The organism is Rhodococcus sp. DK176 (assembly GCF_038447315.2).
GTDB classification, from domain to species: domain Bacteria; phylum Actinomycetota; class Actinomycetes; order Mycobacteriales; family Mycobacteriaceae; genus Rhodococcus_F; species Rhodococcus_F jostii_A.
In genome coordinates this window covers 1-57,671 of record NZ_CP118323.2, presented here as the reverse complement: position 1 = coordinate 57,671, position 57,671 = coordinate 1, and the positions used below count along the sequence as shown (strand labels likewise).

The window sequence follows — 57,671 nt, the reverse complement described above, 5'->3', positions numbered from 1 at the left end:
ACGCCGCCCTTGACCCGGATGACGGCCTTCTTCGGGGTTCCGTCCGGGCGCAGCACGCCGGCGCGTTTCATGATGTCCTCAGCCTTGACGTTCCTGAGTTTCTTGCTCGCGTCCGCCCGCAGCTCGTTCGTTTCCCCGGAGCGGTACCGCGAGACCGCGGAGCGGGACCGCCCGATCTTCGCGGCCACGGCATCGACACCGCCGAGGCGTTCGATCGCCGCACGGCGCTGGGCACGCTCGAGAACATCAGCGTGCGGGATGCGGCCCTGTTGCGCCCACCGGCGCAACGTGCGAGCCGACGGGGGTGTGCGGCCGGCATCGATCGCCGCCTGACGCAGGCCCTCGTTGCCGAGCTCCTTGCGCAGCTGCTTGACCGAGACCTTGCTGGTCAGGCCGGCCAGTCCCCCGCTCTTGACCTGCTTCGACTTCTCGACACCGCTGGTCGCGGCGTTGGCGACGGAGACCTTGAGGCCGTCGAGGCCGACCGCCTGCTGCGCCGGCTTCGTGGTCCGCGGTTTCGGAAGATGCAGGGCCATCAGAGATCTCCCTCAGAGAGCTCGTCGTCGGCGAACGCCGCCTTGATCGCGAGGTTCACGTCGTGCACGTCCTGCGCCGAAGTGAAGGCGGACAGGAATGTGTCGGTGAGGACCACGTCCTTCTCGACCGACATCTTCCCCAGCGCCTCGCTCGGGTCGGCGATGTCCTCGCCATCGGCGAGGAGGTACACCCAGGAGTCGGTGACGGTGCGGACCGGCCAGCGGCCGTGCTCGCGGGCGATCCGCATCGCCACCCGGCGGCCCCGCCACCGGCAGTGCGCGATGATCGCCGCCCGCCAGAGCGGTTGGTGGTGATGTTGCATCTGCTTCGCGGTCCACATGTCCGGGTTGACCATTCGCCCGATGTAACCCTTGTAGCAGGTGCCGAGGAACCGCTTCGTCGCTTCGTCGTCGGTGTCCACCGCGGCTTTCCGGGCCTCGCGGAGGATTTTGGCCCACTTGTCCAGCGCCCGGCCCTGCTGCGGGTAGATCCAGGCCTCGGTGATGTCCAGGTCGTCGAGGTCGGCGCCGATTCCTCCGTCCACCACCGGTGAGCACAGCCCGTCGAGGCTGACCGAGGTGACCCAGGTCTGCACTGGTTGGTCGGCGAGCATGTGCGGGTGCGGCAACGGGAGTTTCTCGGGCAGCGACAGTGCCTGACCGGGCGGCAGGGTGATCCGCCACAGCCCGAACGGGGCACCCTTGTCCCCCACCGCCGCGGCGGCCGCCGCCTGACCGGTCAGGTGTGTGGGTTGCCCGTAGCCGAATTCGAGCATGCCCGCGGAGGCGAGGTAGGCGGCGCGTTGATCGATCGACACCAACCGGCTCGTCCCGTCCAAATCCTGCGCGTCGGGGACGCGGGTCCAGCCGACCGCGGGTTCGAGATCTCCCCGCGGCGGGCCATCGAGGGGTGGGACCGAGCCAGGTGCGGTGACGACGATGCCTTTACCGCTACGGGTGCGTTCACGCTTGATCTTGTCGACGATCGCGGCGCCGGTGCGCGCGGGCGTCGGTCCCGGGAGCACCCCCAGGTGCTGGGCGCACCAGGCCAACCGGCGACCGAGCTCCCGTGCCGCCGGGAGGTCGTCGTCCGGGAGATACGTTCCCGCGGTGGGTGAGCCGAGGATCCCCATGTCACCGACCCGGTTGTGCCAACCGAAGTCCTTGTTCCAGTAGGTCCACACGTAGGGTTCGATCACCACATCGACCATGGAGGTGAACTTGCCGATCGAGCGGGACAGGTGCACCACGTGCCCGGGGTCGCCGCGCAGTTCCCAGCCCGCGTTCAGCAGTGGGGTGAGGGTGGCGTGGAGGACGGCAGTCAATTCCTGGGCGGCACGGTTGCGAAGCGCCTCCATGTCGTCGACGTCGTCCTCGCTACCCGGGTCGATGATCCACCCCAGCAGCTCGCACGCGGCCTGTCCGACGACCCAGATCTGCGCGGGGGCTCCCAACGGGGTCAGCGCGGCCCAGCGGATCAGCTTGTCCAGCTTCTCAACCGAGTCGACCGGCCCGGTCAACTCCCGCCCGGACGGTGAGTAGGTTCCCGCGGCGGTCACGATCAGAGCGTGCCCGTCGGCGTCCTCCCCCACCGGCAACGACTCCCACACCGGCGTCGGCATTGCGACCGACTCGGCGGCATCGTCCGCCACGCTGGTCTCCGTTGCGCCATCGTTCGATGCTGCTTCATCGCCGGCTTCCTGGAGTGCAACGTCGACTGCTGTTGCGTCCGCAACGGGTGAGTGTTGCACCGCAACGGCGGAATCGGGAGACGTCGGCGGGGTCGCCTCGGGCAGTCCGAACAGAGGAATCTGCTCCCACGGACCGCTCATAAGTCCTGCTCGGCGATCCGGCCGTCGAGATCGGCCGGAGGGACGCGGTAGCGGTCGAAGAACTCCTGCAGGGCCACGTCCACGACGTTGGTCACCGTGGACTTGCGATCGTTGACGAGCCAGTTCAACCGGGCCTCCGTCGAGGCCAGGACCCGGGTATTGAGCGGAACCTTCGTCGGTCCCTTCCGCGGTTCCAGCTTCGCCGTCAACTCCGGACTCGGCGTGCCTGCGTCGGGGAAGCCTCCCGCACCGGGACCGCGTTCCCCCGGCCCCGCGGCGCCTCTGCGTCCACCCCCGGCCGGGCGGCGGGTGCCGCCTTCGGACTTTTCCACCTTCGCCATACCCACCCACTCGTGTTCGGTGTGCCGCCCGTGTACGTGCGCGGAGATCACCCTACCCGCTACGTGCTTTCCTGCGCATATCTTCGCACGCAAATTTGCTCGCATAGTTGCCCCAGTGTGCGGTGCCGAGTGTGTTGCGGACGGTTCCGATGGTGGCCGTGGCGCCGCTCGATGACCGTCGCAGCGCCGCCGCGGCGCGAAGACGGCGATCCCGCCGGGGAGGATCCGGCCGAACTCGTCACTCCACCAGCGTGATGGGCACCCCGGGCGTGATGTACAGGTGGTGTCGGGCGCCGCCGTGGGTGAGGGACATGGCAACTCCTGTGGTGTGTCCCTCGGCGAACCGGGCGAGCAGCTCGCGGGTGGCCTCGAATCTGGTCTGGCTGATGTCGTAGGTGACGCCGTTGAAAATGAGGCTGGCCACCATGCCCTCCTTTTGCTGACGGTGGATCGTTGTCGAAAGTCTCGCCGACATTTCGTCCTCGGCGAGGACGGACACACCGTCGCGGCTCGAGGGGTATCGGCTGCCGGCGGCGCTACCAGCGATGGACGACGCTCGGGTTCGGCTCGTCACTGCCCCGAATCACGACCGGAGTCGCCAGCGGAATCAGCAGGCGCACCGTCGAGTTCTGACTGACGAAACCGACAAAGCCGCCACGCCGTCGGAGACGACACCCTCATCCTGTTGGCCGAACAACTGCGGTCGGTCGTGCGCCCCACCGACGCCGTGGCCCGGATCGGTGGCGACGATTCCTCATCGCGTGCCCCGGCACCACCTCGGTCGAGGAGGCCATCACTCTCGCCACCCGGATCACCGACCTACAACTCGGGGCCGATTCCGCCGGACACCCACTTCGGTTCACCGCCAGCGTCGGCATCGCACTCGCCGGACCGCAGGAAACCCGGCAGACGTTGATCAGTCGCGCGGACGCGGCCATGTACCACGCCAAAGCCACCGGAAGCGGCTACCCCTCGCCCCCTGACGCACACCCCACGCACCCAATCGTGCAGACCGCCACTGATATCCGGTGACAAACCCGGTCACACCGCAGACCCGGGGAACGAGAACCTGCAACCGGGTAGGTTCCACGGCTCGGTGTCACGTCTTCGTGCATCCGGCCTGCGGGTTCTCAACGTCGTGGCGGCGGGGTGATTCTCTGGAACGTGTCGGAATCCTCAGCCCTGTCGCTCTCGCGTTTAGCGGATCCGCTTACAGCACTGATGTCGTGGCTCGATCGGTGTTGTGGTGCAGCGCAGAATCAATCTACGACATGGCAGACAACGACATGGACAGTCCTGATTCTCCCGTTCGCGAAAGCGATCACCGCGCTCCTGCGCGAGGCTCGCTCGCTTTCCCGGCGCGCTGACAAGCTCGGCGGTACAGCCGCAGCGGTGGATGACCCCACGACCCAGCAGCTCGCGGCTGCGGCCTGCACCAGCATGGAGCAGCTCGTGCACCCCCTCACGGTGCTCGAACACCAGCTGCAGCGACGCGAGAAGTCGCCAGTTCGTCGAGATCCTTAGCCGCCGTATCCCGATGCTCCACCGGGGCATCGAGCGGCGCGGCCGACCCGGTGAACTCGGGTGCTAGTTGATGCTTGGTCCCCGGACAACTTCGGTGTTGCGCGGCGGGAAGGGTTCGCCATCGTTGTATTTGCGTTCGAGAACGGCGAGGTAGTGGGCGAGGGCTTCGTCGATAAGGTTGGACCAACTGTCGGGGGCGCCGGCGATATGACCGATCGCGGCGACGGCATTCATGCCGTCCTCGACCTTGGCGCGCGTGAGATAAACCATTTCCTGATTCGTGTCTACAGGGACCCATGTGGTGGTCCTCTGTTCCTCACCGAGGACCACCGACCCCGGCTGAGGTTCGGCGATAGTGGCTGCTTCTCGAGCAACGTCCACGCCCTGTTCGACCAGGTTCGGCAGTCGCCGCTTGCGGCGTTCGACGGGGCTGTTGGGGAGTCCGGGCTCACGTGGCACGCTGATCAGGAGATCCTTCCGACGAGTTCTCGAGCACGTCCCGCCCTGACGGACGCCCGCGCGGGACTGGGGACGGCGTTCGAGAGGATTGTTGGCGAGTCCTGGTTTACGTGTCACGGTCATCGCAGGCCCCTTTCGACGAGTTCTCGGGCGGCGTCGCGGTAGGCGCGGGCCGCGGAGGACGACGGTGCCCACCTGACGACGGGTTCTTCGGCGCTGTAGCTTTCGCTGACACGGACCGACTTCGGGATGATGGTGCGCATCGTCTGGTCGGGGTAACTCTCGCGGAGCGCGGCAAGGACCTGCTGGTCGATGACCTGGCCGAGTTCGACGCGGCCACACAGAATGTGATTGAGCCGTGCGGTGGGATTGAGCAACTCGACCTGCTCGGTGATGTAGTTCTCGATCCGCATGAGCGCCTCGAGTTCCATCGCTCCCGTCATGACAGCGGCGAGCACCTCGGTGCAGGCGACGAGTGCGCTGATGGTCAGGTGGTCGAAGTCTCCGGGGCAGTCGAGGAGGTTGAAATCGACGTCGGGGGCGGCCGCGAGGGCTTTGCGCAGGACGCCGTGCGCACCGGGCTTCTTGAGGAAGTAGGGCCCGACGGAGTCGAGTTCCTTGGTGGCAGGAACGAGGTGGATCCCCGACGCCGTCATTGTGGTGGCATCTTCGATGCTCGCCACCATCATGAGCACCGACAGGACATCGTTGTCGACGGCTTCGGGCGTGGCGCCGAGCCAGGTGGTGGCGTTGCACTGCGGGTCGAGGTCGACGACACGGACGGTGTAACCGGCTTCGACGAGGGCCTGGGCGAGGTTGACGGTGCTCGTGGTTTTGGTGGAACCACCTTTATGGTTGACCAGTGCGATGGTGCGGGTCATCGGCCTGTCCCTTCGTGACCTTTGTGAAAAAAATAGTGCGTAACTTGCACTGATCCGTCGGGGCGTTCGGTGTCGCGTTGACGTTTCTCGTTCCGGCGGAGTCCTGAGATCATCGCTGACGGCGGACGATCTGCTCTCACGATCGCGACGAGCAGCAGGTCGCCACTCACGGCCCAGACCGGTGCTCCGTCACGGTCCTGATCTGCGGGGTTCCGCGGATTGGTGTGGCGGCCTGTTTCTCTCGAATCGAGGCCATCAGCTCGGTCAGGCCGGTGTCGGCCGCGATCAGCGCCGCGATGTAGTCGTTCGCGGTCATGCCATGTGCCTTCGCGGCCCTGGCAGCTGCTTCTTTGAGCTCCGGGGGCACCAGCGCCTTGACCACAGCACGGGTTCCCTTACTGGGCCGCCCTCGGCGGCGGGAAGCAACGATTCCCATGCCCGCAATTTTGGGACCTGAAAGTCGAACGACCTACCCGACACACCGCACCCCCCCAGAATTTCTCGCGGCCGGTCATTGCTTGCAGGGTTTGCCGAACTCGACGACCGGAAGTACCGGCCTACAAACGTTTTCGGACGGGTTTTGCGGCACTCGACGATTCGACCACGAAAGGTCGCCGGCGACAGCCCGCCCGGGGTCCGAGAGCGTCCGAAGAAGGAACAAATGATAGACGCAGCCGCCTCGATAGAAACAACCGATCAATCTCGGAAGCCGTCCCCTTCGTCACCCCGATTCGGGACGTCTTCACCGGACGGGGCTATCGGGACCGTGCAGCTCAGCGCGTTCCGATCACCGGCCGGCTTCCACGAGGTGAAAGCGGCGGGGCGATGGCCGTCACGATCGACGCCCCGCCGGATCAGGTCTGGCCGTGGCTGGTATAGCTGGGCGGGAATCGTGGGGGTGGTATTCCCAGGACCACCTGGACAACGCCGGTCGCCCGAGTGCCCGAGTGCCCGAGTGCATCCCAAGTGGTAGGACCTCGCCCTCGGCGACTACGCGAAGTACTGGACACGCCGCCACGGCCCCGTAGACGCCTGGGAGGTCGCAGCGCTGGAACCGAATCGGTTCCTGAGACCGCGCGGGTTGAGCGATCTTCGAGGCCGCAGTCTTGATCCCAAGCAGCCAAGGCCGTCGGCCTACAACGGAAGGACTATGAGGCTTCCTGCTGAATGAGTTGCCTGGCGGGCGCACACGTCTGGTGATCGGCGGTTATCAAGTCGTCCGCCCTCAATGGCTTGGACATTTCGTCTTCTACTGGCTCTTTCCCCTGGTTGTCTGGATCATGCAGGCACGGATGTTGGCCGTACTCAAACGAAACGTCGAACGAGCAGCTAACTGCGATGCTAGCTAGCGTAGCGGGGCTAGCTATCCCTCTTTGGGGTTACGGTCGCGGAGCTTTCGGCGCACGATCGATGGCGCCGCGCACCGCCAGGTTTTGCAGCGATCTGAGCCGTGTGTTCAGCCCTGCCGCACATGATGGCGATCCCCGACCGCATCCGGTCGCCGGCGAAGAAATGGACAATCGACAGGCTCGGCACTTACGTCACCGTGATGAAATCGTGCCTGCTTCTCTCTCTGCCAGAAGTGCCGCACCAGATGGGTTCGCCAACCGTTCAGCAACTGGACGTACCCGCGTCGATACGCACACTGATGTCCGCGGCACCGTCGAATGACTCGAGCGGCCGCGATGGCGTTTGACGAGAATCGCACTCGACTTTCGTGGCGCGATCGATCGCGGTCACCCGTCGGGACGATCACCACCCATCTACTCCCCCGCTTCGGGATCGAGTTGCGGGGTATCTGCACCCGCGGTGGGCGGCAGCTCGACGGATACCCGTTGCTCCATCATGCGGGCGTGTTGCTGCTTCGCGGCGATGGCCGCCTCGATACGGCAGCGCAGGTTTTCGTCGTCCAGGCGTGGACTGTCGAACCCGGTCACCACCGCCAGCTCGGTTCCGATGCGGATGTGGGCAGACTTATTGACCACCGATCCGTCGTCACGGCACGCCAGGTCGCGCCCAGCGGCGATGACCTGAGCCATGGCGTCATCGCGATCGGACGCTTCCCCCGCGCGCACCGATGTCCGCTGAATCTCCAGATCCCAAAACGACACGAACCACTCCACAACCGCTCCCTCATCCACTCTTCTCGAGTGAACTGTATGAGTCACCGACGTCCAGCATGCAACGCAGCGCCCGCCCACCTGCAATGCGCAGATGATCGCCGACGTTGCGATGGTGTTGCATCCGCAATGCGGTCCACACGTCCGATTGCCTGTTGCATCCGAATCGGGCGCCCGCGTTGCAAATCTCGTACTGTCGGCGTTGCGTCTCCGCAACCAGGCGTTGCGTTGCCAACCTCAACTGGTTGGTCTGCAACGTCGGGCTGTGTTGCGATCAGAGGCGCTGACTGTTGCGGAGGTTCGGAATTTGCTGGGTGGGGCGCGCGTCGTTCTGTTGGTCGGGTCGTCTCCCCGGTGGAGCCGAGGAGAGTACGAGCTGGCCGTCGCCGCGTTGCCGGGGGCGGGTGATCACGGTGCCCCGACCAATGTGTACTGCGGATCGAGTGTTGCCGCATTGCGTCCGTCCGCCATCTCCTCGAGCTCCGGCAACGGGGGCGTGCGGAACCCGGCGTCGACCGCACGTTGCGCAACCTTGTCGAATCGGCGCATTGCGGTGCTTGCGGCCTTGGCCCGCGTGAGCGTGGCGATTTCCGCGTAGCTGTGCTGTTCGATGATTCGCAGTCGGGCCGTCTCTTTCACTACAGGCTCGAAGTCGGCGCACGTGTCGATAAAGTCGAGGAGGTTCTCGATGGTCTGGGCCTCGTCCGGCAACACGAATTGCTCTTGCGAGTCCTCCTGCGCATTGCCGACCATCAGTGCATCGGCATTGCGCCCGTCCAGTGCGCTGGGCGCAACGTGCTCCTCGGTGAGGGTCGCAACATAGGTGAGGTCATCTGGGTTCGCCTCGGTTGGTTGCGCGGCATCCGCAACGACAGTGGAACCCTCAGGTCCGGCCGCGGCGGTCTCACGGCTGTCGTCGGGTGCCGAGGAGTCGTCTGCCGTTGCAACGTCAGCGGCCTGCGCAACGGCCTGAGCAATGCGCGGCGCAACGTTGGGGTCCTGTGCAACGTTGCGGTCCTGCGCAACGGCCTGAGCAATGCGCGGCGCAACGTTGGGGTCTTGTGCAACGTCGGGGTCCGGCGCAATGCTCGGAGCAACGAGGGCCGCAAGATGGCCGACGTTCCGCTCGGACGCCGGCATCGACTCGGCCGCCACCGTCGGGTAACCGGTCGTAGTGCCCTCACTGTCCTGCTGTTCGCGGTCGTGGGTGTCTCGGACGACCGCGGTGTACTCGGTGTGGGCGGTGCCGATAGCTTTGATGAGGATTCCGACGCCGTGGGTGAAAGCCAAGACCAAAAGTGGCGGAATGACTGCAATGAGCGAGGCGCCGGTTGGAGTCAGTGGGGTGTATCCCAGGTCGATGCCCGCTGCAACACTCCGCGCAGCTGCTTCCCCGGCGCGGTAGGCGTGGTAGGCGTTGCCGAAGACGCTGATGAAGACGACGACCACTGCGAGCCAGAGGAAGAAACGCTTCCCCGTTGCGCTGCCGTTGATCTTGCTGAGCGCAACGATGGCGATCGTTGCGCCGAGGATTGCGCCGTCGACGATGGCGGGGAAGATCCAGGTGAGGTAATGAGGGATTCCGGCCTGCAATGCGAGGTCGCGTTGCACGGCGAACGACAGCACGAACGCGCCGGTGGTGATGCCGACCGCAATGGCGATCGCAACGATTAGGGCCGCAATCAGGGCGCGCAGCTGGATTCGTGCTGCTCGGATACTAAGGTCGTTCATGATCGGGGTGTCCTTCCACGGGTTCCCGGTCCACGAGGCCCCCGCCGGCGCAATCGGCGGGGGCCTCCTTATGTCAGCTCGGCAAGATGCGTTGCGGTGGGCATATCTCGAACCACAAGTGCGCACCTAGCACCGATAGCTAGTGGCGCTATCGGTGCTAGCAGCCGTTTTTGGCCAGGTACTCGATGAGCGCGGCGTCGGTGACCGACGAAATGGTGATGCTCCGGTCCCCGGTCTCGTAGCGCAGCTTGTCCACACCGCGCGTCAGGCGCGCCTTGGTCGAGGGCCGCAACCGCACGTTGTGTTGTTCGCTGAGCTTCTCGACAGGCGATGCCGCCTCCGGCGCAGGAGACAAGACCGGCGTGACGGGCACGTCGGCGACAGACCTGATGGCCGATTCGGCCGGAAGCTGGGTCGGTTGCTCGTCGACGGCGGCCGGGGCGGGGTCTTTGACGACCCGGGGGCGCTCAGGAAGATCTGCGGCAGGGTGCGCCGGCCTGCGGATAGCGGGTTCACGTTGGACGCTCATACGGTCGCTCCTGCGGTCTTGATGGGTAGTTCGTTGAGAAGGTCGGTGTAGGCGAGCTGCAATGACAGCGATTTCCCGCCCGTGAACTTGTGGATCGGGGTGCGCGCGCTGTGTGCGTCCTGCCGCGTGGCGTATTCCGGGATGGTGGTGCGCGCGACGAGGTCGCCGTAGACCTCACGCAGCTCGCTCTCCCGGAATCGGTGCTCGCCTGTCCCCCGCTGTCGGCTGAGAACGATCTTGTCGATAGCCAGGTTCGGGTTGGGTCGTCGCTGGACGTTCTCGACGGTTTCGAAGAGCTTCGTGACGCCTTGAACGCTGTCGATGGTGGGCTCGGTCACTGCAATGACCCCATCAACTGCACAGAAAACGGCGAAGAGGAGTTTGCCAAGCGACGGTGGGCAGTCAAAGAGAACTGCGTCGTAGGCGGAGAGGTCGAGGCCCTCGAAGGCGATGTCGAGGCGGAAGATGAGGTCGTTGGCCCCATCCGACTCGATGTTCGCGAGCGTCTGATCGGCCGGGATCAGATCGACGCCGTCCCATGGGGTAGCAATGACCGCGTCAATCGCCGTGCCCGACTCGGTTCGGCTCATCAGGTCGTAGGTTGTCAGCATCTCGTCGGTGATGGTGACGCCCACGCCGTTGGTGGCGTTACCCTGGGGGTCGACGTCGACAATAAGGACGTGTCCGCCGGCGTTGCTTATTGCGCTCGCGAGACCGAGGGTCGTGGCGGTCTTGCCCACTCCCCCCTTCTGATTGCAGACCGCGCATTTGCGTGTCATGACTTGGTTTCCGTTCCGTCGAGGCCAGGAGACTTCCAGATGCGCGCGATGAGCGTTAGTGCAACTCCGCACGCTCGCATAGGGAGCATAGCCAGGCTTGGCTGCTGAGCTAGCTCGACACGCCGAGCAACGCTAGCGCTATTTGCTAGGCGCGCTAGCGTGCATAGCTTAACTAGTGTCTCTAGTTTCGCTTTCGTAGCGATCGACGCTGCGGACGCAAACGTAGATAGGGTCTCTATGGTTGCGACCCTATCTACGGTTTCTGTAATCGCCTTGCTCGCAACAGTTACTGCACTAGTTCTGATAGCGACGTTAGATACGACTGCGCTTATAGCGATGGCAGCAACGATCGATAGCCGAACTTCCCTAGCAAGCGTCGCCCTCGTAGATGCGTTCGCACTCATAGCTCTGCAAGCACTCCTACGACACCTAAATTGCATAGCCAGCTTATTGAGGCTAGGCCGCCTAGAAATGCTCGAAAGGCAAGTCGGACTAGATATGCAAGCGACCATAGAAAGCGGCGCAACTATAGCGCTCATACGGCGTCTAGCTCCGGTAGATATCGTTGCTGATGTCTCTCTGATAGCGACGATTGCGGGAATTGCTGCGCTACAACGAGTAGCTGCGTTCGTCGCCATAGCAGAACTATCCGCGCTATAAAGACTAGAGCCGATAGCCCAGTTAGACCGGATATTTGCGCTTCCCTCCCTGCTACCAAAGCGGATCCCGTCAATGCTATCGGAGCTAGCGTTGATATTTCAGCAGGTCAGGAAGTCGTCGGCCGCAACTATGCCACGAGGCACCGTCACGCAAAACGCACCCCTCCACCAGATCGCATCCGCCTAGGCACGGGCGGAACCCGGGGAAACAGAACAGGCCGGCTTCGAGTCTTCACAGCTCGACATGCCGCCCCGAGCGGACCTCGCCCCGGATCCACCAAGCACAATTCTTGAGCTAGCGGCGCTCCGCTAGCTAGGCTAGCGGTCCAATCTCTGTGAGCGAGAACTGCTATTTCCGCCAGCGGCGTAAGTGCAACGGTCGCTATACCGCTAGCTACTATGTCGCTCCTAGCAGCCGTCGGCACGCGAGCAATCAACGCTCGCATAGCTAATCGAGATCTCTGCAATAGCGTTACTTTGCTATCTAGCGTCTCTAGCAACGCTACGTAGCATGCCTAGCATCGCACCGTGGGTTACATCGCTTTCGCAACGAGCGCAAATTCACTGGACAGCGCGTCGCAGGAAAGCATTCCCCCGGGTTAAGAAGGAAGCGGCAGGACGTGTGAATCAGGTGTGCACAGAGCCGACGGTTCAGGGCAGTAATCGGTGGGCGAGTTGTTCGGCGTTGAGTTGCCGAATGCCGTCGTCGACGGCTTGGCGGTCGGTGAGGTCGACGCCTCGCTCGGTGAGCGCTGCGGCCACCTGTTTGGCCGGGCCCCAGGTAGTTTCATCGTCGAATGCGTCATGGAACTCGGGTAGGAAGGTGTCTACAGCATCAACGACGCGGCTGATCCATTGGCGGTCGATCTCCTGTTGGGTCAGCGCGAAGGTCAGCCATCGGCGCAACACGAAGGGCAGTGCGTTGCGTTGGTCGGCGTCGAGGACTGCTTTGCGGGGAAGCCAATCGGTGAGCAGCAGCATCACCTCGCCCGGGCTCCAACACAGCGGTCCGGCGCCTATGTAGCCGTCGCCGTAGTCCAGGAACAGCTCGGCCAGCGACCGGCTCACCTCGTCGTCGCTTCCGATGTCGTTGAGGAAGTCCTCGACCAGTTGGCGGCGCCTTTGCTCGGGAAGTCCGACGTGTTCGGGCCATTCTGGCAGGTAGTTCCGGCAGCGGGACCATGCCAGCGCCCGGTGATCGCAAAAGTCCTCGTCGGCGGTGCGGGGCCAGGTCATGTCGGTGGTGCGTAACGCGTGCGCGAGATCGGCGAGCACCTCGGCGACCGGGACCGACTGGAGCGGCATCGGTGCCTCGTCGGGCTCGCGCAGCTGGTCCCACGTGGTGGCTGCGCCAGGATTCAGGAGAGCAAGCTTGTCGATCATCGGCCCGCCGACCTGGTAGATATTCGCCATCAATGTGTGTGGGTGAGGTCCGTCGTAGTCAATGAACAGGACCCGTTCGCTCTCGTACACGTCGACCGCGCGCCACGCTGCGGTCGGAGTCCACGCCGCGACGGTGTGCCAGGCCGGCAGTGGTTGGGTTTCGGCCAAGATGCCGAGGGTGTCGGTCAGCATGGAAAGGTCGGCCGCAGGTGCGACCCGCGCGAGCGCGTCGACCGCGGCCAGCGAGTGCGGGGACGGTGTGGAGCATGCTCGGCCGGTGACCTGCATGCACAGTAGGTGCTCGGGTTCGTGTTCGGTCAGTGCCGCCGTCGACCACGCCTCGCCGAGCCACCCGCTGGCCCAGGTCTCGGCGGTGAGCACACCGTCGATTTCGAGGAGTTGCCGGGCGTCGAGCAGCAGAAGATCGGCTGGGTGAAGTTGCCGAGGAGCACGGCGAACGGGTCGGCTTTTGCCGCCCTTGCGGCGGCCACGGCTCTTGGGCATATCCGCAGTCCACCACGGACATCGACCACGGCGCCATCACGACGCGCCGTCCGGTGAGATTTCGGCGACGTCCATATCTGCCGTCACGTGACAGAAACCGTAGGTAGCCCCGGGTATCAACGCTCGCCTAACTATTCGCAATAGCCAGAACTACCTAGTGTTGCTAGCTCGCATTGCTAGCAACACTAGGTCAGCGTTACTTGGCTGCCGAATAGCCGGGAAGGACGCGGTGCCCGTTGAGCGCGACCGCTGGGGTCGTGCGCCGTTGAAAAGTCTTCATCCACGAAGATGGGGAGTGAACCGCCTGCTGTGCGAGAGGGTCGACTTCGATTACCAGGCGTACGAGGCCATCTCGGAACTACTGGTGGGCAGGTGGTGCGGTGTCAGAGTTGCGTCTGCCCACGCTCAGGCATCATGTGTCCCTCATAGTGACGTTCTTGCGAGCTGGACCGCGAACCACGACTGCGGTTTCCACGACTGCGCGTGCCTCATCGGAAAGGGCGAGAATCGCGTGATCTCTAGCCTGGACCGTGGCCTCGTCGTAGGCGTGGACAACGACGTTGTCGTCGGCCCACACAACCGAGTGGTCACACGCTCTGATGAATGCGTGATTATGAGCTACAACGCGGCACTGGTCGAAGGCAGTAACCGTCGCGTGTGTGTAGGCCCAGACATGAACTTGCCCGGTGACTTCCACGGTCGTCGCGTCAGTGGCGACGATGTGCGCGGTCGCGGGCAGTGGTGAGTCGAGATGAATCCGTGCCTGCGATCCAGCGGTAAACCGCAAGGTCCACTCGTCGCCGGCCGATGCGAAGGTTTTGTCGTCGAGTTCGATTAGCTGACCTGCAGTGTCAACCACGACTGTTTTGGCGCCGTTGCGGAGACGCTCGCGGATCGAGTCTGCGTTGCGGCTGATGCGGGGAGGCGCCTGGACTCGGCTGACATAGACCCGTGGGTGGCGTTGGGTCGATCGGGACACGGTGTTCTTCTTACCCACGAGCGCACTCCGTTCTGTGCGAGTCGGCCACGATGATTTTCGCAGTATATGGCTGAGGCTCGGTGGCAAGTGGTACCTCGCTCGGCGCGGTGGTGATCGTTCGCGGCCGGTGCGACCAGCGTTGCCGTATGTGGACGGTGCGCCGAGGATCGATGGGCATGGTTAGGCCGCCTGCTTTTGGGGTGCCAGTGTGGCGCGGATCTGTTCCATGAACGCTTTTCGGTGCTCAGGCGACGCCGCTGCGCGACGAGCTCGCTCGCGTTCGGCGTCACGCTCAGCCCTGCGCTGTGCGCTGTGCGCAGCCTCCGCGGCGCGTTGCTCGCTGGGGGAGGGGCCGGACCAGTCGACTCTGGACAAACGCCAGGTCAGATATCCGATTGGCGAGCGAATTGTGTCTGGCCAGAGCTCACCTCGCGAGACGGTGTCAGCGGTCAAAGCTTGGGCGATATCCCGTCCAGTCCAGCGGGTGGTGTCGATTCCTGCGCGATCGATGACGTCGCACACGGTGCCGATGTGGCCGCTGGGTGCGATGACTGGAGCTGCCGCGACCAGGGTGGAGGCGGCTCGTTGGAGATTTATTGGGCGTGGGTTCGTCTGATTCGAGGATGAGGGTTGATTCTCTCGCGCGCACGCGCGTTTGGTGATTACTTCTCTACAAGAGATCCCCTTCGGGGAAAAACCACTCAAAGATAGGGGGTCACGGTCGCGGGCTTGGGGATTGGGATTCGAACCCGTCGGGGTGGTGTGGCGAACCTGCTTCGTCGCGCGGTGTGTCCTGCGGTGGGAGCTGCCGCGCTTCTTTGGTGGTGGGGGAGCGGGGGTGGCTGCGACGAGGTCAGGTGGGGAGGATAGAGCCCATACGCTGGCAGCACGGTGCTGACGCCCACCGTGGTGGACTTCGGCGGCTTGGAATTCACGCGTAGTCAGGGTGCGGCCCCGTACCAGCTCGAAGCCGAGGTGTAGTGCTTTCAGCACGCGGCGACCTCGTTTGACCACCGATTCGGACACGCCGGCGCGGGCGGCGAGGTTCTGGACTGTGGCAGTGACACGGCGCCCAGTTTTCGAGTCGGCTGACGACGCGTGCGCGCCAGCGATGGCAACCATACTTTCGACGCCGATTCTGTGTCGGGCGGCTGCGGCGCGGCCGGCGGCGGTCTTGGTGATCGCGTACCGGACCTGTCGCATCCATCCGTCGCGGCTTGTCCAGATCGGGATGCTTGCTTCTTGACCGGGATTGACGGGCAGCGTCCAGGATTTTCCGCGCTGATCGGTGTCCGTATTGAGCTGTCGCAGCTCGTCAATCCACGGGGTCTGAAGTGGTTGCGTTGCTGGTTGCGGGGTTTGGGAAATCGGCGAGCTGTGTGATTTAGCCCACGACACGCCGAGATCGGAATGTTGAACCGTTGAGAGGTATTCAGGGTATGCGCTACCCTGAGACGTACCTACCACAGGTAAGTCCCTTCGGGGAATGCAGTACCGAGTCGAAGAGGCTGCTCACTTCTTCTTCTCACCTCAGGGAATGACCGTCCTGCCAGACGATCGCCCTAGACGGGGAGGACCTGCCAGTCCTCCCATCGGGATTCATTGGATAAACCCACCCCCGCCGGGGTCCCTTTGGCTTGTACCGCCGCTCTTGAATTAGCTATCGAGTTAGTTCCGAGCCGCTATTCCGTAGGCACACCGCCCTCCTCAGGTAGAAGGGCCGGTGCGCGCATAGGCGGCACCGGAAGTCGCAGCTCAGAACCCGCAGATTCCGTCGCGTAATGGGCGCCCTGGTAAGCCGACACAGGGGTAGCGGCATCGCTGTTCGCATGTAGGAGCGGGAGCGCTGCGGCCGACTTGTGGTCTCGTTGAGACAGACACGTTACGGAGTGGATGTTCGCAGGCAGGCCAGATTTACGGCCATGCGTTATCATCGAGTAAGCACCGCCTCTTCCTTCCGAGGTAGTGGTGGTCAGGGAGCTGGCAAGGTCCCGAAATTTCATAACCGGACAACCCCCGATGCCGCCAAGCCCTGGGGGTTGTTCGCTGTCTAGGTGTCGTTCATGCGCCCATCGCCAACTGCTCGATCTGGTGCAACGACTCTGATGCCTCGACTTCGAGTAGCCGGAGCTGTTCTGGTCGAAGTTTCTCGCTGATGTAATCCGGGATGTCGAGCCCATGCGTGATGGCGAGGATAAGCACGGAGTAGTCGCCAGCAGGGATGCCGAGTTCGGCTGCCCGACTCTCGTAAACCTTGTGGTGTCTGAGGGGTGCGCGAGTAGCGATCTGACCGCGGGGCCCCTTGTTGTGCTGTGCCATGAGGAAACCCTAGTTCGAACCTGTAACCGATACGGGTAACCGGCGCTCTTCGGTGTGTCGCGTGTGACGGAAGTGGTCATCGAAGGGGACTGCCTTTCGTGAACGATTCGGCGTATTAGGACTGAACGGACTTGGCCGCGGGTTTCAGCGACCCCGCTTCCAGTGAGGGCGCGACAAGATTGGGTGATCGGGACCGATTTGCCCTGTTCTGAAGCGCGCTGAATCTGTACTGCTACGCGGGATGTCGGCGGAGAAGTAGACGGGCGAGCGAAGCGACCTCACGGATCTGCTCAACGGAAGCCGTTTCAGGGTTCGTCACGACCAAGTCGATGACATCGGTGAGCTTCTCTCGGGCGCCCACACTCAGGGTCGGCGCCTCAGCCGAGATCACCAGAGGGCATTCGGCGAGAAGTTGCTCGGATCTCCGGATTGAGTTGTCGCTGGCCGGCAGTTCGAGGGCATTCTGTGCGGGCGCGTCCAACAGGCGGAAACCCGTGCGGGCTCTCATGCCGCCCCGTTCCCGAAGTGCGCGGGCTGCCGCGCCGGAGCCGGAGTGGGGGCCGGGATTGGGGCAGGGGGCTTCTGCTTCTTCTTCGTCCTCCCTCGGGCAACTGCGAACGCATCGACCCCAGCGGCTTCGATCTCGCGGCCGGTGACGGTGAACAGCCGTCCGGCCATGATCTGCTCGCGAACTTTCACACCAGTAGCGAGCCTGTCCTCCAGTTGCGTCTCGCACTGCGCGAGTAGCGGGCACACCGAGCAGGCCGCCATCGCACGCTTCCACGCCGCGGCTGTTGTTCCGGTGACGGTCCAACCGGAACCCTTACCCGTGCACAGCCCCTGACCTGTGTGGGGCTGGGTCACGGGCGCCTTGCCGCGGGTCTCGAGTTCGGCGGCGATCCGCCGCGACGTCGGGCATAGACGCACCTGACTGGCGTAGACGAACCCGCACCGCCGGCACCGGCCCTCGCCGGTGTGTTCGCGCGCCATCGCGCGGAGTCGACCGGTCGTGCAGTGGCCCAAAGGCCGGTCCTGGGACCGGAGGGCACCCGTGGACAGTTCGCGCAGAGCGCCAGCGACGGGCGGGCATAGTGGGCGGGCCGGGGTGTAGACGAACCCGCAGGCCGTGCAGGACGTGTGGTCATGGTTAGGACGATGCTTGGCCAGGATCTCGCGGAGAGGGCCGTTGGTCACGCGATCGTGCCCGTCGACCTTCTCCCTACCAGCATGAGAACTTGCAGTCGCTAGGCGTAGAGCACCAGCGCCATCTAACGTGTTCATTTGCAGGCTCCGATCTGCATTCGAGGCCGCGGGCCGCTAACCCGCTGGTCTCATGGCTTGTCCGACTGCGCTAACAGTCGACTTGCTGTTCTGACGGTCCCCTAGCTGCGCTAACAGCTGGGGGACCGTTCACGTTTGACGAGAACTTCCCATCGCCTCCTCTCCGAATCTATACCTACTGATTTATAGGTACCGTTATGTGCGCATCGTAACGAGGGGATTGCACAGTGTCTAGTGATGACGACTTTTCTGGTAAGGCTCAGTCTGTGAGCCGTCGAGTTATGCGCGGATTCCAGCCTGATCAACTGGAGAAAGCCCGCCGATCTGCTGGTGTATCGCAGCGCGAACTCGCGCGCCTGGCGCGACTCAATGCCGACACGATTCGGCGATGGGAGCTTGGCGACTCGTCGCCGCAGGTTGATTTGCTCGCCCGTGTCACCGCCGCGATTGGGGTACCCATTTCCGACCTCGTCAAGGTTCCGGAGGGTGACCGCTACCCTGGCGACTGGCGGATTTTGCGAGGGCTCACCCAGCCACAGCTCGGCGCCGCTGCCGGCGTCACCACCCAAATCGTTGGAAGTGTCGAACGAGGCGAGATTTCGCTGTCTGACAACGTGGCAAGGAAGCTCTCTGCAGCGCTTCAAATCCCTGAAAGCGAACTGCGGGCGAGCTACGAGCGGGTACGCAGCCGCCCCGCCGGCACTCCCGCGTAGCCCTCGGGCGCCGCAGATGCGACGAGAACGGTTCCAGTCGTACTGGACGTGGGTGTTGGCGACCGCGGTGGTGCAGTATGCAAAGTGAGTGTTCATTCGACCTTCTCGCGAGCATGACGAAAAGCCCCTTCGGGGAGGGGCTTTCTGCGTGCTGCGCGGGCAACGCGAAAAGGTCGCGCCGCAACCTCGGGCGAGGTGCGCTGACGTCGGCCGACCGGGCACGTGCCAGAGGGGGCATCGCGCAGTCAGTCCGCTTGGCGAACTCTATGTCGAACCGACGTCGGAGGGGATATTACATAGCTTCCTCGGATTGGTGGTCGCGCCATGCCGTGAGGATGTAGTTGCGATGCCAGGTGGCTTGGGCGACAGCGAGCGCCAAGAGACTTCCGGGTGCGACGAAGACACGCCAGTTGACCCAGGTGTCCGTGGACATTGTGTAGGCGACGACGATATTGACGGCGCCGACCGCGACCAGTGCCACGAACCAACTCCAGCTCAGGAAGCGCCAGACGGCGTCCGGCGCGCTCACCCATCGTCCGATGATGACACGCACCGGGTCACGCTTCGCGACCATCAACGACGTCAGGAAAGCGCCGGCGATTAGCCAGTACACCCCTGTGGGACGCCACTTTATAAAGGTCTCGTTGTGGAACAACAGAGTCGAACCGCCGAGGACGAGCACAAGGCATAGACCGGTCCACTGCAGTTTGTCGACCCGTTGGCGCCGGGCCAGCGTCACGCTGATCTCGCCGACGACGCCAGCCATGACCACGACCGTCGCCGCGAAGATTCCGGCGGTCTTGTAGGTAGCCATGAACGCAACAACCAACGCGGCGTTGTAAAACACTCTCCACACGAGCTTTGTCCTCCGAAAGATGTTCTCCGTCAGGAGGGTTCGTCAGGGATGGTTTCGATCTCGGGGGAGATCACCGCGACACCGATCGAGTCGCTGACGAGGGGGTCGAGAAGGAAGCCCCGGAATTCGGCCTTCAGCCAGCCGCCACCGCCCCGTCGTGCCCGCACCGTGCCGGAGACCGGCCCCTTACGCACCTGCTGGACCCACTCGATGATCTTCGGCCAGTCCTCCTCGTGGAGCGCGAAGGTCTGTCCGGTGCTCACGCCGTGTCCGAGACCGGGAACGTGCTCGGTCACCCACTTCAGCCAGTACGGGTACTGGTACGACAGATCCCCGACCGCGATGTACATCCCCGATGTCGATGCCAACATCGTCGACAACCACGCGTCGAGCATCGATTCGTGGACAAGAGCTTCGTCGGTGCCCGCATCCCAGCAGATCCCGCGCACACGTCTACCCGCCGGGCCCTCCACACACCGCTCCGCGTAGCGCAGCTCCCGGGTGACGTCGGTCTCAGCCCGGATGGTGAACGTGCCGTCAAACCTGTCCTTTACCTGGCAGTCTCGGATTTGGCGCACATGCCGCAACGTGTCGGACAGGCGGGCCGAACGGGTGTAGAGATCTGCAGGACCAAAAACCGATCGATCCTGGTGCCGGGCGGACATCCCGATGAGCTCGATAGCTCCGGGGTCCAACTGCAGCTGCGGTGGGGGCGGGTTGTCCTCCGAGCTCAGAACCCACTCCCATGCCCCGACATTGGGGCGGTCCGGCGGGTTCTTCTTCGGGTCACCGCTCCAGATCTGAACTGCTACGACCACGCTCTTGTCGGGAGTCAGGATGGGGTGGGCTGCCCCGACCGGGCCCAGGGCGTCGGCGACCTTGCCCTCGAACGTCTCGATCTTGAGCTCGCGATCGGCGATGCACTTACGGATCAACCCCAGGACAGCGGTGCGGGCAGGTTCGCGAAAGACATTGCCGATCTTTCGCCAGTCGCGGTGTTTGGGGCCTTCAGCAACGACATGGTGCTCGTCGCCGGTGCCGACGAAGACGGTCATCCATTCGCGGATCGGGTGGGTGGGCTCGGCGGGGGCGTGCACAAGGGCATCAGCTGTCATCGGTTTATCCGTTTCTCCCGTACTGGCTTTCGGGTGGTCAGGTCAGGTTTACTGGCATCTCAGTGGGGCCGTGAGTGCGCCACGTATGTCGCCGGTCGAGTGTTTCCCATGGCTTCACCAGGGACAGGCCCGGGTGGCGTTGGAACAGGCGGCGAGTAGCGATGTCGAGCTGCATCACGGCGAGATCGGCGCCGAGACAGTAATGAGGTCCGCGGCCGAAGGCCAGGTCCGGGCGCTCGCCGCGGGCGGGGTCGTTGGTCGCCGCGCGCAGGGAGAGATACAGAGGACTGCCGGCGGGGATGCGAATGCCGCCGACGGTGATGTCGTCAATTGGGAATCGCCGTATCGCATAGGACCCGGGCGCGGCGTCGAGGACAAGCTGCGTCACCCGGGCGCGCCAGAGCTGGTCGTCGGCGATTTCGACGAGTAGTTGGTCTCGATCGAGTCCGGCGAGAATGCCGATGGCGTTGGCGATCTGGTAGACGGAGTTCTCGAATCCGGCGAGAAACGTCAGGAACGCCAGGGAGATGAGTTCCTCTTCGGTCAGCCGGTCTTCGGCGTCGCGGGCGGTGATCCAATCGGTGATGACGTCGTCACCGGGCGATTTCCGTTTGGCCGCGATCACACGCATGAGAACGAGAACGATCGTGGTCATGGCCGGGATGCGAGGGTCGTCCGCGGTGGGTTCGCCAGGATTCATTGCCATCACGGTCGCCGCGGCGGTACGGAACTCGTCGGCGTCCGTATCGGTCACGCCGAGGATCTCGGCGATGATGTCAGCAGGCAGGGGAGAGGCGTAGGCGGGAAAGAGGTCGACAACACCGGTTTCGTTCGGGTCGAGCTCGTTCAGGAGTCCGTCGACACGGGCGGTCACCATCTGCCTCACCGCTCCGATTCGTCGCCGTGAGAACGCGGGCGCTGCCAGAGCGCGGACGCGCCGGTGATCATCGGGGACCATATTGAGCAGGTTGCGGGCCAGTGCCGGTGGTAGGGGAAGACCCGGGCTGCCTGATGGGCCGTCGGGCCGGACATTGACGATTCCGGGGTCAGCGAGCAGTCGAGAGACGTCGTCGTACCGGGTGATGATCCAGACGCGCAGTCCGTCGGCGTCGGTGGCCTCGACAACTGGGCCGGCGGCGCGAAGGTGCGCATGCAAGCGATCGGCCTCCGCGACACTCAGGCCGGGCGCAAACGGATCGAGCACCAGGTTCCCTTCTGTGATGTGGCAAATACCTCAGGACGAAGATACCGGCTGACCGGGATTCTGCATTGCTCCAGCGGCTAGGGTGCGCTACGTGAGTGCTCAGGTCGACACCGTACTGGATGAAAACGTGCACAAGGCGGATGCCGCCGACCGTCGGGGTTGGAGGAGATCCGCAGCGGTCTGCACTCTCCTCGCGCTCGGCTCGTGCCTGCTCGCCGTCGCTGTCTTGGTTCCCACCTACGGTGCCGCCAGGTTGAAGGTCATCCCGCTTGACGTGCAATCGGCGACAGTGTCGGTTGCGGAAGACGCGGCGGTGCTCAAGGCCACCTCGGTGGCTATGGAAGGTCCGCTAAAGACCGACCGGGGTGTCGCGCTGCGGATTCAGGTGTACGTGACGACAGAGGATCCAGTTTCGGCCGATTCGACAACTCTGCAGGCGGCGCAGAAGACGGTCCGGACCGACTGGGGCGAGGGGTTGGGCCTGGTCTCGGCAATGGTCGATCGCGTCACGATCGACCGACGATCAGGCATGCCGCTCGCCGAGCCCGTCCCGACCACTCAAGCCGAGCAGGGCAAGCCCCCGACGGAGACGCCTCGCGCCGGAATTCAGTACAAGTTTCCCTTCGACGTCGAGAAGGTCAGCTACCCGTACTACGACGGGACGGCACGGGAGACGCATCCGATCGAGTACGTAGACGACGATCGCGTGGTCGACGGCATGCGGCTGTATCACTTTCAGCAGACGATCGGCCCCGTGAACCTTGGAAAATCGATCGGCAGTGTCGCGACGACGACCTTGCCCGCTGAAAAGTGGGGGCTACCTGGCACGGAGCCGACAACGATGGATCTGCACTACTCCACGACGCGCGATGTGTGGGTCGAGCCTGCATCTGGTGCGATCGTTGCTGTGGAGGAGCAGCCGAGGCGATGGCTGGCGCGGTCGGTTGACGACCCGAATGCGGTGACCACGCTGGAAGCGCACACCCACTTCGACAACGAAACGATCAACGGCCTTGCCCAACAAGCGAAGGACGCCCGCACCGCGATCCTGTGGGGAACCCGATACGGCCCCGCCCTCGGTGCCGTGGTCGGCATCGTGTTGGTGGGGACCGCGATCATCCTCGCGCGCCGCTGGTCACGAATGAATCCCAAAACTTCTGTCTAGCAGGTGAAGAAACAATCACCGGATTCCGAGAAGAGACCTGGCCCGGCACCCACCCCCGTTCACGACAAACGGCGGACAGGACGCCGGGCCATGCCTCTTCATCTACTCCTCGCGACTGCGTAAGCCGCGGTGAACTGGAGAGAGATCAATGCCGTTGACTGGCGCAAACGACACGTCCCCATTCGTTGTTCTTGTTACTGCGAACCGCGCAGTTCGGCGTACGCGGTCTGGGCCTTGGGTAGGGCGGCGGCGTACTCGGTGGCGGCGGTCTCGCCCTTTTTGTAGAAATGCTCCTTCTCGTTGTAGCCGCGGGGGTCTGCGAGCTGGACGGCCAGGGCGTAGGCAGCCGGGTCGTCGGCGCTGACCGTGACGGTGGCGGCGTTGTCCATGAATGTGTTGGTGGCGGCGACGACTATCTCAGCGGAGTCGGCCGGAAGGTTGTACGCGAGCCGCCAGCCGAAGATGTCCCGGATGTCCGTTGCAGGCGGGGACATCCGCAGTCCGGATTGCCAGCCCGTCTCGGCTTCGCTGGAAACGAGAGCAGCGATCGCCTGTTCTCGTGTGCCGCCGCGTTCCTCCACTGTCTCGACGATCGCCCTCGATGAGTTGAGCAGCCGGTTGGCGATGAACCCGTCGGTGCCGAACACAGACACCGTCGTGGTCGCTATCGGTGCGCTGGTGGGGGCGGTGGTGGTCGACTCATCTCTGCTGCACGCGGTTAGGCCGACGGCGAGAACAGCGCTGATCAGTGCTGCGGCAACGGTTTTGCGGGTCACGGGCCCTCCGGTCAGTAGCGTATGTCGTCGATGAGCCAATGGCCGCCCTCGCGGACGACCCGGACCCACACGGTGGTGTCGGGTTCGACCGTATCGGTGTTGCTGCCGGCGATCGCGGTCTGCTTGATGGTGGCCACGCGCTGGACGACGGTGTCGGTGTCCTCGGGGCAGCCGGAGCATCCGATTCTGACGTCTGCGATGACCTTAGCGTGCTGCTGCGCCCACTCGTCCCACTGCACACCTGGCCCGCGCTCGGTGCGGGCGTCGATGATCATGCGGTCGGCGAGCTTGCCGGTCAGCCAGTTTCGGGCCCGCCTGTATGCGTCGTTCTGGTTGGTGTCGGTGGCCGGGTACCAGGTGAACGCCACGGTCAGGCCCTGTTGGGCGGCCTCTTCAGCGTCGCGGGAGGCAGTCGGCGGCTCGGTCGTATTGACATCGGCTGGCGGCGCGGCCGACGTGGTCGTGGGCGCGCGGGTGGTCGTCGACGCCGCCACGCTCGCCGAGTCCTCGCCATCGTTGGTTCGGGAGGGGTACATGTACGCCAGGAATCCGATGACAGCGACCACCAGAACCACGACGACGAGCCTTCGTGCCCTCACATCATCCTCTTTCCCATGACCGAATTTGGCCTTTTACCAGGATAAATGACACATCCTTCCAGCTCCGAATGGGTGGCTGTAGGTTCTCTTCCTTCTTTTCGGCCTGGTCGTGGCTGGCCTGCGCTGATGGTGTGGTTTCCCATGGGTTCTTCGCTCCAGGTTTCTCATCGTTTATTCGCCTTCTCGGCTTGCGCAGGCGCGGAGGCACGGAGTCCGTCGGGACGAGCCGGTAGTTGCGGCGCAGGCCGAGTCCGCGTCAGTCCGGGGCTCCGGCGCGTCATGGCGAACGGGCCGCAGATACGCCCCCGAATTCTCACCGATCGTCCGGAAGCGAAAGACCGGCGAAAACTATGTGAGAACGGCGAAATGAATTTTGAGAACCTACAAGTTGTAGGTTCTCGTCCTTCTTGTCGTCCTGGTTGTGGCCGGCCTGGGCGGATGGTGCGTTTTCTCATAGGTTTGTCGCTTTTGGTTTCTCACTGTTCTGTCGCTTTCTTGGCGTGTTGAGTTCGCGGAGGGCGGCGCGGCGCCCGTCTGGGGTGAGTCGGTAGTAGGTGCGGCGTCGTCCTGGTCCGCATCCGGGTGGGGCGCCCGCGAGCCAGTCGGCCTCGTCTTCGTCTCGGCTGGTGAGCCATCCGGCTTGTTCGAGGCTTCTCAGGAGTGGGTGAAGGGTGCTGTGGTGGATGCCTGTGCTTTGGTATAGGCCGTGGCCATAGACCTCCTCGGCATCGGTTGTGGTGAGGTGGCGTAGCAGGGTGAGCGTGGTGTGGGTCATCCGCAGCCGCTCGACTGCGATGTCACCGAAGGGATTGAGCGGTCTAGGTTTTCGTGGTGGTGTCATTGCTTCGCGCATCGCGTGTGCGAGGGTCTTCGCGGCGGGCATGGCTGGGGCGTTGCAGCCATGCAGGGCGGCGGTCATCAGTGGGTGAACGTGCTCGTTGTCGAGTTCGCGGAGCAGGGCGTGTCCGTGTGGGGTGGGCTGGTGCGGGGTGCCGCGGCGGGATCGGTGGAACAGGGGTGCTCCGACGTGACGTTCGAGGAGTCGGAGTTGGTGGACCAGGCTGTTCGACTTGATTCCGAGGTAGTCGGCGGCGGTGCCCAGGGAAGGGAACGCCATCGTGATCCGGAAGCGGTGCAGCCGGATCCAGCCGTGCAGGGTGCCCTCGACGGCTGCGCGGATGTTCGGTGGGAGGTGGTCGTAGGTGATGAGCATCTCGGTGCGGCTGGCGACGCCTTGCGGCCGGACCGGGATGCCGTGCCGGTGCAGGGCATTGTTGACGAGCATCTGTTCGGTGCCGAGTTCGACGGCGATGTCGGCGGTCGAACGAAGCTGGGTGCAGTATTGCTCGCGCAGCCAGGCCGGGTCGATGTGGAAGGGCGCGCGGGTCTTGCGCAGCGTGATCCCGGATTGTTTGGCGAATCGGGCGATGATGTGGCGTCCGATGCCGGTGTCGGCTGCGATGTCGTTCAGACTGCGTCCGGCTTGGATGTATTCGCGGTCGAAGAACTCGCGGGTGAACAATTGGGCGGCGTGTTGTTCACGCAACCATGCGGCGGGTGCCGCATGGGGCGCCCACTGCCGTTGTGGCTGGTCGAGACGTTCCATCGCGATGCGGACGTGTTCGGGGCGGACGCCGAGAACCTCGGCGGCCTCCCGCGAGGAACGGTGGTCCTCGACGACCAGGCGACTGACCTTGTCGGTATCGAGGTCGCCGGTATTGATGCCCGGCAGAGCGAGCCCGTCGGCGAGGTCAGGTGGTGGCGACCAGGTCAGCGGTTCGTCGATGCCGAGGTTAACCAGCAGGGATTCGGCGTGTTCGTGGAGGGCCTGGCGCAGCGGCGCTGCCATGGAGGTGGTGAACTCGACGAAGGTGCCGCGGTCATTGGGGCTGCGGAACGCCAGTGGGTGGCGGCGGTCGGCGAGGTCGGCGCCGGACAGCAGTTGATGCAGGTGTCGTTGGGCGTGCCGCAGCCGGCCTTGGCGATGCTTGCCGGGGTGCGCTCCGACCGAACAGGCGAGGTCACGCCACTGGGCCCAGGTGAGGGTTTCGGCGGGGATCTGCTCGCGTCGCCGCTGGTAGTCGATCGGTGTGCCGTGTTGGTCGAGGTGGTCGGTGATGCGGCAGAGCAGCGCGAGAACATCGGTCAGCGCCGATCCGGTGGGAAGTTTGGTGAATCCTTGCAGGGTGATGCTCAGGTTGGCGGCTGTGACGCGTGGGTTCAACAACCCGGCGTGGGTGTCCGTCCGCTGCGAGGGATCACCGGGGACGGTCAGCAGGACGCTGAGAGTTGCTCGGAACAGGTCGGTGTGGAAGCCGCCCGTGACGGGCAGCAGGCGGCCGGTCCAGTCGGGCCAGAACAGTTGCGGCAGCATCCGGATCCGCGCCGCTCCATTGGCGCGCGGTGGTGAGGCCGAGGGTGTGACGGTCCGCATGCGCAGCCTGACGGCTCCGGGTAGGTGGGCGTCGACGGCACGCAGGTAGCGGTTGGGGAACCGGCTGGGCATGGAGGCAAAGCGGCGATCGGTGAATTCCGGCGGCGGGATTCGTTGCGGACTTGGGGTTTTCGTGATCAGTGTGCGCAGCTCGTCGATCGCGGTGGCCTCGTCGTCGCCGAGAACAACTCGTGCGCGAGTCAGCAGTGCCGCGGTCAGTGCCGCATCGAGGTTGGGCGGGCTGCCGTTGCGTGGTGGCGGCGGAGTCGCGTGCCGACGCGGGTTGATCGCCCGGGCCGCAGCGATCGCGGCCGTGCCGTCCAGACGCAGCAACCAGGCCACCACCAGGTGCAAATCGGTCAGCGTCGCATGGGCGGGGTCGGGGCCCGGTGCGCGGGCCGCGGCCATCAGTTGATCGATCCAGGACTGGACATCGAGGACTTCGTCGGGGGCGGGTAGGTCCGCGGCGGTGAACAGCTCGGCGCCGCAGCGCAGCCGGGACCGGTCGATGAGACGGCTGCAGGTCCCCGCCGACGGTGGGGTGGCGCCGCCGACGATCTGCACTCGGGGTGCCGCGCGGCAGTTCGGTTCCGGGCAGGTGTCGTGCAGGAGCAGTCGGTGCCGCTTGCAGGTCGTCGCCCAACTCGACCGCCACGATAGTTGCCAGCGCCCGTCGGTCTCGGCCAAACAGCGCGGGCAGAACCGTGAAGAATTCATCGATATCCGTTCGATCCCGGGGGCGGCGGGGCCGGTCGCGGCGTCGAGATGATGGGGCGGCAGCCCGGTCGCGGCTTCGATGCGGCGCAGCTGCGTGGAATCAGTTTCATCGACCAGCTGGCGGATCGATTGACCGGGGTGATTGATGCCCAAGGCGCGCAGCACTTCCAGCGGGGAGGTGTCGTTGCGGCGGGCGAGTGCGTCGATCCAGGAATCGAGGCTCTCGCCGGCGGTGATCGGTGTCCGCAATGGCAGAGTGGTGATCGTGGTCATCGCCTCACCTGCTTGCGTTTCCCTCTCGTGCGGGTCGCGGCTTCGAGCCGGTGGCGGGCCTTTTCGGAGGCTTCGTCGATGCGGACGGTGTCGAGCAGCTCTTGTGACATCGCCTCGGCTCCGGTGCGGATCGCTTTGAAGCAGCCGCGGTTGATCAGCGTCATCAGCGACCCGATGTGCCCGCCGGTGCGGGCAAACAGGTAGTCGGCCAGGCCGGTGAGCTGTCCGGGCTGCCAGCAGGTGAGCACCAACTGTTTGTCGACCGCCTTGATCAGGGATTTCCAGTGACGGTCGTGGGCGAAGACGCCGACTTCGAGGCGGGTCCAGCGCCGGGCGCTCTGCGCCAGCGCGGCCGAGTGCCCGGAGAGGCCCTCCTCGAAGAACCGGCGTTCTCCGAGACCGACTCCGGCGTAGATGAATGTCACCGGTAGCTCGTTGGCCAGCCATTTCAGGTGATTGCTGACGGCGAGCCCGTCGCGGCTGTTCTGGTCGATGAAGTGGATGTCGTCGATGATCCCGACCCGCGAATCGCATGAGAGGACACAGTCCAGGGCGTAGCCGGCCAACTGGGCGGCGCTGCCGCGATCGGCGCCGGGATGCCCGTAGAACTGGCAGATCATCTTGTTCAACGTCCGCAGTGTGGTGTTCGAGGTCAGACCGACCCGGAACACCGGAATGTGCTCGTCACCGGACTCGGTGACCGGACCGCGGCGACGCAGCGCCTGGCGGTGATAGTCGCGGCCGAACAGGTTGACGATGGTCGTCTTGCCCAGACCGGGGAACCCGTCGATGACCGCCGCGCCCCGAACGCGATCGGGATCTTGACGATTCGAGGCGACGATCAGCTCCAGTTCGTCGCGGACCGCCTTGAGCTGCGGGGTGGCGATGGTGCCGAAGTTGGCGTGCCAGTCGTGGCGGGCGTCGTCGTAGTCCTCGCGGGCGTCGCTCCTCAAGGTGGACAACGCCGTAGCGGTGAGGGTGTCGGGTCGGGTGCGGGCCGGGGTGTCGACGAACCGGCGCCACCCGTCCTTGCGGGAGAGGCTGTAGGCGCTGCTCACTCGAGCACCTCCAGCGCGTCGGCGTAGAAGTCGTCGACGTCGTCGAGGATCTCGCTGTCGTCATCGTCGTCGCCGACCACCGGCGGGCCCGAGCTGGTGGCGGCCCTCAGCGCCGGAACAGGGTCGGCGGCCAGTTCGAGCTCGGCTGCCGCGGCCAGGCCGCTGCGCTCGGCCGCCAGCCGGGCGGCCATGCGCCGTTCGCGCCGGTCGAGAACCTCACCGGCATCCCACCGGCTCAGCAATGTGGCCAGCGTCTCGGCCGGGTCGGTGAAACGGTCGGTGCGGCGGGCGAGGATGCGGGCGTAGCGGGCGGCCTCGTCGGAGAACGGTGTGCCCAGCATCGGGGCGTGTTCCCAGTCGAGCTGATGCCACTGCCCATCGCCCGGGTCTTGAAAGTAGATGTGGCGGACATCGTCGTCGTTGACGCGGAACGGCCATTTCCCGGCGTCGAGGCCGCCGTAGGGGCTGGTCGCGTTGCGGTAGCCGTCCAGTGCTGGACCGTTGTAGCGGCGGCCGTCGATCTCGACGCCGTAATGCTGGATGGTGCGTTTGACCACCCGCAGGAACTCCAAGGCGAGCTCCGGGGCGGCCGGGATCCGCAACACCCCGGCCTTGGCGATGCCCAGGGCGAACATGTCGTTCGGCGACATCGCCAGATTCGGCCACTCGGCGACCGCGATCCCGTCATGGTCACTCGGGTGGTAGACCGTCACGATCCAGTCGCGGATCACGTCCTCGAGCTCGTGCAGGAACAAGAACGCCTGCTCCTCGAGACCTTCTCCGCGGCTGTGCAGGTCCGGGCCCTTGTAGGCCGGAAGATGTTGTATCAGGCCCTCTCTCAACGAACGAAAGTACCTCTCGACCGTGGGCTTGTCGGTTGGCTTGCGCGGTTGGGCCGGCTGGATCGAGATCCCCAATCGGGCGCAGACCCCGATCACATGGGCCGACAGGAACGCCTTGCCGTGATCGATCACCAGGGTCTCGGGCGGGCACCAGATCTCGGCGTCGGCGCCGGTGTTCTCCTCGGTGAACACCAGATGCTTCGGCAACCCGTGCACCGGCCCCAGCGCTGGGCGCCCCGCGCTGCGGCCTGTGACCGACTCGAACAACACACTCGCGACATCAACCGATTTCGTGGACACCGGGGTCACCTTCAACCCCAGGATCTGCCGGTCGAACAGATCCTGCGCGACTGTGAGCTGCGCCCGCACCCACCGACAGGTCACCGGCTCCATCGCGAACACGTCCAGATCCTGGGTATCCAGAATCAGATACTCACCCGGACGCGTGGCGCGCAGCCGGCCGTAAACGCCCTTCGGGCGTTGGGCGATCGAACGCCGCGCCTTCGCCGACCCGCTCACCGCGTTCGTGCCCTTAACCAGCTCCGCCAGCCGCCGATAGGCGGTCGCCTGCGACGGCAGCGCCACCACCCCGACCCCGTGCTCGCGCTCCAACCGCTCGGCCGCTCGCATCAGCACCGCCGAGCGGGTCGGTGTCGACGCCGACACCCCCGCCGCCAGTTCCGCAGCCACCGCCGCCTCCCAGCGCGGATCCACCGTCGAGCCGCGGCCACGGCGGCGCCGGTCATCGACCAGCCCCGCCTCACCGGCATCTCGGTAGGCGGCCACCCACCGCTCGACGGTGCGCGACGCCACCCCCAACTCCGCGGCCTTGGCCTCGCAGCGTGCCTTCAATCCCACCGCCGGCGCATAGTCAGGGCGGGGCTCACCTGTGCGCGCGGCCTCGACGTAACCGGACCTGTAGCCGGTCAACACCTCCCGGACATGCTCGCCCCGCGCTGCGGCCTGCTCCCGCTCGGCCGGTGACAGCCCCGCCAGCACCAGCCCCGGATCCAGGCCTTCCTCGACCGGCTCCAAACCGCGTGCCCGCGAGACGAACTCCGCCAAAGCGAAGCTTCCGTAGCGGCCGTCCGCGTACTCAACGACCACCTTACGGCCGTCGAACTCCACGACCCGCGCCGCGTCGCCGTCGACCATCAGCCCCGCCCCGACCGCGACCGTCACCGTGCGCGCGTTCACGCCACCACCTCCGCCGACACCAGCGTGTCGCCGCCGAGAACCCGCGACAGATCCGCCACAAGCCACGATCGCCACAACAGGTGCAGGATCACCGGTCGCACCAGCCACTGCGGCACCGACAGGCCCAGCCGCCGTTCCAAAGCGGAGATCGTCACCGGCATGACCGCCGCATCGATCACCGCCGGCACCAGTTCGGTCGCGATCGTGGCAGGCCGCCGATACCCGGCCAGAAAGCGCAAGTTCTCCACCAGCACCGCATCGGCGCCCGTCCATACCTCGAACCCGAAACCGTGTCGCTCACACACCGCCCTTGTCCACGCGAATTGAGCCGCAACCTTCGGATCGGCAACGCGGGCAGCTGCCTTCACGTCCACCACCGTCAGCGCTCCATCCTTGTGCGCCAGCAGCAGATCCGGCACATGCCGTCGTTTCCGATCGCCATCGACACCTTCGAGCAGGAACGGTTGCGCCGCGACCGCCACCACGGTCGGGTCCTGGTCCGCTAGAAGGATTCTCGCCAGCTCCAGACGGCTCTCGTAGACGACATGACCACCCGTGGTAGCCGACCAGTACCAGCCCGAATAGTGCCGCCGCCCCTGCCACGACCGGAACTCCCGCACCGGACGGCCCGCCAGCACCTCCTCCACCGGTAACCGCCGCAACGTCGTATCGACGAACGCTCCGTCGTCTCCCCGGAACCGCACGGCCACTTCCGACCCCGGCACAACTCCCGCCAAACCAGCCCACATCAGGCTGCCATCATCAGTCATGGCGGACACCCAACCGCCCAAGCCCAGGATCAGGCTGCAGACACGCCGAGAACGATTCTCACTACAATGTCGGAAGCGACATCTGGGCGACAGATCGATGAGAAAAGCGACATCAATCATGAGAACCTACACAAGTGGCGGAGATGGCCCGTCCCTACAACACGCGGCGAGCCTTCATCCCTGCCTGGAGTGGAGCTTCTTTGACGACATCGCCCTGCGTGGGGGCGTGGATCATCTGGCCGGTGCCGAAGTAGACGCCCACATGTCCTGGCCCGTTCGGCCCCCAGCTGCCGAAGACCAGGTCGCCGGGCTTGGCCTGGTCGATCGGGATCTCGATGCCGACACCCCACTGTTGCTCGGAGGTGCGGGGGAGGGAGACCTTGCCTGCGCTAGCCGCGTGCACGGCGTACGAGGTCAGACCTGAGCAGTCGAACCCACCGCCGGAGGGTCCGCCGGTTCCGCCGCCGCCCCACACATACGGGGTGCCGAGGTATTCGCGAGCGGCCGTGACGACTTGGCTGCTGTCACCGGAAGTGTTCGGGATGAATCGACCGCGGGCGTTGGGATTGGTGAACCCTGTGCGGGCCTGCATGATCTTGGGGACGTAATTCTCGGTCTGGGCGAAGGGCGGGATACCGCCGTACTGCTGCACGGCGCCGGGACCGGCATTGTAGGCGGCAAGTGTCAGCTCGATAGGGTCGCCCTTGGCCTGGCCGCCGGCGATGTAGCCGGAAACGTCCTGGTACAGGGCGCACATGAAGTGTGCCTGCGACATCACCGCGTCGCCGATGGAGTTCGGGTCGACCTTTCCGTCGCCGTCGTAGTCCTTACCCCATGTTGCCCAGGTGCTGGGCATGAACTGTGCGGGACCCATGGCTCCGGTGTCCGACACCGGGGCATGGGGGCCGTGCCGGAATCCGTTCTCCTGCTGCAGCTGCGCGGCCAGAAGGGGGGAGTCGATCTCCGGGCAGACACTGCCGGCGCGGCGTAGCCACGGCTCGAACTCGGCCGGCACGATCCCGAATGCCAGCTCGCCGCCGCCGGCCATTCCGAAGCCGGAGCAGTCAGCCGTGGACCGGGATGCGGCCACGAGTTGGATGGGACTGTTGCTGGCGGTGCTGGGGTCGCCTCCACTGGTGCCGTTCTGCTTGGCGATGTCGGGTAGGACGGTGAGGGGGTCGAGGGCTGTTCCGCCCTGCAGCCGGCCGCCCTGCCAGTACTCGAAGTGCAGGTGCGGGCCCGTCGATCCGCCGGCGTTGCCGATGTCGGCGATGTGGTCGCCGGCCTTGACCTGCTGACCTGGTTTGATGTGAATTCCATCGGCGTACATGTGGCCGTAGACGGTGCTCACAGGCTTGCCGTCGACGTTCGAGTCGATGACCACCCAGTTCTCGAACCCGACCCCGGGCCCTTCGCCGGAGTCCCCGGCTTTGACGACGTTGCCGTCGAGCGCGGCGAGGATCTTCGTGCCGGCCGGCCCGGCAAGGTCCACGCCTTGGTGCTGGGCTCCCCAGCGCTCACCGAATCCGGAGGTGAACGTGGTGGTCCCAGGTTCGACCGGCAGACGGATTGGTCCGGATACGGTCAGCGTCAGGTCCTCGGTGGTAGACCCCCCACCGTTGGTGCTCTCGGAGGTGACGGTCCGGCACGGGTCTCTCGGGATAACTGGTGCGCCCAGTGAGCACGCCGATGTCCAGATGACGATGCCGATGGTGCCGGTGAGCAGCAGCGCCCGCTGGGCGCCGCCGATGTTCACCGTCCCCCAGGGATCGGGGTGTCGAGTTCCGGGATTGGAATCGGTCCGGGTACCGGCGTCGGGTCGTTGCCGCGGCTCGGGGCGGTTGCCGTTTCGTCGAGATCGAACATCGGCTGCGGCGCCGTCGACGATGGGCTCGATGTCGGCTGCGACGGTGTCGTTTCGGCCGCGGTGGTGGTCGGTGTCGTCGACGTTCGCGGCGTGGCTGTGGTGGTCGCCGGGGCGATCGTCCCGACCTCGGAGAGGTCGAGTGTCGGTAGGGGAGTGTCGACCACCCACCGCTTCTCACCGTTGACCTCGTCGACGTCGATGGTGAGCGTGATCCGCAGGTCCCCGGCCTGCGTCGGAACGGTCACCCGCGCGGTTCGCGTGCCGTCGGGCCCGTCGGTGAGCGTGCTGACCGTGGGTCCGGTGATGACCACTGGGGTCCGTGGCCGGGCTGCTACGACGTATTCTCCCGGCTTGTCGGCGGTGTGGCTGCCGATGGTGCTGGCCCACATCGCATCCGACGGTGTGGTATCGACGAAGGCGTGCGCGTACGCCATCGCGGTGGCAGGCGCGCTGGATGCGGCCCAGGCTGCGGTCTTGCCGGCGACCAGGGACTCGCTCACTTCGTCGAGGTCGTAGCTGATTGTCTTCGTGGGCGTGACTGATTCGACGGTGGTGTCGGCCTGGTGGGCGACTGCCCGCGGCGGAGGGTTCTCTCCGAAGGCCGCGCCGGCGGCAAACAGCAGCGCCACTGTGCCGGCCACCGTGATCGCCAGGTGGGTGCGGGAGTAGAGCACCCAGCGGCGAACCGGTGCGAGGACAGGGTTGGGTCCGGATGACGACATCAGATGTACCGGTCCTCAGGTGTCGTCCGTGTGGGGGTGGCGGCGTTCCATACCTTCGCGTTCGGGGGCGCCTTCGCCAGTGAGTGGTGGGGCGTGGACGCGGTGGCGTGATGTGCCCCTCGCTGGCCGCGGGTGGGGGTGTAGACCTTCATCGGGGCGATGGCCGAGCGGTCGCCGCCGTCCCACCGTTGCCCGACGCTGGCGGTCAGCAGTTCCTTGCGGACCCGGCGTTCCTGGACGAGGTTGTCGGCCTCGTTCTGGTCGAACCTTTTCCACGCCGCGGCGCCGGACCTGACCGCGCGATCGGCGTCCTTGCCGTCGACCCCGCCCTTGCCGCGGGCGATGTTGCGGCTGGCCACGGCAGCGATCCCGGCGAGACGTGCATCGCGCTCGGCCGCGGCGTCGGAGGCCTGGCCCAGGCGTGCGGCCCGGTCCAGCCCCTGCGCCTTCCGGGCATCGGCCCGTGACTGCGTGAGCGCCTGCTGGCGGCGGTTGCCCAGCGCGCGACCCTCGGGCCGAGTGACCGTGCTCGCCCCGTCGTCGTCCTCCTGTCCGTCGCGTCCACGGCGGGCAAAGCGTTCGGTGGCCTTTTCCGTGATCGCCTGCGCCGGCCCGCCGACCGCGAAGCTCGCAGCGTCGAATGCCTTGCGTTTGATGGACTTCTTGGCGCTTCGGGCCTTGCGGTTGACCATGCTCGCGCTGTTCTGTGTGAAGGTCTGGCTCATCCGTTTGAACGGCCGCATGATCGCCCAGCACACGACGGTCAGCAGCACCATGAACCACAGTCGCCAGGAGCCGTCGACGGCCCCGTTCGAGTTGACGTAGAGCTGGACCAGCGCCATCAGGTAGAGCGCGACGATTACCGAGCCGGCCACGCCCCACATGTAGGCCGAGGCGAGCATGCGCATCACCCGGGCCAGCCACCCGCCGTAGGCGATCGCGACCGGAATCCAGATCGGGGCAAACAGGACCGCGAACCGGATCGCCAGCAGTGCGGTCAGTTTCAGCAGGGACGCGCCGATCCACAGCAGCGAGGGCATGGCCAGCTTGATCATGCCCATGAAGCCGGTGGAGGTGCGGCCGGAGTCCTTGCCCTGGAACTGGTAGTAGGAGAGCTGGTAGTCGGTCTCCAACTTGGAGACTATGTCGCGGAACTGGTCGGCCTTCTCCTCGGCGAGCTGCGCTTGGGCCTTCGGGTCGTCCTTGACTGTGTTCTGCTGGTTGTAGGTGAACGCCAGTGCATCCCGCAGCTTCGGCCCGAGTTGGTCCTTGTCCTCCGGATCGTAGTTTTGGCCGAACCAGCCCTTGCGCCAGTCGTCGAGGAAGATCTTGTCGATCAGCACGTTTCGGGGGTCGGTGCTGCCGCCGGCGAGCGTGCCTCCGTCGTCGCCGAACTGCACCGCGAAGATCTGGTCCTGCGTCTCGGTGATCAGTGACCCGAATGTCTCGTCGGCCACCTGGAGTGCCTTCTGCGGGGCCCCGACCATCAACGCCCCGAGCGCGAGCCCAGCGGCGGCGATCGCCGCGGTCTTCGTGACTCCGGCTGTGTCGGCTTTCAGGGATTTCCACAGGATGATCGAGGCCACGACGACGAGGCCGATTCCGACCCATTGCCCGTAGAGGCCTCGCATGCCCTCGGTGATGGAGAAGACGATCTGGTCGAACTTCTCCAGCGCGGGAGTCACCCCGGACTCGGTGGCGTCCTGGCCGGTTTTGGTCTGGTCGTCGAGCCAGAACGCGGCGGCCGCCATCGACTTGCCGATGGTCAAGAACGTATTGCCCAGGGTGGTGTCGCCGACTGCACCCGGTGCCTTGACCAGGTCCGCGCCGCAGCCGAGGTCGTAGGTGTGCCACTTGAGCCCGGCCCACCCGTAGGTCTGATAGCCGGTGCCGCCGGTGGTCGGCCGGTCGGCGCTGGTCGAGTCGAAGGTGGTCTCGATGACTTCGTTCGGGAACTCCGGCGGCGGGACGTCCTGGCAGTCGAACCCGCCTGCCGACGCGACAGCGCCACTGAGTCCGATCAGCGACACCGCGGCCAGCATCAGCACCACCAGAACACGCCCTACGAGCCCAGTACCCCACCCGAAACGGCGCGGGGAAGGGGAACGGTCCATCCGTGTGGCTCCGGGCTGCAGCGGGCTCACGCCCCACCCCCCAGTGCGGCGCGGGTTGCTCGCGAGTCCAGGGCGTCGAACACGTGGGCCAGGTGCACGTAGTGCGTCCAGTCCGACCGGATCAGCTCGATGTCGTCGGCCATCTTCACGATGAACCGGCGGGCCTGGTCCAGGTGCTCGGTGTCGGTGTCCTCGTCGAGGGTGTCCTCCCCGCCGCCGCCGAGGCTGGCCAGGAGTGACTCGTAGCCCTCGCCGAGCGGAAGGTTCAGCAGCTTGAGCGCGCCCTCGATCGCGTGGGCGTTGCCGCCGAGGTCACCGATGATCACCTCGTACGTCAGCGCGGACTTGTCGTCGGTGCCGTCGACTCCGAGGTAGTCGTCGGGCAGCTGCGAGCAGACCAGCGCGCGAACGTTGTACTTGCGGCTGTCGCGAGCGATCCGCAGGTTCAGGGTGCGTCCGGCGCCGGTCTGCTCGAGGTACTTGTTCTCGTCGAGAAAGAGCACCTTGCGTTCGTAACGTGGCAGCTCGTAGACGAGCCGGTTCGCCATCCACGCCGCCATATGCATCAGCGGGCCGGCCATCCGCTGCTGCGGGGTCCACTGTGCCGGGTCGGTGCCCTCGGGGGGTAGTTGCAGGCCCGGCATCGTCAGGACCGTCAGGCGCACGTTGCGGTCGCCGTCCTCGCCGTCGCCGATGGTTCCCTCCTCCGGGAAGAGCACGCGGGCCTCGGAGAGTTGGGACATCATCGCCAGGTCCTGGTAGAGGGACCGTGCGCAGGAAACTAGGTCGACGTTGGTTTCGTCCTTGCCTTCGCCGATCGTGGCGATGGCGGCGAGGACTTCGCTCAGGTTGTGGTGGCGGTCGCCGCCGACCATGTTCGCCGCCGTCTGAAGGACCGTCTCAGTCCACTGGTGTTCGAGACGCGACGGCGTGAGCATCATCTTCAGCACCGACACCGCCACCGAGATCCGCTCCGCCTCCGCGGCTCGCAGATCCGCCTCGTACTGCGACTGTGCGGCGGCGACCGGATCGGCGTCGTCGGTGTAATCGGGATTGGACGGGTCGTACTCCGGATCCTCACGCCGCGGGTCGACGATCACTCGGTAGGGGTTGAGTGATCCCGGACGAGAGGTGCGACCGGTCAGCGCCTGCACTTCGGCGATACCCCGGAACTCGGGTAGCTGCGCAAGCTTCTTCAGCGGCCCCGACGGGTCGAGCACCACCCCGTAGGCGCCCGCCCGCACCGCCTGGTAGACGAGCATCCCGGCGAGGAACGTCTTACCCGAGCCGGGCACCGCGACGATCGGCGTCAGTCCGGACTTGTGCTTCTTCTCGTGCGCGGCGAACAGATCCCATACCGCGGGCCGCGGAGCGATCGACGCGGTCTGCCCGACCACCACGCCGGTGCGGTCACCGATCCGGTCACCGACAGCGGCCATGCCAGCGGACAGTGCCTCGACGTTCATCCGCCGGCAGTGCGCGATGTTCGCCAGCGGCTCCCCCGGGATGAACTCGCGCAGCAGTTGGTACTGGCCGTGCTCGGGTTCCAGGCGAATCCGCGGTGCGTACATCTCCTGCAGCAGCGCGACTTTCTCCTTGGCCTCTTCCGGCGACGAACCGACGACGAGGACGCGGTACCAGCCCTCGGTGCGCACCGACAGGCCCGAGTGGTCCTCCTCGATGTCGGAGATCACCCGTTGGGCGAGTGCGTGCTGTTCGGCCAGTTCCTGCGGCGGGACCTGGTCGTGTTCGACGGTGTAGTGGTCGAATTGGGCCTCGATCTTCGACGTCAATCGGCGCAGGCTGCGCAGCGTCTGCCCCTTGGTCTTGAGCGAGATCCGCTCGGACCATTCGAGGGGTTCGCCTGACGGATCGCCGATCACCTGCCACGGCAGCATCTTCTCCGGGATCGGCAGCGGCGCCATGCGCCCGACCGTCAGGACGATCGCGTAGCCGGTGTAGTCCCGGCCGCTCACCTGCCCGCGCACCGTGGTGTAGCCATCGCCGGGGGTCAGTTCGAGGGTGGTGAGGTCTTCGAGTGCGGCGACGTCGGATTCTTCCCAGTCGCCGCCGCCGCAGATCACGCCGTCTGCATCGAGCGGCAGCCCGAGTGTCGCCGAGCGCAGCAGCAGGTAGTCCATCTGCGCTGCGGTCGCGGGTTTGGCGTTCACGCCCTGCCCGGACAGGTGCCGCTCGATTGTGGCGAGATGGTCGGCGATCGCCTTCTGCTCGCCGAGGAACGCATCGCGCGCCCAGTTGCGCCACAGCTGAGCGAACTTGCCCAGCAGTGGCCAGTCGACGACAGGGACCAGCCACTGCCCGACCGTGTCGAGCCCCTGCGCGAGCACCGAGCGCGGTGGCAGCTCGACGCCCCAGTAGCGGCCCTTTTGGGTGGGGTTGCCCCACAGCATCGCGTGCTGTTGCCCGCGCAGGTAGTCCGCCCACGACAACGCACCCGGCACGTCCGGGATCGGATCGGCCCACCCGTCATGCGCCTGCGCCCACTGCCGCACCGGCCACGGTGTGCGCACCAACCGCCGGTGCAGCCCCGTCACACCGGCCTCGGCGAGGTTCGCCACGACCAACCCCTCGTTCTGGATGTAGCGGCGCTGCTTGCCGACCGGACGCATGTTCCACGGCCCCGGCGGCTGCACGAACCACGCCGTCGACTGCCGGCGCGTGCGAGTGACGTTGCCCTCCACCCCGACCAAAGCGAGACGCACCGCCTTGCGTTCGCGGTCCGCGCGCTTCTTCGCCGCCGCGGCCTGCCGGGTGAACTCCGCATCCGGGTCGCCGCGGCGGCCGCGCTTCTTCTCGCGCCGCTTGCCCTTTCCGGTGGGTTCTGGCTCCGCGTCAGGTGCGGGGGAGGGGACCGCGACCGGTGCGGGGGCTGCGATGCTGCTGTTCGGAGCCTGTGACCAAGCCAATTCCTGGGCCGGGGCCGGCGTGGCGGCCGATCGGTTCGCCGCCATCGCCGCCGCCCACGACGGCGGCAACGCACCGGGCGGAACGATGACCGGCTCGGGCTCGTCGAAGTTCGGATCAAACAGTGCGGCGATCTCGTTGTCGGGCTGCAAAGTCATCGGGACGACTCACCTTCGATCGGCGTGACGGCATCCTGCGCTGCCGGCAGCGCAGGAAATGGGGGGAATGCGGAGCACGACGGTCTGGCCGGGCTTCGGTGGGCGCGGTGCGTTCAGGTCGTTCCACGCAGCCTGGATCACCGACCGGACCGGGCGGTCGGCGTTGACGAACTTCGTCACCCGCGCGGTGAGCACGACGGTGATGACCACCATCACGACGAGGGACTTGAAACCCAGCGGCACGTGCACAATGCCGCGGGCGACGACGAAGACGGTGACCATGAATGCGGCCCCGAGCCCGAGCGCCGCGTACCGAATCCGGACCGGCAGAGTGAACCCGGTTGGGCCGAGGTAGTGCTGATCCACCCGGTGCAGCAGGTCGTCGTTGTCGATCACAATCGGCTCCCTTCGATCGTCGATTGGTGACCAGGCACGGCAGGTCAGACCACCCGGATGCCGAACAGGCCGAGAATCCAGTTACCGATGCCGGTCGCGGCGCTCTCACTGCTCGCGAGGGAAAAGAACGCGATACCGACCAGCGACAGACCGCCTACGGTGAAGACCTTCGACAAGTTGCCCCGCATGCCGCCGAGGAGGACGACGCACGCGATCAGGGCGAGGATCGTGAAGATGATGTTGTCGCCGATCCACGCGCGCAGGCCGCCAGTGGAGACTTCGGTGTTCTGGGCGAGTACGTCGACGCTCCCGGGCGGGGTGGTCGCCAGTTCGGCGACTGCGGACGTGAGGGACATGAGCACACTCCATCGCTGAGTTCGGTAGGTGCATCTAAATGTGGATGCGCACGACCGTAAGTCGATTTCGCTTTTCATCTCAACGGGGTGTCCGCGCCGGGATCGGGTCATCGGCGGAGGCCGACGGGCTGTGCGGTATCGGGAATGTCGTCCCAGCGACGGGAGCGCAGCGGCGGCACGGGCGCGGCTCGCACGACCTCGATGGGCAGCCGGTAATCACGCCGAGCGTGAGGGGATTCCCTTGGTGATTCGCGCAATGGTGGCGGCCCGTGTGTCGTCGCGGGTGATCAGGACCCTATGGGGCGCAGGGGTTAGAGACTTGCGTATGGGCGCGCGATGGAGCGTCGAGCTATGGGTACGCATAAAGGGGCTCGATGGGCGCAAGGTCGGCGTGTGCGCACGCGGTGCACCCGGCGGCACCGGAGGCCTCGCCCAGACGGGCTGTCGCGGCAGGCCCACAGCGAGCGGATCAAGCACCAGCGCGCCGGTGCGTGGAGACAGCGCTCAGATGCGCGGTGAAAACGGCGCCGGATTTCGGCGGTGGATTCGAGCGCTCGAAAAAGTGCCTCCCAGGCCCACCCCCTCCGGGGGTCACTCCCCCCCGGCGTTCCTTGGGGGGGAGTGTAATCCAGAATTGCGCTCAGCGCCAACGTTATTCGGAACGCCCACGTAGAACGCTGTGCGCAGTGCTCAAACCAGTGCCGCGGCGAGCGCTCACCGTCGACGCATGTCTACGCCTTCCACAGCGCTCACAACGCCACCCGATCGAGCTGGCGCAACCGCCCGCAGAGGCGCGTGGCGAAGCACTCGAAAGAGCACTCGCACGAGCGCTGACAACTGCGCCCACACTGCACCGTGGAGCACTCGGTGAACACCCCGGTGAGCGCGCGAGCGAGCGTGCCGAACAGCGCGCGACGGGGCACCCCGGCACAGCGGTCGACGGGCCGACACAACCACCGTGCACGCAGGCGGTGAACAGAGCGCCTCAGGGTGCGAGTCGAACACATTGAGGGTTCGGCAGTCCGGCCTGGAGATCGTGCACGAGAGCGGTGTTCACCGCACCGCCCGGGTGCGCCAGACGAGGGGGACACCCCGTTGAGGAAAATCGCTGGCTTCTGTCACTGTGCTCAAAGACGCCTCCCCGGACGGTGTCCAGGCTCGAGACGATCGAAAGGCACAGGCGGTGACCGGAAATCACGACCCACTCAAGGACTGGCTGGTCGCGACGTGGCGCGAGACCTTCGGCGATTCCAGCGACGGTCGCGGCAACCAGGTGGGCGAGAACGGCCAACCGACGCGCATCCGCCGCTTTACCCCGCTCTCGCCGATCGCCGTCATTGCCGCAGGCGTTGCTGTGTACTCCCCGCGCCTGATGTTGGCGGCCGCCGACAACGAGACCGTCGTTGGCGTGCTGACGAAGCTGCACGGCCACCGGGTGCTGCTCGTCGCCGCAGCTGCCCTGCTCGTCATCGTCGACGTCCTGCGCCACCGCACGCACAAGTGGTCGCAGATGCTCGAATCGGTGGTCCGACAGGCCACCGGACACCTGCCGAAGAAGATCGCCGTCTCGTTCCCGCCCGGGTGGCGTGTGATCCGCCGCGCGACGATCACACTGCACCGCGGCACCGTCATTCGGCCCAAGCAGTTCGAGGAGGTCTCCCGCGCGATCGCGGCCGCGTTCCCCGGCAGTGACAAGTGGGAGGTCAAGGTCCGCCACGAGGCCCACCACGACCGCATCGTCATCGCCCGTAAGACCATCACCCCGGACACCCGCTCCGACCGCCAAAAGGTCCTCCAGAGCGCGCTCGACGACGCCTCGATCTTCAAGGACCCGAAGGTAACTGTAGAGACTGTCGACGAGTCCGGCATCGAGACCGGCTACCGGATCGCGTTCGAAAAGTCGATGATCGCAGGCGCCAAAGGCTTTCAGCTCAAGGTCGAAGAAGCCCTCGCCTCCCTGGCAGGACAACACGAGTCCGGCCGCAACTGGACCACCGACTGGTACCCCGACAAGGGCTACCTGGTGATGCGTCTGGTCACCGCGATGCCCTCGCGCGTCGACCACCCGCTCGAATTGGTCGACGAGAACTTGCGGCACCTGCCGTATGCGACCGGTGCCGCGGACCGAATCATGTACTGGGATGTGTCCACGAGCTCGAACAAGCCACATTGCCTGATCGTCGGCCCGACCGGGGGCGGCAAGACGTCGGTGATCCGTACCCTGCTGACCGAGGCCGCACGCCGCGGAGTTCCGTTCGTCGGCGTCGATCCGAAGATGATCGAACTCGACGGCCTCGAGGGCTACCCCGGCTGCGGCGCGATCATCTACGACGCGCTGCGTGCAGCGATGTTCGTGCGCGCGCTGCACACCGAGATGATGGCCCGCAACGCCTACATCCACCAGATGAAGATCGAGGGCTCGCAGCTGCCGCTGATGATCGCGGTCCTCGACGAGTTCTTCATTCTGTCCGGTAAGTGGCAGCGCCTGGCCAAGACCGGTGACGACGAGACCCGGGCGCAGCTCAAAGAACTCGACCCGCTCGGGGCGTGGGCCGACCTCGCCGTTCTTGCCCGTTCGGCCGGTATCCGGCTGTTGCTCGGGGTGCAGCGCCCCGACGCCAGTTTGTTCGGTGGCGCGTCCGGTAACGCGCGTGACAACTTCGGTACCCGCATCAGCCTCGGCAATCTGTCGCAGGACGGCGCGCTGATGATGTGGGGCGACTCGACCGTGGGCCGTGAGGTCGACACCTCCGTCAAGGGCCGCGGCATCGCCCTCGGCGACGACGGCAACCCCGTAGACGCACAGATGTGGTGGACCCCCAACGTCGACCGCCACCCCAACAAGTGGACCCAGCTCGCCGAGAGCGAGAAAGCGATCATCGACGGCCTCAAACCCACCGAGGCCCCGCAGTTCACCTGCTACTCACAGGAGCTGGCCTCGTTCATCGAATCCGAGCGCGCCCTTGCCAAGCGAGCACGCAAGCACGGCAGTGCTCCCGAGCCGATCGTCATCGGCGCGACCGCCGCCACCGACGACGGCACGTCCGTCTCGTTGCCGACTGTGGACGCCGCGCCCGCGGACGACGACGACTTCTCGGACGTCATTCCCGCCTCCGCAGTCGAGGCCGGCCAGACCGTCCTCGTCGACGACGACAACGGCGAACTCGTCCCCGTCACCGTCGACTCGGTCGACGTCCGCCGCGGCGCCAAGGGCGAGGTCGTTGAGACCGTCCTGATCGTCGGCACCGGCCGTGTGAAGACCCGCATCACCTTCGACGCCACCGGCGTCGTCGTCCTCCCCGAACCCGACCTCGCAGGAGCACCAGCATGACCGCCGCGAACCCGGCTGAAAGGACCGACAAGGATCTGCCATACGCGACGACATTCAGGGGTGAAACCCTGTCCTGGAACATCTCCTCCCACAAAGCCGGACCGCACTGCCTGATCGTCGGCCCCACCAGGGGCGGCAAGACCACGGCCATCCGTACCCTGCTGACCGAGGCCGCAAGCCGCGGCATCCCCTTCGACGGCATCTACCCGAAGACGATCGAACTCGACGGCCTCGAGACCGAACCGAACCGCGTCACGAACACCGGCGATGCCCTGCGTGCCGCCGAGTTCATCCGAGCACTGCACCGCGAGATGCACGCGCGGGTGGAATGGGTTCAGGAGAATTGGGCACAACCGACAGACCTTCAGCCGCTCATAGTCGCAGTCGACGAGTTCGTCATTCTTTCCGGTAAGTGGCAGCGCCTGGCCAAGACCGGTGACGACGAGACCGGGCGCAGCTCAAAGAACTCGACCCGCTCGGGGCGTGGGCCGACCTCGCTGTCCTTGCCCGTTCGGCCGGTATCCGACTGTTGCTCGGGGTGCAGCGCCCCGACGCGAGCCTGTTCGGTGGTGTGTGCGGCAATGCGCGCGACAACTTCGGTACCCGCATCAGCCTCGGCAATCTGTCGCAGGACGGCGCGCGGATGATGTGGGGCGACTCGACCGTGGGCCGTGAGGTCGACACCTCCGTCAAGGGCCGCGGCATCGCGCTCGGCGACGACGGTCGGACCACTGCCGTGCAGATGCGAACCCCTGAGCAGACCCCCGCAGAACCAACCTTCTCGCCGATGACCTGGTACTCCCGAATTTCCTCGACAACGCCTCCCGAGGCGACTGACCTCAGCTCCACCGACACCACCACCGAAAGGGAACACACATGAGCCGCCGTATCTCCCAATCGATCACCCCGACTACCGAGGACGTGGCCGCGCTGCGCGGACCGTTCGTTGCCAAGGGTGCGAACGACCCTGTCATCAAGTCGCTGCGCGAGTACTTCAAGAGTTCGGTCCCCGCGTGGCTGGCCAAGCTCAGTGTGGAGCAGGAGCTGACCCGCGAGCGGCTCGCAGAAATTCGGGATGCCTCGTCCAAGCGTCGCGTCGTCATCGAAGCGCTGCCTGAGGGAAGTGCCCGTGACAAGGCCCTGGCTGAGCTGGAGACGGCCGAGGCCGTCGTCGACGACATGGATAAGGCGCTGTCCGGGGCCAGTGCCTTCGGGGTCAACTAGCGATGATGCCGACCGTTGATGTCGAGATCACCTCCGCGACCACTGCCCGCGCCACCCTGGCGGACGCCGACGTGTCTCCGATGAATCTGGAGGCGAACGAGAGCAAAACCCTCTCCACTGTTGTGCACGAGTTCCTGCACAAGATGGCGCAGACTCAGGGCGCTGACGTCGAGGTCGTCTACCGGACGGGAAAGGACACTCGGTTCCTGACCGTCGGCCCGGACGGGAAGACGGAGGAACGCGCCCCGAGCATGCCCCTGCCGACCGTCACGCACACCGCGCCCGAACCGGTGGCGGCGGAGCCTGTCTCCATGCCGCCGGGCGGGCCGGTGGTCGTGGCGGCCGAACAGATCGCCTACGAGGCGGCCCCGCCACTCTCCGATGCCTCCACACGTTCCCTAGTGGGGCAGCGGCCGACAGAGCCGATCAAAGGCCCAATCGCGGGTCCGTTGGATGTGCTCCCGCAGCTGTCCGCGCCGCGCGCGAACCCCGCGGCGAGCGACCCTGCTCGGCTCGGTGTGCGTGGCCGACTCAACGCCATACTCGGACTCAAGCTCGCACCGAAGACGGACTCGCTCGAGATGCGACTGCGCGATTCGCAGACAACGATCGCCCGCCCGCTCCCCGAGGACGCAGTGATCACCTTCGCCAACCTCAAGGGCGGCGTCGGCAAGACCCCGATGTCGATCAGCCTGGCCGAGACGCTGTCCGAGCACCGAGGCCCCGCCACCGTCACGTGCATGGACCTCGGCGAAGTCGGCGGCAGCTTCGCTGATCGCGTGGCCGTTCCTCCAGCCGGGGGCAAGGACGTGGTCGGCCTGCTGGCCGCGATCGACCCGGCGGCCACCGACGTCCGGCCGTCCACGCTTGCCCGCTATCTGACGCGTCAGCCGTCCGGCTCCGACATCATCGCCGGGCGTGCCGGGGCCGACTCGCCCCTGAGCTACGACGACGCCGCAGCGCTCGGGGCGATCCTCGGCCGGCACCGCGACGTCCTGGTCGCTGACACCGGAAATTCCAGCCATGCCGGGAGTTGGCGCTGGGCGATCACGGCCGCGCACGCGGTGATACTCCCGGTTCCGCTGCGCCGCGACGCCGCCGCGGCCGCCCAGCGCACCCTCGCCACGATCACAGCAGTCCGGCCCGACGTTCTCGCCCGCACCGTCGTGGTCATCACCGCCGGACCCGGGGACGTTCCGATGGTCGAGATCGAGGTTGTCAACGCGCTCCCCGCTCTGCGGGTGTGCCGGATGCCGTTCGAGCCGTTGTTCGCCTCCGGCGAGCGCATTGCGCTCAGCCAGTTGCGGCGGGAGACGCAGGACGCGTTGACCGTGCTCGCGGCCACCGTTGTCGACCTGATGGCGGGCGTCGTGGGCTGATGCGCTGGCCCGGCCAGCCAGGTCTGGCGTGACCGTCCTACCTCCGATCCTTCCCATTCCATGAAGATCCGGCCCCTCCCACGAGGGCGAACCCAGATGAAAGGCGATGCTCGATGAGCAACGACAACAACAACACCGATAACCGGGCTGCCCGCCGCGCCCGAGGCCGGCACCGCCGCCGCAGCGCCACCCAGGCCGCCACCGCGCTGGCAGTCATCACCGCTGCCCTGGCCTCCGGCATTGCCCTGTCCCCGTCCGCGTTCGCCAACCCGATCCAGGGCGGTGTCACCGGCGGCAGCAACCAGGAAGGTGTCACCGGCGGCGACACCCCCAGCGGAACCACCACCCCCACACCAACACCCGAGCCCGCATACGTGCCTGAGACCCCGGCGGAACCGGTGTACTGGGTCACCCCGCCCGCCGAGTACCAGAACATCGAGTACCAGCCGCTCCCGAACTACGATTACGACACCAATGCGTATGTCGAGCCGGAGAACTACTACCTCGCGCCGGTGCAGCTCGACCAGCTGCACCTGCCGACCCCGGTGGAGCCGACCGCACCGTTCATCGCGCCCCGGGACACCCTTCGGCTGGGTGAGCTGCACATCAAGCAGCCGAACTGGATCAGCGACCTGGACCGGGACCGCACCAACAACACGATGTCGGTTGTCCAGGCAGGGGTCTCGACCGGTTGGCGGTCGATCGGCGTGGAAACGAACCGGGCCGACCGGATCGCCGCCGCACAGGTCGGTGCCGGCGCGCTGGGAGTGGTCACCGGTGCTGCTGCCGCCGGGGTTCCTGCCGCCATCGCTGGCGGGGCCGCTGTCGGCACCGTCTCAGGACTTGTAGGTGCTACTGCGGGCAACGCGTTCGTCCCCGGCATCGGCTGGGCACCGGTCGGGGCCATCGCGACCGGTGCCGGTGCTGCGGCCGGGGCCGCGGCATTCGGGCTTCCCGCGGCAGCGCTCGGCGCGGTCATCGGCGGCGCGGTCGCGGTCGCTGCGGTCACCCCGATCGCCGCCGGCGACAAGGGCGAACCCCGGGAGATCGAGGTCCCGGACATCGACTCCGAAGCCGTGACCGCCCAGACCGGGACTGTGCTCAACGAGTGGGAGAACTCCGGCCCGGTCGGTCAGGCCGTCGCCGGCGCCGTTCAGGACACAGCCCAGGCTGCACCCGCGATCGACCAGCAGGCCCGCGACTTCGTCGCCGCCCAGCACGGCGGCGAGCAGATCATCGACCAGGTCGATGGCGCCCTGAACTCGTTCTTCACTGACGCCACCCCTGGCTTGGCCGGAAACCTGCTCTCGAACGCCATCGGCGGCGGCATTCCGGCCGCGAACTGACACCGAAGAAGGCGGGTGCACACCATGAAGAAGCCGACCCTGAGCCGAAAGCCGTCGCGGCATCCCGCCGTGATCGACCTCCTCGACGGCTCACCCACCGCCGGCAACCCTCCGGGCGCCCGCACCACGGCGCCCGGCGACCCGGCCACACCACCACCCCCACCGCCCCGACCCCGGTCACCTGTACCGCCGGCCCGCGGCGGCCGCGGGCCGGGAAAGAAGGCGATGGCCGCCGTCGCGGCGGTCGCCGTCGCTGTGGCCTGCGGGGTGGCCATCAGCCACCTGCGCAAAGGGGACAGTGAAACCGCACCGACCGCGGCCACAACCAGCGCCACCGCAGCGGTTGACGAGAACGGGCTGCCCATCCTCAACCTGCCCGAACCGGCACCGACCGAACAGACATCCGCGTCGGACGGGGAGTGCCGGGCAGACCGTGGTGACCAGAAGAGCGGCGCGGGCGTGATCGCAGCGTTCAATTTTGCGTACTACAGCCAGCGCAACGGTGAAACCGCCCGAGCGCTCGCAACACCGAGCTCATCAGTGCTCCCTGGACCGGAGCTGCAGAAGGTCATCGACGCGGTCCCGGTCGGCACCAACTATTGCCTCCGCACCGTCGAACTGTCCGACGGGGTCTACCTCGTCGATTTATCCGTGATGCAACCCGCCCAGCCGGTCAAACGCGGCACCCAGACCGTGACCACCCAAAAGGTCGACGGGCGCTGGTACGTCGATGTCTTCACCTGAGTAACTGGCCCGGAGGGAGTGCTCGCTGCCGCCAGCGAACCCGACCGAACGGGGACGTAGTCCGGGCGGAGCGCTCGATCACCGACCACGGTTCGCCACCTACCGCCAAGGTTGGCCGCCAGCCGATCTCACGAAAGGAACGCATGAACAGCTTCTCGATCCTGCCAGGTCACCCGTCATCGCCGGTGATCCTGCACGTACCGCACGCCTCCCGCACGATTCCCCCGCACGTCCGCGCACAGCTGCTGCTCGACGACGCGGCACTCGACGCCGAACTGGACGAGGCCACTGATACCGACACCGACCTGATCGCCACGCTCGGCGCCGACCATGCCCACACCTATCCGTGGATCGTGAAGAACGCCTTGTCCCGACTGGTCGTCGACCCCGAACGGTTCCCCGACGCAACCGAACCGGCCACTGCCTTTGGCCGCGGTGCCGTCTACACCCGCACCTGCGACGGAAGGCGGCTTAGGGGCGAACCATTCGCCGACACTGAGGCACTCCTCGACGAGTACTTCCGTCGTACGCCCGTGCGGTCGCCGAGCTCGTCACCGACCGCATCGCCGCATGCGGACGAGCAGTGATCATCGACGTCCACTCCTACCCCGAGCGGCCCTCCGGATTCGAAAACCCAGCAACGGCGCGACCAGCCCTGTGCATCGGCACGGATCCCGTCCACACACCGGACTGGTTGACGAGCGCAACCCGCCGGGCCTTCCTGCCATTTGGGGAGATCGCTGAGAACACCCCCTACACAGGGTGTTACGTGCCGCTTGACCGCTACGGCCGCGACGGCCGCGTATCCGCCGTGATGATCGAGCTGCGCCGCGACACCTACCTGCCCGACGATGGTCGCCCCGGAAAACTCTCGGTCGCACAGCTCGGCACGTGCCTTGCCGCACTCATCGACACCGCAACCGAGGTCGGCGCCGATGTGTAAACCCAAGCCCGGACCACGCTGCACCCCGCACATGCGCAACCGCCTCACCCGCGCCGCTACCCGGCTGACCGAAGCCCGCCGTGACCTCGACGCCCAACCCGACGCCGTCCACCTCCAGCAACGGCTCACCAAGGCCGAATCCAACCACGCCGAAATCCAAGCCCTCTACGACGCCACACCTGGTGGCCAACAAGAACTGCGGTCGGCGATCGAGAGCGAAGCCGGGCCTGCACGAAGCGACCTCGAGCGCCGCTTGGCTGCAGGTGACAGACTGCGTGCGAACCAAATCGAAGCGCTGAGCCGCGCCCGAAACGCTGGGGAAGATGTTCGAACCGAAGGAGCTGACAGCAATGAATCACGAGCAGATGACGCAGGAGCGCAGGGAGGCGTTCTGGCGGAAGTACCGGTGGACGCCCGATCTGCCGCCGGAGCAGCGCAAGGCGATCGAGCAGGTCTGGACGGACGAGAAGATCGAGGAAGCCGAAGCGCTCGGCTTCTGATTGGTGGCCGCCGAGTCGACCCGCTCGCCGCATACAGCCGGCCTGACTCCGAGCGAGCCGACTTCGCTGCGCGTGGGCTATCGAGCCCGACGTTGTACGAGCTACCGCCGTCGGATGCGGATCTGTACCGCACGCAAATGCTGGAACTGACGAGCAACAACCACTACGCATCGTCGGTCTACGTCTATGACGAGCGTGAATACGCCGAAATGCGGATGCTGGTCACCGAGGACGGAAAAGCTGGCGTCGCCCTGAAGGACGATGAAGTCGTCTCGGTGTTCTCCCACAACGACGGCGCGCATCCCAACGCCGCTTCCTCGATGCTGCGCCAGGCCACCGTCCTCGGAGGACGACGCCTCGACTGCTTCGACACGGTTCTGCCGAACATCTATGCCGACGCCGGATTCGTTCCCGTCGCCCGCCTGGCATGGAACGATGATTACGCGCCCGACGGCTGGGACTATCACACCTACCGCCGCTACAACAACGGACGGCCAGACGTGGTATTCATGGCCCACGATCCAGCAGCGGTCGGCTCACGGTATGACCGGGCGGCCGGGGAGTACGTCAGCGACTACGACGACGGTATCGCTGCGGCGAAGACCTACCGAACCGCAACGGCGGAGATGTAGCGGCTGGCGCGGCGTCGTCAGCCCAAACCCGAGAAGGTCGAGGAAACCGGAGGCCACAGGGGACGGCGTATGCCGCGCCGATCGCGCCACAAGAGCGGTGCGGGAGTCGGCTGCACCTCGACCTCGCCTCCCGGACCGGCCGGGCTCGCCGGGCTCGGGTGGCTGAGCGGCATACGTCAGCGCGCTGCTTCATTTCCGCGAATCCGCGCCTCTGGTCGATAATCCCGGATTCTGCGGTGCGCGCAAAGGTACCGGAACGCACACGACACTCTTCACACTGAGCTGGGCCTTTCACTGAGCAGGTCGTATCGAAGCTTGAGTCACCGGGCAACGCGGGTGGCTCGCGCAGGGCCACCGGACCGCGGCCGTCGAAGGTGGACGCTCTCGGGGAGTGTCGGGCAATTATTTCCGAGTCCGCAATTTTTCTCTGGGAATGGCTGCCCTCGTCCGACTGGTGACGCTATCGGGGGATGATCGCTGTAGCGTGGATGGTCCTGTGAGCCCTTGTTCGTATCGGCGGATGGAGGTCGGGTCGTCGCTGCGTGAGCGTGGGTTGACCTGCGAAAACGGTGGCCGGACCCGTACACTGTGGGCACGACCGCAGCGGTAGTTGGCCTGAGCAATGAGGGAGCGAGATGACGGTGGTCAACATGAAGGTCACCCGACAGAAGCTCATGCAGACCGCCATCCTGAACAAGGTCGAGCGCGAGCATCTGCCCCTCGACACCGTCCGCGTACGCCGCAGTCTCCAGAGTGTCCGTGAGCATGTGAGTCGAAGCCCGCACTTCACCGACTTCCTGGATCGGTGGGAACGAATCGTCGAGGACAACGACGTCGAGACCCTTCGTCAGATCGTCGAGTCGGACGACGAGACTGGGAACGAGATGCGCAACCTTTCCCCGCTGCACGTACTGCTGACCGAGGATGAACGAATGAAGGTCCTCGATGATCTGCGTGATGTCGTCCTGAAGTGAACCGCGAGCAGGTCATCAAGGCAGCGTCTACATAGATCTCGTACTTCCTGCCACTGACGTGGGTGGTGTGCGCCGCGATCGACGTGCCCGGCGCCGACGATCGGCCATCACGGCCCTTCACCTGGCCCGACATGTGCGGATAGGTGCGGACGTGGGAGCGTCCCGATCGGTGGGCAGAATGGGGTGCCATGGACGAGGTGGAGTTGGTCGAGCAGGTGCGGCGGCGTTGGGAGCAGGGTGTCCCGCCGAAGGTGATCGCGCGTGCTCTGGGTGTGCGGCCGTCGGTGGTGGCGCCGTTGGTGCGACGAGTCGCTGCCGAGGCCGACGCGTCCCGAGGGTTGGGGCGGGTGCTGGGGTGCTGGGTCAATTGCGGCTGGAGTGTCGGGCTGGGTCTCGGGGGTCATCCGGAGTGGGCGGAATTGGACGCTCCCGCCGGTGAGGTCGAGGGCTTTGCGCAGGTGGTGGTGGCACGAGAGGGACGCCGTGGTCGGGCGACGCTGCGCGGCTACCTGGCCGACGTGCACTGCCTGGGGGTCAAGAATGCCCGGGACCCCGAAACCATGGACGCGGGCAGGATCCCCACCGCCATCCGCACGTACTACGCGGCGTTCGACCGCCCGGCGATGGAGATTCCCATCGAGCTCGGCCGTGAACTGATCCTGGGGGCGGCGGCGTATGCGCGGGGGCTCGGTTTCGAGCCCGCCGGCGCCTTCGATGATGAGGCCGCCGCGTTCCTGGGGGAGTGGGACGGGCCGGGTCGGATCGAGTTCGGTAGGGACGGTCAGCCGTTCTACCTCAACGGGCCCTACGACAATCCGGCTGCTGTCATTGCGACCCTCGAGCGGTCCGTGGGTGCGGGGAACTTCCACGTCTCGGTGGCCGCGGGACCGATGTGACCGCCTACGAACACACCTAACGTCGAGGGAAACGCCCGACTCCGTGGGCGGTGAGCCGAGCAACAGCACACGCCGGCACGCGTACGGGAAGCGCCGCTAGCCGGCCGCTAGCCGGATTCCACAGACGGACCGGCAGCGTTCGATGGGATTATGGTGGGCGAGCGGGTCGATGTTCATTGTCGGCTTCACCGCGGGTGGCGCCCCGTCCGGGTGTTCGAGGACGGGGCGGACGACGACGCATTCGACGGTGTCGCCGCCGATCCCCGCGCCGCGCCGCGGCCCGCATGCCATCCTCGGGGTATGGCGCGAACGTGGTTGTCGGTGACGGTGGAGCTGCTCGGCGGGCGCGGCGAGGAACTGTGGCCGTGGCCCGGCCGTATCTTCGCGGTCGGACCGTCGCATACCTTCATGGACTTTGCGAATGCGATCAACGACGGCTTCGCCCGGTGGGATCGGGCGCACCTGTCGATGTTCACCCTTGCCGATGGACGTGTGGTCACCGACACGGAGACTGGGGCCGAGATGGTGGAGTCGCTCGGTGGGCCGATCACCGAGGCGGTGGACATCGAGTCGGCCAAAGTCGCCCGGCTCCTGAAGCCCGGGGCGGAGTTCCAGTTCACCTTCGACCTGGGTGATGACTGGACCCACCGCTGTGTGATCGGCGCCGAGAAGGTCGACCCCCTGGAAGTGCTGGGGGTCACGCCAGGGAAGCCTCTGCCGTACTGGGGGTGGGGCGCCATCCCGGATCAGTACGGGCGCCGGTGGTCCGACGACGACGGGGAAGGCCGAGCACCGCGCAGACCACCTCAGCCGCATCCGATGCTGCTGCACGCGTGGCCCGCACGGGACCAGGTGCCCGCGCTCGAGGTGTCCGAGCTGCGCGCCGCTATCGCGGCAGCAGATGCCGCCCGCTTCCTGGCCGCGGTGCGCGGCCGTGACGTCGACGACGCGCTGCAACAGGTGGGGGCCGGCGTACCGATGGCACTGCAGCAGCGACGGGAGCAGGCCGAGCCGGTGGCGGTGTCGGTCATCAACCGGCTGACCTGGCGTGCCGGCGCGGGTGACGGGGTGCTGGCCGAGGATCTGCTTGCGTGTCTGCGCGGCGAGCCGCTGGCCGGGCGGGTGGTGCCGGTGGACCTCGAGATGCTCGGTGCCGAATTGGAGGGGGATCTGGGCATGTCGACCGGTGGCTACCTCGACCTGCGCACCGGACAGGTGTATGACGACAGCAGTACTGATCCGATGATGGTCGGCGAGGACGCCGCCGTCGACGTGGAGGCCGAGCCTGACCGGTGGCTCCGGTTCGACCGGACAGGCTCGCGGGAGGGCTGGCGGGATATGGCGGCCTTCGCGCAGCGGCAGCATGATGCGGCGCTGCGGGAGCGGCTGGAGCGGGCGATCGAGGGCAGGGGTGCGTTCGGCCGGTTCCGCGACCTCGTCCACCGGGAGGGCCTCGCCGAACAGTGGTACACCTTCGCCGCCGACCGCCAACTGGGTCGTGCCCGCGAGTTCCTCGCCGACGAGGGCATCCGCGTGGGCTGACGGTCACCACACCGCCGTGCCACGTGTGTCTGTGACCCATCGGCGGGGCCCACGGTCGGGCGTGTTGGGCGGCGAAAGGAGCGGATGTCTTGCTCTGCCGAACTCAGCGCCGATGTCAGAATCGCGGCGACCGCGCGGCCGCTGCCGGTTGACCGTCGCCGGCCGCGCGGTGGGTCTGGGTCAGTGCCAGCAGTTCCACCAGAGGACTGTGGGCACCAGCCAGGGCTGCCACACCATCGAGCTGTCTCCCCGGCCGTACGGCGGGATCGGAAGCACGTCATCACCTCTTGGTCGTGATCGGGGCTGGTGTCGGGGTGATCGTCGATGGTTACTCCCATCGGGTGGCGTTCCATGCGTCGTGCAGAGGAAGAGCCTGTTCTGTTTGGTTTGCTTGAATCGTCGCAGCTGATGTTCAAGCAAACCGACGATTTCATGGCCGACCCGGGGGACGGGAAGACGATTCTTGAACCTGCCCTCTGCACTTGCGGAAGCTTGAATGAACGGAACCCTTGTGCAGCAAATCGCCTATTGCTTGAATCGCACCGGCGCACGTTGTAGCCGGCACCCGACCCTCGGGGCGCGGGCCGTCTTCGTTGCGATCCCGTCGTGACCTGATGTGATGGCATGTCCCCGGTTTGCGATGTGGGGTGCCGGCGGGCACCGGCGTGCCCGGTGTCGAGGATCGGTTGCACACTGGCCTCCTGCGATTGGGGAGGAATGCCCTGGGGGACGGCCACGGTGGTCATGGTGGGTCGTCGGGGACCGCCCAGAGACCCGAGCCGGTCCGTCGGCCGGTGTCGGGGATCAGTGCCCGGAGTCGGGCGGCGTCGTCGCGCAGTGTTTTCTGCAGGTGGGGTCGGACGTCCTCGGCGACGTCTGGTGGGAGTGGGCAGCCGTGGTGTACGAGGTCGGCGGTGTTCTCGATGAGCCGCGCCGCGCGCATGAGGAGGGGTTCCGGCACCCGGACGGTGGGGAGGTCGCCGTCGTGGTCTCGGGTCAGGACGCCGAGGGTGGAGATCAGTGCCATCGCTGGTGCCGGCTCGTGGGGATCCTTGTCGGGGCCGGGGAGGGCGGCGACTTCGACGAGGGCGGCGATCGTCGACCCGAGGGTGGGCAGGGGCATGGTGATGGTGCGGGGCAGTGTCAGCAGGTCGGCGCCGGGTGCCTCGTCCTTGATGCTCAGGGCCAGTTCGCGGGCGAGGGTGCGGAGGGTGTCGTGGTCGAAGTACCGGCGGGCGGTGCGTTCGGTGATGCGCATCTGCTCCGCCACGGCAGCGACTCGGTCGGTGATCAGGTCCTCGAGTTGCTCGGTGGGGACGGTCAGACCGACTCGTGCGAGCTCCTCACCGAGGGCGGAGGCCGTTGTGCTCACCCATGATGATGGTCGCGGCATCGGGGCCTCCTGATCCGAGCGTTCCACCACACCTGGTCTGTCTACCAGTCCGCCCGCGGTGGCGGCGAGCGAACCTGGCCGAGCGCGGCATCGATTTTCTGTCGGCGCAGGCGCTGTGGCGAGATCCGCACCGGCTCGAGGGTGCCCGCGGGAACTACGGATGAGCTCCAGGTGGTTGGTGATCGGTGTGATTGACGGAACATGGTGGTCCGCGGTCGTGACCTTTCGTGCGGCCCGGACCCGGATCATCTCGGTTCGGCGCTCACGTGATGGAGAGGTGGCGCTTTATGAGAGCTGACGAGTTCGACGAGCGTTTTGATGCCGGCGAGGACGTGACGTTCGCGCTCGATACGGCCAGGGCCCGGCGCCCGGGCGAGGAGCAGCGGCGTGTCAATGTCGACTTCCCGGTGTGGATGATCGCGGAGTTGGATCGTGAGGCGACTCGTCTCGGGGTTACCCGGCAGTCGCTGATCAAGGTGTGGATCGCCGAGAGGCTCGAACGCAACGGCTCAACGGCCGCCTGATCCTGCCGCGGTGGCGTGGCGGTACGGAGGGCTCGATCGGTGGACTCGGCTCGGTGGTCTCGGTGTGGGGGCGGTAGTGCTGGTCGGCGGATGATCTGGTTGCGGTGACGTTTGTGTCGGTGCAGGTCCCGCCGCGGGCGATCCTGGGCACCGAAAGGCGGAGGCGCTGCGCGCCGACGACGCGGCGTTGCATCACCGGGTGCTGTCGATCCGCGACGCCGCCGGCCTCCCCGAGGAGATCTCCGTACTGCGCGTCTTCGACGTGATCGCGTGTCGTTGTCGCCGCAGATCGTGCGCCATCGGTGGTGAGGACGTTTGCTGGGACCGGGACGGCGCGATTTCGGGCCGCTTCGACGGCGCGATGCGGGCGATGTGGTGCAGTTCCACGTCACCCGAGTGGTGTCGAGGGGCTGTCTGTGACACTGCATCGGTAAACTGGGGGTTCGAGTAGGAGGTGGCGTGAATGGTGATTCGTCGACCGTTGGATGACCGTGCGCGACGTGAGCGGGCTATCCGCGCGGCCCGGACAACGAGCGAGCTGGAGGGCTCCCGGAGCACTGACGTCACTCGAGCCGATCAGGATGCCTATGTGCGTGGTGAGATCGACATCGAACAGCTTGGCTCCCGGGTCCGTGCACGATACAACCTGGCATAGCAGGCTGGCCGGCGTCGTCGTGGTCGGTCTGTGAGCAGGCCGTACCCGTGGGAATCGGGCGATCATGACACCGATTGGCGGGGTTATTTCATTCCTGACTCGACGGTGCTCCGCAACCGGGTCGGGGCCACGACAGACGATGAGCTGATCAACGCTGAGAACGATCTCGTCGAGGTTCGGGTGGCAGAGCTCAGAGCTGACCCGTCGGTGGTGTCACGAACCTATGATCTGGTCCATCTGCAGGCACTGCATCGATACCTGTTTCAGGATGTGTATGAGTGGGCGGGGGACCTGCGCACCGTCGGCATCGAAAAGGAGGGTGAGTCCTTCATTCCCCCGCGGGAAATCGCTCGGCCGATCGAGTATGTTGCCGAACAGCTGAACGAGCTGCGGCATATCGGCTCTGTCACGAAACAAGCCCTGTCCGGCAAGCTGGCGTATGTGTACGACTTCGTGAACTTTGCTCATCCGTTTCGTGAGGGCAATGGTCGGACGCAGCGAGAGTTCTTCGACCAGTTGCTCGCCGAGTCTGGACGCGGTTTGGCCTGGAACCTGATCGGGCTCTCCGAGCTTCACGCTGCGTGCCACGCAGCGCGCGCGGACTTGGATCTTGAGCCGCTGTGTGCGCTCTTCCGGCGGATCGTGGACGACGAACCTTCCTACCTCTACGACTGAGCCTGCGCCAGTTCTTCTCAACTGCTGTGGGGCTGGGAGGACTGGAAGAGCATGGGGACGGCACGCTCGTCGGGGCGTGGCTGTTGGGGTTGCGGGGTGTATGTCGAGGGCCGCCACGGTCGGCCCTGGCTGGACCCTGCGGCGTAGCTCTCGCCCTTCTCTCGGTACACGGCCCGCATCCGGTTTCCGGGGTGCGGGGGCCGTGTGCTGCGTGGGGGTGTAATGGTGTTGTGACCTGGTGTGATGACATGTCCCCGGTTTGTGATGTGGGGTGCCGGCGAGCTGTGTGTGGGAGTTCCGGCGCCACGGGCGTCGGCGGGCGCGGGTGTCTGTTTCGTCCGTTTTGGAGGTGTTTTTGAAAGTTGTTTATTACCAATATGTTTGGGTAATCAATTGGTTGATAAAGCTTTACATATGTTGTGCACAAATCTTAGATTGTAAGGTTCGTAATCTGTTATGAATTAATAGATTTGGGTGTTTGAGATTTTCAACTGTTTGAGTTGCGTAAGAGAGTGGGGTGATATGCTGTGGGTATGACATGGAGCGGCGTGGGAAGGCGAGTGGGCGGCGGGTCGGGCACACCCTCCCGCCTTCCCAGCCTCGTTGGAGTGTGGGGGACCGGATCGAACGGGACGAGGAAAAGAGCAGGTGAGAACCTAATCTGGGAAACTCAGAGGAGCGAAGCGACTCGATCGACGGCACGGGAATCAGCCCACTGCGAGCCGCGCAGCGGCTCCCTGGCGGGGAGCGCAGCGACTCGCCCCGTCTCCCGGTGCGGAGCACCGGGAGCAGCGCCGCG

General features: G+C 65.9%; 50 protein-coding genes and 4 pseudogenes (1 of these 54 running past the window's edge). 22 read left to right on the top strand and 32 right to left on the bottom strand.

The window, feature by feature from the left end; all coding sequences use genetic code 11:
- The 4 genes from PSR88_RS39055 to PSR88_RS39040 all read right to left on the bottom strand — a co-directional run.
- Positions 1-536: the 5' portion of a hypothetical protein gene (locus PSR88_RS39055; protein WP_016881293.1), read on the bottom strand. 262 nt of this gene lie to the left of the window's left edge; 536 of the gene's 798 nt are visible here — the first part of the coding sequence; it begins with the start codon at positions 534-536; its stop codon lies off the left edge, out of view.
- A complete protein-coding gene (locus PSR88_RS39050) occupies positions 536-2,368 on the bottom strand; it encodes a hypothetical protein (RefSeq protein ID WP_016881292.1) in 1,833 nt (610 codons plus the stop codon). The genes PSR88_RS39055 and PSR88_RS39050 overlap by 1 nt, the downstream gene beginning before the upstream one ends.
- Positions 2,365-2,709 (bottom strand): hypothetical protein, encoded by a 345-nt coding sequence (locus PSR88_RS39045; RefSeq protein WP_237723940.1) that lies wholly within the window; start codon positions 2,707-2,709, stop codon positions 2,365-2,367. The genes PSR88_RS39050 and PSR88_RS39045 overlap by 4 nt, the downstream gene beginning before the upstream one ends.
- A 238-nt stretch (positions 2,710-2,947) precedes the next feature.
- Complete coding sequence (locus PSR88_RS39040) at positions 2,948-3,136, bottom strand: hypothetical protein (protein WP_037196428.1); 189 nt, start codon at positions 3,134-3,136, stop codon at positions 2,948-2,950.
- Positions 3,137-3,418: 282 nt separating this feature from the next.
- Between PSR88_RS39040 and PSR88_RS39035 the strand changes: the two are divergent.
- Positions 3,419-3,741 (top strand): annotated as a pseudogene (locus tag PSR88_RS39035) (diguanylate cyclase domain-containing protein).
- A gap of 117 nt (positions 3,742-3,858) precedes the next feature.
- Complete coding sequence (locus PSR88_RS39030) at positions 3,859-4,233, top strand: hypothetical protein (RefSeq protein WP_157180095.1); 375 nt, start codon at positions 3,859-3,861, stop codon at positions 4,231-4,233.
- Between the two features lie 63 nt (positions 4,234-4,296).
- On the opposite strand, the gene PSR88_RS39025 is transcribed toward PSR88_RS39030, so the two are convergent.
- From PSR88_RS39025 to PSR88_RS39015, 3 genes are all read right to left on the bottom strand, one after another.
- Positions 4,297-4,815: a hypothetical protein gene (locus PSR88_RS39025; RefSeq protein WP_029538544.1), complete on the bottom strand. Its 519-nt coding sequence runs from the start codon at positions 4,813-4,815 to the stop codon at positions 4,297-4,299.
- Complete coding sequence (locus PSR88_RS39020; RefSeq protein ID WP_016881287.1) at positions 4,812-5,573, bottom strand: ParA family protein; 762 nt, start codon at positions 5,571-5,573, stop codon at positions 4,812-4,814. Before PSR88_RS39020 ends, PSR88_RS39025 begins: the two co-directional genes overlap by 4 nt.
- Before the next feature lie 166 nt (positions 5,574-5,739).
- A complete protein-coding gene (locus PSR88_RS39015; protein ID WP_016881286.1) occupies positions 5,740-5,955 on the bottom strand; it encodes a hypothetical protein in 216 nt (71 codons plus the stop codon).
- Between the two features lie 1,089 nt (positions 5,956-7,044).
- On the opposite strand from PSR88_RS39015, the gene PSR88_RS39010 reads away from it, so the two are divergent.
- Entirely contained in the window at positions 7,045-7,269 is a 225-nt protein-coding gene (locus PSR88_RS39010) for a hypothetical protein (RefSeq protein ID WP_016881285.1), read from the top strand.
- Positions 7,270-7,336: 67 nt separating this feature from the next.
- On the opposite strand, the gene PSR88_RS39005 is transcribed toward PSR88_RS39010, so the two are convergent.
- The 8 genes from PSR88_RS39005 to PSR88_RS38970 form a co-directional block, all read right to left on the bottom strand.
- Complete coding sequence (locus tag PSR88_RS39005; RefSeq protein ID WP_016881284.1) at positions 7,337-7,696, bottom strand: hypothetical protein; 360 nt, start codon at positions 7,694-7,696, stop codon at positions 7,337-7,339.
- A 405-nt stretch (positions 7,697-8,101) separates the two neighbouring features.
- Positions 8,102-9,424, bottom strand: coding sequence for a DUF2637 domain-containing protein (locus PSR88_RS39000; protein ID WP_016881283.1), 1,323 nt, complete (start codon positions 9,422-9,424; stop codon positions 8,102-8,104).
- 157 nt (positions 9,425-9,581) lie between these two features.
- Complete coding sequence (locus tag PSR88_RS38995; protein WP_016881281.1) at positions 9,582-9,953, bottom strand: hypothetical protein; 372 nt, start codon at positions 9,951-9,953, stop codon at positions 9,582-9,584.
- A complete protein-coding gene (locus PSR88_RS38990) occupies positions 9,950-10,732 on the bottom strand; it encodes a ParA family protein (protein ID WP_016881280.1) in 783 nt (260 codons plus the stop codon). Before PSR88_RS38990 ends, PSR88_RS38995 begins: the two co-directional genes overlap by 4 nt.
- Positions 10,733-12,042: 1,310 nt before the next feature.
- The gene (locus PSR88_RS38985) at positions 12,043-13,278 is read right to left on the bottom strand and encodes a hypothetical protein (RefSeq protein ID WP_016881279.1); all 1,236 of its coding nucleotides are present in this window, start codon (positions 13,276-13,278) and stop codon (positions 12,043-12,045) included.
- A 412-nt stretch (positions 13,279-13,690) separates the two neighbouring features.
- A complete protein-coding gene (locus PSR88_RS38980) occupies positions 13,691-14,275 on the bottom strand; it encodes a hypothetical protein (RefSeq protein WP_011600540.1) in 585 nt (194 codons plus the stop codon).
- 2,043 nt (positions 14,276-16,318) lie between these two features.
- Positions 16,319-16,576 carry a hypothetical protein gene (locus PSR88_RS38975; RefSeq protein ID WP_016881276.1) on the bottom strand — a complete coding sequence of 86 codons (258 nt, stop codon included), beginning with the start codon at positions 16,574-16,576 and terminating at the stop codon, positions 16,319-16,321.
- A 504-nt stretch (positions 16,577-17,080) separates the two neighbouring features.
- Positions 17,081-17,566, bottom strand: a complete 486-nt coding sequence (locus PSR88_RS38970) for a hypothetical protein (RefSeq protein WP_016881274.1) — start codon at positions 17,564-17,566, stop codon at positions 17,081-17,083.
- A gap of 572 nt (positions 17,567-18,138) precedes the next feature.
- On the opposite strand from PSR88_RS38970, the gene PSR88_RS38965 reads away from it, so the two are divergent.
- Positions 18,139-18,570: a helix-turn-helix domain-containing protein gene (locus PSR88_RS38965; RefSeq protein ID WP_016881272.1), complete on the top strand. Its 432-nt coding sequence runs from the start codon at positions 18,139-18,141 to the stop codon at positions 18,568-18,570.
- Between the two features lie 292 nt (positions 18,571-18,862).
- On the opposite strand, the gene PSR88_RS38960 is transcribed toward PSR88_RS38965, so the two are convergent.
- Genes PSR88_RS38960 through PSR88_RS38950 form a run of 3 tightly spaced genes read right to left on the bottom strand, consistent with a single transcriptional unit; the run spans position 18,863 to position 21,745 of the window.
- Positions 18,863-19,426: an inner membrane-spanning protein YciB gene (locus tag PSR88_RS38960; protein ID WP_016881271.1), complete on the bottom strand. Its 564-nt coding sequence runs from the start codon at positions 19,424-19,426 to the stop codon at positions 18,863-18,865.
- A gap of 29 nt (positions 19,427-19,455) precedes the next feature.
- On the bottom strand, positions 19,456-20,541 hold the full coding sequence (locus tag PSR88_RS38955) for a GAF domain-containing protein (RefSeq protein WP_029538540.1): 1,086 nt from the start codon (positions 20,539-20,541) through the stop codon (positions 19,456-19,458).
- A 37-nt stretch (positions 20,542-20,578) separates the two neighbouring features.
- Positions 20,579-21,745, bottom strand: a complete 1,167-nt coding sequence (locus tag PSR88_RS38950; protein WP_016881269.1) for a cytochrome P450 — start codon at positions 21,743-21,745, stop codon at positions 20,579-20,581.
- Positions 21,746-21,836: 91 nt separating this feature from the next.
- Here PSR88_RS38950 and PSR88_RS38945 point away from each other — a divergent pair, with 91 nt between their 5' ends.
- Positions 21,837-22,910, top strand: a complete 1,074-nt coding sequence (locus PSR88_RS38945; RefSeq protein WP_237723938.1) for a DUF3068 domain-containing protein — start codon at positions 21,837-21,839, stop codon at positions 22,908-22,910.
- A gap of 194 nt (positions 22,911-23,104) precedes the next feature.
- Here the strand turns inward: PSR88_RS38945 and PSR88_RS38940 are convergent, their stop codons facing one another.
- The 12 genes from PSR88_RS38940 to PSR88_RS38885 all read right to left on the bottom strand — a co-directional run bounded on the left by PSR88_RS38940 (position 23,105) and on the right by PSR88_RS38885 (position 40,114).
- Positions 23,105-23,686 (bottom strand): hypothetical protein, encoded by a 582-nt coding sequence (locus tag PSR88_RS38940; RefSeq protein ID WP_016881267.1) that lies wholly within the window; start codon positions 23,684-23,686, stop codon positions 23,105-23,107.
- 11 nt (positions 23,687-23,697) lie between these two features.
- Positions 23,698-24,285: a hypothetical protein gene (locus PSR88_RS38935; protein WP_029538538.1), complete on the bottom strand. Its 588-nt coding sequence runs from the start codon at positions 24,283-24,285 to the stop codon at positions 23,698-23,700.
- Positions 24,286-24,736: 451 nt separating this feature from the next.
- Complete coding sequence (locus PSR88_RS38930; RefSeq protein ID WP_016884302.1) at positions 24,737-27,709, bottom strand: TniQ family protein; 2,973 nt, start codon at positions 27,707-27,709, stop codon at positions 24,737-24,739.
- Positions 27,706-28,767 carry an AAA family ATPase gene (locus tag PSR88_RS38925; protein ID WP_016884303.1) on the bottom strand — a complete coding sequence of 354 codons (1,062 nt, stop codon included), beginning with the start codon at positions 28,765-28,767 and terminating at the stop codon, positions 27,706-27,708. Before PSR88_RS38925 ends, PSR88_RS38930 begins: the two co-directional genes overlap by 4 nt.
- Positions 28,764-30,806, bottom strand: a complete 2,043-nt coding sequence (locus PSR88_RS38920) for a helix-turn-helix domain-containing protein (protein ID WP_016884304.1) — start codon at positions 30,804-30,806, stop codon at positions 28,764-28,766. Before PSR88_RS38920 ends, PSR88_RS38925 begins: the two co-directional genes overlap by 4 nt.
- Positions 30,803-31,696, bottom strand: coding sequence for a TnsA-like heteromeric transposase endonuclease subunit (locus PSR88_RS38915; RefSeq protein ID WP_029539666.1), 894 nt, complete (start codon positions 31,694-31,696; stop codon positions 30,803-30,805). Before PSR88_RS38915 ends, PSR88_RS38920 begins: the two co-directional genes overlap by 4 nt.
- Before the next feature lie 34 nt (positions 31,697-31,730).
- Entirely contained in the window at positions 31,731-33,332 is a 1,602-nt protein-coding gene (locus PSR88_RS38910; RefSeq protein ID WP_016884306.1) for a peptidoglycan DD-metalloendopeptidase family protein, read from the bottom strand.
- Positions 33,329-34,165 carry a hypothetical protein gene (locus tag PSR88_RS38905; RefSeq protein ID WP_016884307.1) on the bottom strand — a complete coding sequence of 279 codons (837 nt, stop codon included), beginning with the start codon at positions 34,163-34,165 and terminating at the stop codon, positions 33,329-33,331. The genes PSR88_RS38910 and PSR88_RS38905 overlap by 4 nt, the downstream gene beginning before the upstream one ends.
- A complete protein-coding gene (locus tag PSR88_RS38900) occupies positions 34,165-36,279 on the bottom strand; it encodes a hypothetical protein (RefSeq protein WP_342338985.1) in 2,115 nt (704 codons plus the stop codon). The genes PSR88_RS38905 and PSR88_RS38900 overlap by 1 nt, the downstream gene beginning before the upstream one ends.
- 26 nt (positions 36,280-36,305) lie before the next feature.
- Complete coding sequence (locus PSR88_RS38895) at positions 36,306-39,362, bottom strand: ATP-binding protein (RefSeq protein WP_016884309.1); 3,057 nt, start codon at positions 39,360-39,362, stop codon at positions 36,306-36,308.
- Between the two features lie 9 nt (positions 39,363-39,371).
- Entirely contained in the window at positions 39,372-39,758 is a 387-nt protein-coding gene (locus PSR88_RS38890) for a hypothetical protein (RefSeq protein ID WP_237724189.1), read from the bottom strand.
- A 44-nt stretch (positions 39,759-39,802) separates the two neighbouring features.
- Positions 39,803-40,114, bottom strand: coding sequence for a hypothetical protein (locus PSR88_RS38885; protein ID WP_016884310.1), 312 nt, complete (start codon positions 40,112-40,114; stop codon positions 39,803-39,805).
- A gap of 1,183 nt (positions 40,115-41,297) precedes the next feature.
- On the opposite strand from PSR88_RS38885, the gene PSR88_RS38880 reads away from it, so the two are divergent.
- The 11 genes and pseudogenes from PSR88_RS38880 (at position 41,298) to PSR88_RS38830 (ending at position 52,083) form a co-directional block, all read left to right on the top strand.
- A complete protein-coding gene (locus PSR88_RS38880; RefSeq protein WP_029539667.1) occupies positions 41,298-43,445 on the top strand; it encodes a type IV secretory system conjugative DNA transfer family protein in 2,148 nt (715 codons plus the stop codon).
- 8 nt (positions 43,446-43,453) lie between these two features.
- Positions 43,454-44,190, top strand: a pseudogene (locus PSR88_RS38875) (FtsK/SpoIIIE domain-containing protein); the annotation flags it as partial.
- 131 nt (positions 44,191-44,321) lie between these two features.
- The gene (locus PSR88_RS38870) at positions 44,322-44,669 is read left to right on the top strand and encodes a hypothetical protein (protein ID WP_016884315.1); all 348 of its coding nucleotides are present in this window, start codon (positions 44,322-44,324) and stop codon (positions 44,667-44,669) included.
- 5 nt (positions 44,670-44,674) lie between these two features.
- Positions 44,675-46,048 (top strand): hypothetical protein, encoded by a 1,374-nt coding sequence (locus PSR88_RS38865; protein WP_016884316.1) that lies wholly within the window; start codon positions 44,675-44,677, stop codon positions 46,046-46,048.
- Positions 46,049-46,161: 113 nt separating this feature from the next.
- Complete coding sequence (locus PSR88_RS38860) at positions 46,162-47,394, top strand: hypothetical protein (RefSeq protein WP_016884317.1); 1,233 nt, start codon at positions 46,162-46,164, stop codon at positions 47,392-47,394.
- 24 nt (positions 47,395-47,418) lie between these two features.
- Positions 47,419-48,138: a hypothetical protein gene (locus PSR88_RS38855; protein ID WP_192815097.1), complete on the top strand. Its 720-nt coding sequence runs from the start codon at positions 47,419-47,421 to the stop codon at positions 48,136-48,138.
- Positions 48,139-48,281: 143 nt separating this feature from the next.
- Positions 48,282-49,081: pseudogene (locus tag PSR88_RS38850) on the top strand (N-formylglutamate amidohydrolase).
- A gap of 350 nt (positions 49,082-49,431) precedes the next feature.
- The gene (locus PSR88_RS38845; RefSeq protein WP_181450714.1) at positions 49,432-49,581 is read left to right on the top strand and encodes a hypothetical protein; all 150 of its coding nucleotides are present in this window, start codon (positions 49,432-49,434) and stop codon (positions 49,579-49,581) included.
- A gap of 137 nt (positions 49,582-49,718) precedes the next feature.
- Entirely contained in the window at positions 49,719-50,213 is a 495-nt protein-coding gene (locus PSR88_RS38840; RefSeq protein ID WP_029539669.1) for a hypothetical protein, read from the top strand.
- A 635-nt stretch (positions 50,214-50,848) separates the two neighbouring features.
- Positions 50,849-51,187 carry a hypothetical protein gene (locus tag PSR88_RS38835; RefSeq protein WP_016884321.1) on the top strand — a complete coding sequence of 113 codons (339 nt, stop codon included), beginning with the start codon at positions 50,849-50,851 and terminating at the stop codon, positions 51,185-51,187.
- 188 nt (positions 51,188-51,375) lie between these two features.
- Positions 51,376-52,083 (top strand): hypothetical protein, encoded by a 708-nt coding sequence (locus PSR88_RS38830; protein ID WP_016884323.1) that lies wholly within the window; start codon positions 51,376-51,378, stop codon positions 52,081-52,083.
- Positions 52,084-52,179: 96 nt separating this feature from the next.
- Here PSR88_RS38830 and PSR88_RS38825 read toward each other — a convergent pair whose 3' ends face one another.
- Entirely contained in the window at positions 52,180-52,374 is a 195-nt protein-coding gene (locus tag PSR88_RS38825; protein ID WP_157180197.1) for a hypothetical protein, read from the bottom strand.
- A gap of 9 nt (positions 52,375-52,383) precedes the next feature.
- On the opposite strand from PSR88_RS38825, the gene PSR88_RS38820 reads away from it, so the two are divergent.
- Positions 52,384-53,625 (top strand): UPF0158 family protein, encoded by a 1,242-nt coding sequence (locus PSR88_RS38820; protein WP_029539670.1) that lies wholly within the window; start codon positions 52,384-52,386, stop codon positions 53,623-53,625.
- A 742-nt stretch (positions 53,626-54,367) separates the two neighbouring features.
- Here the strand turns inward: PSR88_RS38820 and PSR88_RS38815 are convergent.
- Positions 54,368-54,997, bottom strand: a complete 630-nt coding sequence (locus PSR88_RS38815) for a hypothetical protein (protein WP_016884325.1) — start codon at positions 54,995-54,997, stop codon at positions 54,368-54,370.
- A 53-nt stretch (positions 54,998-55,050) separates the two neighbouring features.
- Here PSR88_RS38815 and PSR88_RS38810 point away from each other — a divergent pair.
- The 5 genes and pseudogenes from PSR88_RS38810 to PSR88_RS38790 all read left to right on the top strand — a co-directional run bounded on the left by PSR88_RS38810 (position 55,051) and on the right by PSR88_RS38790 (position 56,872).
- Positions 55,051-55,316 (top strand): annotated as a pseudogene (locus PSR88_RS38810) (BrnT family toxin).
- Positions 55,306-55,542, top strand: a complete 237-nt coding sequence (gene brnA / locus PSR88_RS38805; protein WP_029539671.1) for a type II toxin-antitoxin system BrnA family antitoxin — start codon at positions 55,306-55,308, stop codon at positions 55,540-55,542. The pseudogene PSR88_RS38810 and the gene brnA overlap by 11 nt, the downstream one beginning before the upstream one ends.
- A gap of 166 nt (positions 55,543-55,708) precedes the next feature.
- Positions 55,709-55,993, top strand: coding sequence for a DUF6308 family protein (locus tag PSR88_RS38800; protein WP_342338997.1), 285 nt, complete (start codon positions 55,709-55,711; stop codon positions 55,991-55,993).
- Positions 55,994-56,005: 12 nt separating this feature from the next.
- Positions 56,006-56,197: an antitoxin VbhA family protein gene (locus PSR88_RS38795; protein ID WP_061042154.1), complete on the top strand. Its 192-nt coding sequence runs from the start codon at positions 56,006-56,008 to the stop codon at positions 56,195-56,197.
- Positions 56,198-56,227: 30 nt separating this feature from the next.
- Positions 56,228-56,872, top strand: coding sequence for a Fic/DOC family protein (locus PSR88_RS38790; RefSeq protein WP_342338984.1), 645 nt, complete (start codon positions 56,228-56,230; stop codon positions 56,870-56,872).
- Positions 56,873-57,671: the final 799 nt, after the last annotated feature.

Excerpts from the sequence above, each read along its gene's own strand:
- PSR88_RS39050 (WP_016881292.1), bottom strand. The coding sequence starts at position 2,368 with ATGAGCGGTCCGTGGGAGCAGATTCCTCTGTTCGGACTGCCCGAGGCG.
- PSR88_RS39045 (WP_237723940.1), bottom strand. The coding sequence starts at position 2,709 with ATGGCGAAGGTGGAAAAGTCCGAAGGCGGCACCCGCCGCCCGGCCGGG.
- PSR88_RS39040 (WP_037196428.1), bottom strand. The coding sequence starts at position 3,136 with ATGGTGGCCAGCCTCATTTTCAACGGCGTCACCTACGACATCAGCCAG.
- PSR88_RS39025 (WP_029538544.1), bottom strand. The coding sequence starts at position 4,815 with ATGACCGTGACACGTAAACCAGGACTCGCCAACAATCCTCTCGAACGC.
- PSR88_RS39020 (WP_016881287.1), bottom strand. The coding sequence starts at position 5,573 with ATGACCCGCACCATCGCACTGGTCAACCATAAAGGTGGTTCCACCAAA.
- PSR88_RS39010 (WP_016881285.1), top strand. The coding sequence starts at position 7,045 with ATGATGGCGATCCCCGACCGCATCCGGTCGCCGGCGAAGAAATGGACA.
- PSR88_RS39000 (WP_016881283.1), bottom strand. The coding sequence starts at position 9,424 with ATGAACGACCTTAGTATCCGAGCAGCACGAATCCAGCTGCGCGCCCTG.
- PSR88_RS38995 (WP_016881281.1), bottom strand. The coding sequence starts at position 9,953 with ATGAGCGTCCAACGTGAACCCGCTATCCGCAGGCCGGCGCACCCTGCC.
- PSR88_RS38990 (WP_016881280.1), bottom strand. The coding sequence starts at position 10,732 with ATGACACGCAAATGCGCGGTCTGCAATCAGAAGGGGGGAGTGGGCAAG.
- PSR88_RS38985 (WP_016881279.1), bottom strand. The coding sequence starts at position 13,278 with ATGCCCAAGAGCCGTGGCCGCCGCAAGGGCGGCAAAAGCCGACCCGTT.
- PSR88_RS38975 (WP_016881276.1), bottom strand. The coding sequence starts at position 16,576 with ATGGCACAGCACAACAAGGGGCCCCGCGGTCAGATCGCTACTCGCGCA.
- PSR88_RS38970 (WP_016881274.1), bottom strand. The coding sequence starts at position 17,566 with ATGGCGCGCGAACACACCGGCGAGGGCCGGTGCCGGCGGTGCGGGTTC.
- PSR88_RS38965 (WP_016881272.1), top strand. The coding sequence starts at position 18,139 with ATGCGCGGATTCCAGCCTGATCAACTGGAGAAAGCCCGCCGATCTGCT.
- PSR88_RS38955 (WP_029538540.1), bottom strand. The coding sequence starts at position 20,541 with ATGACAGCTGATGCCCTTGTGCACGCCCCCGCCGAGCCCACCCACCCG.
- PSR88_RS38930 (WP_016884302.1), bottom strand. The coding sequence starts at position 27,709 with ATGACCACGATCACCACTCTGCCATTGCGGACACCGATCACCGCCGGC.
- PSR88_RS38915 (WP_029539666.1), bottom strand. The coding sequence starts at position 31,696 with ATGATTGATGTCGCTTTTCTCATCGATCTGTCGCCCAGATGTCGCTTC.
- PSR88_RS38905 (WP_016884307.1), bottom strand. The coding sequence starts at position 34,165 with ATGTCGTCATCCGGACCCAACCCTGTCCTCGCACCGGTTCGCCGCTGG.
- PSR88_RS38900 (WP_342338985.1), bottom strand. The coding sequence starts at position 36,279 with ATGGACCGTTCCCCTTCCCCGCGCCGTTTCGGGTGGGGTACTGGGCTC.
- PSR88_RS38895 (WP_016884309.1), bottom strand. The coding sequence starts at position 39,362 with ATGACTTTGCAGCCCGACAACGAGATCGCCGCACTGTTTGATCCGAAC.
- PSR88_RS38885 (WP_016884310.1), bottom strand. The coding sequence starts at position 40,114 with ATGTCCCTCACGTCCGCAGTCGCCGAACTGGCGACCACCCCGCCCGGG.
- PSR88_RS38870 (WP_016884315.1), top strand. The coding sequence starts at position 44,322 with ATGAGCCGCCGTATCTCCCAATCGATCACCCCGACTACCGAGGACGTG.
- PSR88_RS38865 (WP_016884316.1), top strand. The coding sequence starts at position 44,675 with ATGCCGACCGTTGATGTCGAGATCACCTCCGCGACCACTGCCCGCGCC.
- PSR88_RS38860 (WP_016884317.1), top strand. The coding sequence starts at position 46,162 with ATGAGCAACGACAACAACAACACCGATAACCGGGCTGCCCGCCGCGCC.
- PSR88_RS38855 (WP_192815097.1), top strand. The coding sequence starts at position 47,419 with ATGAAGAAGCCGACCCTGAGCCGAAAGCCGTCGCGGCATCCCGCCGTG.
- PSR88_RS38845 (WP_181450714.1), top strand. The coding sequence starts at position 49,432 with ATGAATCACGAGCAGATGACGCAGGAGCGCAGGGAGGCGTTCTGGCGG.
- PSR88_RS38840 (WP_029539669.1), top strand. The coding sequence starts at position 49,719 with ATGCTGGAACTGACGAGCAACAACCACTACGCATCGTCGGTCTACGTC.
- PSR88_RS38835 (WP_016884321.1), top strand. The coding sequence starts at position 50,849 with ATGACGGTGGTCAACATGAAGGTCACCCGACAGAAGCTCATGCAGACC.
- PSR88_RS38830 (WP_016884323.1), top strand. The coding sequence starts at position 51,376 with ATGGACGAGGTGGAGTTGGTCGAGCAGGTGCGGCGGCGTTGGGAGCAG.
- PSR88_RS38825 (WP_157180197.1), bottom strand. The coding sequence starts at position 52,374 with ATGGCATGCGGGCCGCGGCGCGGCGCGGGGATCGGCGGCGACACCGTC.
- PSR88_RS38820 (WP_029539670.1), top strand. The coding sequence starts at position 52,384 with ATGGCGCGAACGTGGTTGTCGGTGACGGTGGAGCTGCTCGGCGGGCGC.
- brnA (WP_029539671.1), top strand. The coding sequence starts at position 55,306 with ATGAGAGCTGACGAGTTCGACGAGCGTTTTGATGCCGGCGAGGACGTG.
- PSR88_RS38795 (WP_061042154.1), top strand. The coding sequence starts at position 56,006 with ATGGTGATTCGTCGACCGTTGGATGACCGTGCGCGACGTGAGCGGGCT.